Genomic DNA, 57,671 nt, shown 5'->3' with positions numbered 1-57,671 from the left:
ACGCGTTCCGCTTCCATCAACTCGTACAGCGACTTGCCGTCGAGATCCTTGCCCGGAAATACGAGCTTCGCGCCCGTCAGCGGCGCAGAGTGCGGAATGCCCCACGCGTTCACATGGAACATCGGCACGACGGGCAGCACGGAATCGCGTGCGGACAAACCCATTGCATCGGGCAGCGACGCGCCGAACGCATGCAGTACCGTGGAGCGATGCGAGTACAGCGCGCCCTTCGGGTTACCCGTTGTCCCCGACGTGTAGCAAAGGTTGGATGCACAACGTTCGTCGATGGCGGGCCAGTCGAACTCGCCGTCCTGCTGCGCGAGCAGCGCTTCATAGCTCGACACGGCCGTCGACATGCGCGGCATATGCGCTTCATCCGTCATCGCGATCCAGCCGCGCACGTTCGGACACTGCGGCGCGAGCACATCGACGAGCGCCGCGAACGTAATGTCGAATAGCACATAGCGGTCATCGGCGTGATTGACGATGTAGGCGATCTGATCGGGAAAGAGGCGCGGATTGATCGTGTGACACACGGCGCCGAAGCCCGTCGTGCCATAGTACGTTTCCAGATGCCGGTAGCCGTTCCATGCGAGCGTACCGACGCGGTCGCCCGCTTCGACGCCGAGCGCGATCAGCGCCTGCGCCAGTTGCTTCGCGCGCTTCTCGCAATCGCGGTACGTGTAGCGGTGCACGTCGCCCTCGATGCGCTTCGACACGATTTCCGTCGTGCCGAAGTGGCGTGACGCATGTGCCAGCAGCGAAGAAACCGTCAGTGGCACGTCCATCATCTGTCCATAGAGCGGCGTCGTCATACGCGGGTGTCTCCCAAGGTGTGATGTAGTTTCGCGTTGTTATTCGTTCCGATATGCGCTTCGGATGCGCGCGCTGCAGCGCGGCAGGCGCGGAATTACAATATCGGTTAATAAAGAGGCGCTCAATATGTCGTTTTCCCCATGCAATGCAGGGTTATCGGGTTCCATGTCGACGGCCGCAGGCGCCATCGACAACCAGCGTGAAGGCAGCTTCGCCGCGCTCGGGAACGTCTTTCTGACACGTCTGCCCGCTGCGCCGCTGCCGGCGCCGTATGCGGTCGGCTTCGCGCCGGATGTCGCGGCGATGCTCGGTTTCGATGCGTCGCTGGCGAGCGAACCGGGCTTCGCGGAGTTCTTCTCCGGCAATACGACGCGTGACTGGCCGGCGGCGTCGCTGCCGTATGCGTCGGTGTATTCGGGGCATCAGTTCGGCGTCTGGGCGGGCCAACTCGGCGACGGACGCGCGATTACGCTCGGCGAAGTCGAGCACGACGGTAAGCGCTTCGAGCTTCAATTGAAAGGCGCAGGACGCACGCCCTATTCGCGCATGGGCGACGGACGCGCGGTGCTGCGCTCGTCGATCCGCGAATATCTGTGCTCGGAGGCGATGCATCATCTGGGCATTCCGACCACGCGCGCCCTTTGCGTCACAGGCTCCGATCAGCCCGTGCGCCGTGAGGAAATGGAAACGGCCGCCGTGGTCACGCGCGTATCGCCGAGTTTCGTGCGTTTCGGGCACTTCGAGCATTTCTATGCGAACGATCGCGTCGATGCGCTGCGTGCGCTGGCCGATCATGTGATCGACCGCTTCTATCCGTCGTGCCGCGACGCTGAAGATCCGTATCTCGCGCTACTCAACGAATGTGTGCTGTCGACTGCCGATCTGGTCGCGCAATGGCAGGCCGTGGGGTTTTGCCACGGCGTGATGAACACCGACAACATGTCGATTCTCGGCCTCACGATCGACTATGGTCCGTTTGGTTTCATCGACGGATTCGACTCGAACCACATCTGCAATCACTCGGATTCGCAGGGCCGCTACGCATACCGGATGCAGCCGCAGATCGCGTACTGGAACCTGTTCTGTCTCGCGCAAGGGCTGCTGCCGCTGTTCGGCGAGCGTTATGACGAAGCGGAGCGCAGCGCACGCGCGGTGAAGGATGCGCAACGCGTGCTCGAAGGTTTCAAGGGCCGCTTTGCGCCTGCGCTCGAAGCGCGTATGCGCGCGAAACTCGGGCTCGAAACCGAACGCGAAGGCGACGACGCGCTTGCCAACAAGCTGTTCGAGATCATGCACGCGAACCGCGCGGACTTCACGCTCACCTTCCGCAATCTGTCGAAGCTGTCGAAACACGATGCGAGCGGCGATACGAGTGTGCGCGACCTGTTCCTGGATCGCGCCGCTTTCGACGCCTGGGCGAACGACTACCGCGCGCGACTCGCGCACGAAACACGCGACGACGCCGCGCGCGCCGAAGCGATGAACCGCGTGAATCCGAAATTCGTGCTGCGCAATCACCTGGCCGAAGCGGCGATTCGCAAGGCGAAGGAAAAGGATTTTTCCGAGGTCGAGCGGCTCGCAACCGTGCTGCGCCGCCCGTTCGACGAGCAACCCGAGTTCGACGCGTACGCGGGTTTGCCGCCCGACTGGGCGTCGTCGCTGGAGGTGAGCTGTTCGTCGTAAGCGGGCAGCGCACGGCGCACGGGCGTGGCAACGGGCTCGCGCGACTGGCGTAACCCGGCTGCGCTACAATTCGAGCCCAGATAGCGTCGCGCGCGGTGTGATCATTCTGATGACGCACCGGCGCGGGCCAGCGTTTTTCGGACGGATCGGACTGGCTCCCGCCGCCAATTGCCCGATCTCATCCGAACCATCGCAAACGGCGCGCTCGATGCGCCCAACACTCTCCGGACTCCCATCCCGACAATGAAATTCCTGTTCGATCTGTTTCCGATCATCCTGTTCTTCGTCGCGTACAAGGTGTGGGGCATTTTCACGGCGACGGCCGTTGCGATCGCCGCCACGCTGGTCCAGATCGCGTGGGTCGCGTTCCGGCACCGCAAGGTCGATCCGATGCTGTGGGTGAGCCTCGGCGTGGTCACCGTGTTCGGCGGCGCGACGCTCGTGCTGCACAACGACACCTTCATCAAATGGAAGCCGACCGTGCTGTACTGGGCGTTCTCGGTCGCGCTGGTGGTGTCCGCGCTGGCGTTCAACAAGAACCTGATCGAGGCGATGATGGGCAAGCAGATCCAGTTGCCGCACCGGATCTGGGGGCAGCTGAATTACGTGTGGGCGATCTTTTTCGTGCTGCTCGGCATTCTCAACCTGTTCGTCGCCTTCAATTTTTCCACCGATGCGTGGGTCAATTTCAAGCTGTTCGGCGCGACGGGCTGCCTCGTAGTGTTCATCGTCGGACAGAGCTTGTGGCTGTCGAAATACATGAAGGAAGAGTGACATGAGCGACGTATTCCTTGAGGCCAGCCCTGCCGAGCGCATTGCGCTGATCGAAGCGCGCATCACGGCGGCGCTCGCGCCGATCGATTCGATTACCGTGCGCGACGACAGCGCCTTGCATGCGGGTCATGCGGGTGCGTCGGCGGGCGGACACTACGCGGTGACGATCGTCGCTGGCGCCTTTGCCGGCAAGGCTCGCGTGGCGCGGCACCGCATGGTGTATGATGCGCTGGCCGATGCCATGCAGCGCGGCATTCACGCTCTCGCGATCACGGCTTACACGCCAGAAGAATTCAATTTGCTGTCCCGTTAGGAAACTTCCGATGACCTTGAAAAACACCCGCTACTGGGTTTTGCTGGCTGCATTTGCAGCGGCACCTGCATTCGCTCAGAACATCGCCGTCGTGAACGGCACGCCGATTCCCAAGTCGCGCGCCGATGCGCTGGTCGCGCAACTGGTACAGCAAGGTCAACAGGATTCGCCGAAGCTGCAACAGGCTGTGCGCGAAGAACTCGTGAACCGCGAAATCCTGATGCAGGAAGCGATCCGCGAAGGCATTCCGTCGAAGCCGGAGGTCAAGGCGCAGGTCGCCGTCGCGCAACAAACCGTTGTGCTGCGCGCGCTGATCGAGAACTACATCAAGAAGAACCAGCCGACGGACGCCGATGTGAAGGCGAAGTACGACGAACTGGTCAAACAGATTGGCGGCAAGGAATATCACCTGCATCACATTCTCGTCGACAACGAGCAGCAGGCAAAGGATCTGATCGCGAAGATCAAGGCTGGCGCGAGCTTTGAAGATCTCGCGAAGCAATTCTCGAAGGATCCGGGATCGGGCAAGAATGGCGGCGATCTCGACTGGTCGGATCCGAAGGCCTATGTGCCTGAGTTTGCTGCTGCCGCAGAGAAACTGCAGAAAGGCCAGATGACGGATGAACCGGTGCACACGCAGTTTGGATGGCACATCATTCGCGTCGATGATGTGCGGCAGACGCCGCCGCCGCCGTTTGAGCAGGTGAAGGCTCAGATTGCGCAGCAGATGCAGCAGGAGAAGCTGCAGGCGTTTGAAGAGGACCTGCGGTCCAAGGCTAAGGTGCAGTAAGGTTTTTTGTTTTTCTGTTGTTGAAGAGGCCGCCGGTTTGGCGGCTTTTTCGTTTTTGTCGATGCTGGATGGTTGTTGTTGGCATCCGCGTTTTGTTACTGGTGCTTCGTGCGTCGCCCCTGTGCGGGGCGGCACTTACTTTCTTTGCCGCCGCAAAGAAAGTAAGCAAAGAAAGCGGGCTAACACCGCCCGTTCTTGACCACCGCCTGAGGGCCCCCAACAGTTCCTCCGCTTCACACGGAAACCTGCCATTTGCGGCCCGTTGCCAACGCCTTGCATAGACGCCTCACCCACTTCAATTACCCGTAGCGCAGCGAGCGGCAGCGAATGGTTACGGCCGCCCAGGTGGCAAACTGTGTGTAGGTCGTAGTGCCTCACACGTCAGCGAACCTACGACACCGATCATGCTTTTCAGTCTGGAGTGATGCGTGTACGCCGCGACAGCCTACACACAGTTTGCCGCTATGGAACGTGGGAAATTTGATCGCGCGTGTGGCGACGCGGGATTGTGAAGCGGGTGAGGCGCTCGATAAGAGCGTTGGCAGCGGGCATCGAGAAGAGCGATGCCGCGTGAAGGAGAGGACCCGTTGGGGGCCCTCAGGCAGGAACAAGAATTGGCGGTGTTAAGCGGCTTTCTTTTGCCTACTTTTCTTTGCCGCGGCAAAGAAAAGTAGGTGCCGCCCCGCACAGGGGCAACGCCTGAAGCAGGCAAGACAAATCGCGGATGCCAGCAAAAACACAAGCAAACCAAACCAGCCCCCGCGCAGGAAAAACAAAAAACCTTACCCCAACCACTTCCGCGCATTCTGAAACACGCGCATCCACGGGCTACCATCGGTAGCACTGTTCTTCCATGCATCGGGATGCCAGCTCATCTGCACATTGCGATGCACACGCTCCGTATGCGGCATCAGCACCGTAAACCGGCCATCGGGCGTCGTCACAGAAGTAATCCCCGCCGGCGAGCCATTCGGATTGAACGGATACTGTTCAGTCAGCTGCCCACGATGATCGACATACTTCATCGCCACAGCAACACGCGACATATCACCCTGCTGCGAGAAGTCAGCAAACCCCTCACCGTGCGCAATGGCGACAGGAATTCGTGACCCTTCCATACCGGCAAAGAATATCGACGGCGACGATTGCACTTCGACCAGCGAGAAGCGCGCTTCAAACTTCTCCGACTTGTTCCGCGTGAACTTCGGCCAGGCGTCGGCGCCAGGAATCATCGACGCCAGGCTGCTCATCATCTGACAGCCATTGCAGATACCAAGCGCGAATGTATCGCTGCGACCGAAGAACGCCGCAAACATATCGGCAAGCTCAGCGTTGAAGCGAATCGTCTTCGCCCAGCCCTCGCCTGCACCCAGCACGTCACCATACGAGAAGCCGCCGCACGCAACCGCGCCCGCAAAATCAGCCAGCGTCGCGCGGCCCGACAGCAGGTCGCTCATGTGCACGTCGTGGGCATCGAAGCCGGCGCGATCGAATGCATACGCCGTTTCGAGGTGCGAGTTCACGCCCTGCTCCCGCAGGATCGCCACACGCGGACGCGCGCCCTTGCCGATAAACGGCGCAGCCACGTCCTCGACAGGATCGAACGACAGATGCGGCTGGATGCCGGGATCCGACGCGTCGAGCAACGCATCGAATTCCGCATCGGCACATGCAGGGTTGTCGCGCAGACGCGCAATACGCCAGCTCACCTCGCTCCACGTGCGATGCAGTTCGGTACGCGGTGCGTCGAAAATCTTCTTCGCGTCGCGATAGATTTCGAGCACATCGCGATCGTTCGGCTTGCCGATCACATGCGAGCAAGCCGACAGGCCATGTTCGCGCAGCGCGGCGAGCACCGCGTCGCGATCGGCGGCACGCACCTGAACCACGGCACCCAGTTCTTCGCTGAAAAGCGCGCGGATCGTGCGGTCTTCGCGGCGGCCGCTGGTCTGCTTCGCCCAGTCCTTCGCATCGCCGTAATCGGATTCGTGGTCGGGGTCGAGCGTCAGCATGTCGACGTTCAGCGTCACGCCCACGTGGCCCGCAAACGCCATTTCGCAGACCGTCGCCCACAGGCCGCCGTCCGAACGGTCGTGGTACGCGAGCAGCTTGCCGTCGGCGTTGAGCGCCTGGATCGCCGCGAAGAAACGCTTCAGGTCTTCCGGATTGTCGACGTCCGGCACCGTGTCGCCGACCTGCTGCGTCACCTGCGCCAGAATACTGCCGCCCAGACGATGCTTGCCGCGCCCGAGGTCGATCGCGATCAGCACCGTTTCGCCCGCATCCTTCTGGCTCACCAGTTGCGGCGTCAGATGGCGGCGCACGTCTTCGACCGGCGCGAACGCCGAAATGATCAGCGACACGGGCGCGACCACTTCCTTTTCGACATTGCCGTCTGCCCACTTCGTGCGCATCGACAGCGAATCCTTGCCGACAGGAATGCCGATGCCCAGCGCCGGGCACAGTTCCATGCCAATCGCCTTCACCGTGTCGTACAGCGCTGCGTCTTCGCCCGGGCTGCCGCACGCGGCCATCCAGTTCGCCGACAGCTTCAGCTTGTCCAGCGATTCGATCGGTGCCGACGCAATGTTCGTCACCGCTTCGCCGACTGCCATGCGGCCCGACGCGGGCGCGTTGATCACGGCGAGCGGCGTGCGCTCGGCCATCGTCATCGCTTCGCCGCGGAAGCCCGCGTAATCGACCGTCGTGATCGCGCAGTCAGCGACCGGCACCTGCCACGGGCCAACCATCTGGTCGCGCGCCGTCGTGCCGCCCACCGAGCGGTCACCGATCGTGATCAGGAACGACTTGCTCGCCACCGTCGGATGACGCAGCACATTCACAGCCGCTTCGTGCAGCGCGATATGCGTGACGTCGACCGGTTGCAGCGGCGTCGACGCGCGCTTCACGTCGCGGTGCATGCGCGGCGGCTTGCCGAGCAGCACTTCCATCGGCATGTCGACGGGCTCATGCGCGTCGGTTTGCGTCAGATCGGCGTCGATCAGCTTCAGCTGACGTTCTTCCGTAGCCGTGCCGACCACCGCGAACGGGCAGCGCTCGCGCTCGCAGATTGCCGCGAACTCTTCGAGACGCGACGGCGGAATGGCCAGCACGTAACGCTCTTGCGCTTCGTTCGACCAGATTTCGCGCGGCGACAGGCCACTTTCTTCGAGCTGAACCTTGCGCAGTTCGAACAGCGCGCCCTTGTCCGCGCCGTCGACCAGTTCCGGGAACGCGTTCGACAGACCGCCCGCGCCGACGTCGTGAATGCTCAGAATCGGATTGTCCGCGCCGAGTTGCCAGCACGAGTTGATCACTTCCTGCGCGCGGCGCTCGATTTCCGGATTGCCGCGCTGGACGGAATCGAAGTCGAGTTCAGCCGTATTGGTACCCGTCGCCATCGAACTCGCGGCGCCGCCGCCCATGCCGATGCGCATGCCGGGACCGCCGATCTGAATCAGCAGCGAGCCGGCCGGCAGATCGTGCTTGTGCGTGTGCTGGTCGGAGATGTTGCCGAGACCGCCCGCGATCATGATCGGCTTGTGATAACCGCGCACGCGGCCCGCGACGTTCTGCTCGTAGGTACGGAAGTAGCCGCCGAGGTTCGGACGGCCGAATTCGTTGTTGAACGCGGCGCCGCCAAGCGGTCCGTCGATCATGATCTGCAGCGGCGACGCGATGCGGTCCGGGCGGCCGTAAACGTCGAATTGATCAGCGGCGTTGCGGTGGCCGACGGGTTGCGTGGTATCGCGCGAGTTTTCCCACGGCTCGCGTGCGTCCGGCAGATCGAGATTCGACACCGTGAAGCCCGTGAGACCCGCCTTCGGACGCGCGCCGCGCCCCGTCGCGCCTTCGTCGCGAATTTCACCGCCCGCGCCTGTCGCGGCGCCGGGGAACGGCGAGATGGCGGTCGGGTGGTTGTGCGTCTCCACCTTCATCAGCGTGTGCGTCAGTTCGGTGTGACGGCCATAGCGCTCGCCAGGTTCGCCCGCGTCGCCCGTCTCGCCTGCCTTGCGCGGGAACCAGCGCTCGGCCATGCCGCCCGCCATGATCGACGAGTTGTCCGAGTACGCGACGATCGTGCCCTGCGGATTGAGCTTCTCGGTGTTGCGGATCATGTTGAACAGCGAGATGTCCTGCTCCTCGCCGTCGATCGTCCAGCTCGCGTTGAAGATCTTGTGGCGGCAGTGTTCGCTGTTCGCCTGCGCGAACATCATCAGTTCGACGTCGGTCGGATTGCGGCCGAGCTTCGTGAACGCGTCGACGAGGTAGTCGATTTCATCTTCGGCGAGCGCGAGGCCCAGTTCCGAGTTCGCCTTTTCAAGCGCCTTGCGGCCGTCCGTCAGCACGCCAACCGTTTGCAGCGGCTTGGCGGGCAGTTCGTCGAACAGGTGCATGGCGTGATCGCGCGACGGCGCGACGCTTTCCGTCATCCGGTCATGCAGCGCGGCGACGACGGCGGCACGCGCCTCGTCCGACAGCGCCTTCTTGCCGCCCAGCAGCCCGCTTTTCAGCACGACCGTGTACTCCACACCACGCTCGATACGGCGCACATGCGTCAAGCCGCAATGCAGCGCGATGTCCGTTGCCTTGCTCGCCCACGGCGACACGGTGCCAAAGCGAGGCACGACGAGGAAGGTTTCGACGGCGCCCTTGTCCTTGCCCGCGTCGAACGGATCGCCGTAATGCATCAGCGCTTCGATCTTCGCGCTGTCTTCCGTGGAAAGCGGCGTCTGCGAGTTAACGAAGTGCAGATACTGGCCGCGCACGCCGACGATGCTGGAATCAATGCGCGACAGCGTGTCGAGCAGGCGGGTTTGACGGAAATCGGAGAGGGCCGAAGCGCCGGGGAAACACGAGAAGTGAGCCATGGACTTGACGTTGCGTCGATCGGTTGCGTCGCTGGGTGCCGCGCGCGATTGCTCTGGCAATCGCAAGGACAGTCGCGCGTGGGGGCGACGTGAGGCGTAAGGAAGTCCGAGATTATAACCCGGGAAGGCCCGGCAAACCTGGGCTGCGTGACGCTCCGCGTGCTTTCGCGGCGCGTCTTCGACGCCTTCGAGCCCCGCCCGCGCACGCCCGGGCCATTTTGGGACGCGTTTCTGGCCGTTTGTGGTAGGCCGAGCGCGCGTCGCAATCGGCGTCGAGCGAGGCTTCCGTTGCCGAACAGCAGCGTGCCGGGCGGGTCGTTTGACTGCTATCATTCGGCCTTTCATCAGATCGGCGCAGCATCGGCTATCGCGCTGCGCCGCATGTCACGCACTACGCCTGGCCCCACGCGTGCCGCCGGCAACACGAATTAACCATGGATGTCATTGTCATTGGCGGCGGGATCGTCGGCGTCGCCACCGCCTATCAGCTTCGCGCGGCCGGTCACCGGGTGTGCGTCGTCGAACGGCACGCCACCGTCGCGCAGGGCGCCACCTACGGCCACGGCGGCACGCTGCTGCCCACGCCGCTCGATGTCTGGTTCGGCCCGACCTTCATGCAGCACCGTCAGGCGGCCAAAAGCGGCGTCATCAAGAAGACGGGCTTCAACGGGCAGGTGCGCGATTTCGTCCGCACGCTCTCGACGCTCGCCGAGCCCGAGGCGTTCAAGAAGCAGTTTTCGCTGCTGCGCCCGCTGATCGAATCGGCCCGCGAGACGCTTGCCGATATCGAGCATCACTTCAATCTGGAGTTCGAGCAGACGCAGGGGCAGCTGTATCTGGTGCGCAGCCATCAGGACTGGGAGCTCACGCAGCCCGCGCTCGATCTGCTGCGGCATTTCGAAGTGCCGCACCACGTGCTGAGCCCGCAGGAATGCCAGACCATCGAACACTCGATTCCGCTCGAACCGCATTTCGCAGGCGGCGTGTTGTTCGACGACGAAGGCACGGCGAACTGCCCGCTGTTCGCCAAGCTGATCAAGCAGACGCTCGATACGCAAGGCGGCGTGCAGTTTCAGTGCGGCCGCGAGGTGACGGGCATCCGCCTCGACAACCAGCGCGCGGCCGTCGAACTGGCGCCCGCTAACGGCGAATCGTCACGCTCGCGCGACGTCGAAGTGATCAGCGCGGATGCCGTGGTGGTGGCGGCGGGCGTCGGCAGCCTTCCGCTGCTGGAGAAGCTCGGGCTGAATCTGCCGCTACATCCGCTGCGGCTGCATAACCTGGTGGCGCCGATCGCGCGTGAGGAATTCGCGCCACATACGACCGTGATCGACGCCGTCAAGCGCATCACGATCACGCGCAGCAACCACCGGTTGCGCATCGCGGGCGGCGCCGTGCTGCAAAGCGCGAGCCAGACGAAGCAGCCGCTCCCCGAACCGCTGACGAAGGAAGCGCTCGCGCTGCTTAGCCAGGCCACGCACGACTGGGTGCCGGGCTCCGCGCGCATTTCGGCCGCGCTGCCTTGGGAAGGCGTGAAATTGCTGTCACCCGATGGCTTGCCCGTGACGGGCAACGCGCTGCATCCGCGACTCTTCGTGAACGCCGCGCATGGCCCCGTCGGCTGGGGCCTCGCGTGCGGCTCGGGCAAGCTGATTGCGAGCCTCGTGTCCGGCGCGCCGTCCGAATTGCCGCCCGATACGATCGCGGCGCTGCGTCCCGAGCGCTTCAACGCGTAAGTTCGACGACCATTTGTCCTATGCCATTACGCGTGCTGGCGGCAGCACGCGTAATGCCTCTACCATGGGCGTACCCTGTTGCTTCGGTACGCTGCCATGATCGATACCACCCCGCCGCTTACTCACCCTACTCACGCCGTTCTGGTCAATCCCTATGACCGGCCGTTTCCGCTGCTGAGCGTCGCGGAACTGCGCGCACTCGAAAAAGAAGCCGAAGCGACCTTGCCCGCCCACACGCTGATGGGCCGCGCCGGAAGCGCAGGCGCGCTCTTTCTGAGCGAACACATCGCGCTCGACGGTTCCGGCGATCCCAACCTTCCCGTCTGGCTCGTCGCCGGCCCTGGCAACAATGGCGGCGATGCACTGGTCGTCGCAACGGAATTGCGGCGCAAAGGCATTGCCGTCGAAGTCTGCATGCCCGTCGAGGTGAAGCCCGAGGATGCGCGCTGGGCGCTCGCTGAAGCACGCGCGGCGGGCGTGCCGATCTCAGGCGCCGTGCCGGAATCGTTCGACGGGTATAACTGGGTCGTCGACGGCATGTTCGGCATCGGGCTCGCGCGACCGCTCGAAGACGTGTTCGCCACGATTGCCGCGCGATTGTCCGAGCGTGCGAAAACACGAGGCCGGGTACTCGCGCTCGACGTGCCGAGCGGGCTTGACAGTGACACAGGCAATGTCGTCGAAGGCGGCGTCGCCGTGCGCGCAACGCACACGGTGACCTTTATCGGCGCGAAGCCGGGCCTCTTCATGGCCTTCGGACGCGACCTCGCGGGCGATGTCACCGTCGCGCCGATCGGTCTCGACGCAACGCGCGAGCCGCGTGTTCGATTGAACTCGCCCGCCCTCTTCGCCCAGCATTTCCCACCGCGCGATTTCTCGACACACAAAGGCACGTTCGGCAGCGTCGCCATCGTGGGCGGCGATACGGGCATGTGTGGCGCGCCCATTCTCGCCGCGCGCATGGCGCTATACGCCGGTGCGGGCAAGGTTCATGTCGCGTTTCTTGGCGCGGGCGCCCCGCCATACGATCCGCCCCATCCGGAGCTGATGCTGCATCCGCTCGACGAACTGCCGCTCGCCGCGATGGATGCGCTGTCAATCGGCTGCGGAATGGGCAAGCGCGAACGTGCCGTGAACGTACTCCGCGATGCATTGCCGCTCGATGTGCCAAAGCTTCTGGATGCCGATGCGCTGAACCTGATCGCCGATCATGCCGATCTCGCTGCGGCCGTGAAGCAGCGCGGCGACTCGGCGAACGATCCCTGCGTGCTGACGCCTCATCCGCTCGAAGCGGCACGCCTGCTCGGCACGGACGCGAAAAGCGTGCAGCGCGACCGGCTGGAATCTGCGCGCGCATTGGCTGCGCGCTATGCGAGCGTCGTCGTGCTGAAAGGCACGGGCACGGTGATCGCCGCGCCGGACGGACGTGTCGCCGTCAACCCGACGGGCAACGCGGCGCTGGCGACAGGCGGCACGGGCGACGTGCTCGGCGGCCTGATCGGTGCGCTGCTCGGGCAAGGCCTTCCGCGCTACGAGGCGGCGCTTGCAGGCGTGTTCCTGCACGGTTTCGCCGCTGACACGCTCACGGCTCGTGGAAAAGGTCCCGCGGGCCTGACAGCAGGTGAACTCGCACCGATGGCGCGCAAGCTACTGAATCGTCTCGTTTATCCGCCGCGCGATTGACGGCGAACGCAGGCGGGACGTACGTCCCGCTATCTGGCGCACTATCCCATCTATCCCGGCTGTCATCCTGTCCCGCTATACTGGTTGACTGCGTCGTCGGTAGGTCATCCGCCGCGACGCGAACGCAGACGCCCGCTGACGGCGCACGAGACACGCCGCCGCGCATCCGGCGACCGTACCGCTCAGCCAACCGCGCGTCTGCGGATCACCCCCGGCTCGCCCGATGCGCGGCCGGCCATTCGTTTTCCTTCGTTAGACGGACGGTTATGACTCTCAACTCGCTCCCCGCCTGGAACTCGCTGCAAACACACTACGAACAGATTCGCGATGCGCGCCTGCGCGACTGGTTTGCACCCGAGAACGATCCCGCGCCGACGCGCGCCGAACGCTTCACGCTCGCCGGCGGCGGTCTCGCGGCCGACTTTTCGAAAAACCGGATCACCGACGAAACGCTCAAGCTGCTCGTGCAACTCGCGCGCGAAGCGAACGTCGAGAAGCGCCGCGACGCGATGTTCGCGGGCGACATCGTCAATCCGACGGAAGGCCGTGCGGTACTACACACCGCGCTGCGCGCAAGCAATCCGAACGCGCCCTTCTACGGCAAGATACAGGCCGAGCGCGCGAAGATGGCGGCGTTCGCCGACAAGGTCCGCAGCGGCGAGTGGAAAGGCTATACGGGCAAGCGCATCCGTTATGTCGTGAACATCGGCATTGGCGGTTCGGATCTCGGACCGAAGATGGTCGTCCATGCGCTACAGCATCTCGCGACGCCCGACATCTCGACGTTCTTCGTGTCGAACGTCGATGGCGCCGATCTGTATCGCGTGCTGCAGCAGATCGACCCTGAGGAAACGCTCGCCATCATCGTATCGAAGACGTTCACGACGCTCGAAACGATGACCAACGCCAATTCGCTGCGCGACTGGTTCGTCCAGAAGGGCTGCCCCGAGAGCGAACTGGCGAAGCACTTCGTCGGCGTGTCGGCGAACCCGGCTGAAGTCGTCAAGTTCGGCATTGCACAGGACAACGTGTTCGAGATGTGGGACTGGGTTGGCGGCCGCTATTCGCTGTGGTCGGCGGTCGGCCTGTCGATCATGATCGCCATCGGCCCGAAGCAGTTCGATGAACTGCTGGCGGGCGCCAACGAGATGGACGAACATTTCCGCACGGCGCCGCTTGAACGCAATCTGCCCGTGCTGATGGGCATGATCGGCATCTGGTATCGCAACTTCTTCGGCTCGCAAAGCTATCTGGTCGCGCCGTACTCCGAAGCGCTGCATTTCCTGCCGTCGTATTTGCAGCAACTCGAAATGGAGAGTAACGGCAAGCAGGCGTGTCTGGACGGCTCGTTCGTGACTTACGATACTTCCGCTGTCACGTGGGGCGAGCCGGGTACGAACGGCCAGCACGCGTTCTTCCAGATGCTGCATCAGGGGCCGACCATCGTCCCGATCGACTTCGTGGCTGTGCTGACGCCCGAGCATCCGCTCGTGTCGCATCATCCGAAGCTGCTCGCGAACTGTTTCGCGCAAAGCGAGGCACTGATGCTCGGCCGCACGCGTGAAGAAGCGGAGAAAGTGGCCGGACCGAACAAGCCAGAACTGGTGCCGCATATCATGTTCCCCGGCAACCGCCCGACCACCACGCTGCTCGTCGACGCCCTCACCGCCCGCACGCTCGGCGCGTTGATCGCGCTGTACGAACACAAGGTGCTCGTGCAAGGCACGGTCTGGAACATCAACTCTTTCGACCAGTGGGGCGTTGAACTCGGCAAGATTCTCGGCAAGGTGGTCGAGGCGGATCTGACTGCCGCGAGCGCCGACGAAAAGAAGCACGACTCGTCGACCTCGGCGCTGATCGCGCGTGCGCGAGCCGCTCTGAAGCGCTGATCGCACCGTCGGATACAGCCGCATGAACGCAAACGGGCCTTCAACACGAAGGCCCGTTTTTTTCGCCCGCGTTTTGCGGTCAGATCAGACGCCCTGCTTCGATCGTCACCGTTGTGTCGCAGCGGCGCGCAAGCTCGACGTCGTGCGTTACCAGCACCAGTGTCGCGCCATTCGCGCGATTCATCTCGAACATCAGATCAATCACTGCATGGCCCGTCGCGGCGTCGAGGCTGCCCGTAGGCTCGTCGGCGAAGAGAATCGACGGATGCGTGGCAAACGCGCGAGCCAGCGCCACGCGCTGCTGTTCGCCGCCCGACAGCAGCTTCGGATAGTGACGCATGCGCTCGCCGAGCCCGACCTGCGTCAGCAGCGTGCGCGCGCGCGCATGGATGTCGCGCGCCGGCAGCTCGCCTTGCAGTTCGAGGGGAAGCGTGACGTTCTCGAGCGCCGTCAGATGTGGCATCAACTGGAAGGACTGGAACACGAAACCGACCGAACCGTTACGCAACGCGGCGCGGCCGTCTTCATCGAGCTCCGTCAGTTCGCGGCCAAGCAGGCGAACCGAGCCCGAGGTCGCGCTGTCCAAACCGGCGAGCAGTCCAAGCAGCGTAGACTTGCCCGAGCCCGACGCGCCGACGATCGCCACACGGCTGCTGGCCTGAATCGACAGGTCGATGTTGTCGAGGATCGTCAACTCGCCCGTCGCATCCTTAACCCTTTTGCACAAACCCCGCACTTCGATGACTGGATCGGTTTTCTTTTGCATGGTGAAGCGTAGGTTGAATGTACGCGCCGTTACGTCGTTTGCGTCGCTCAAGGCGCTGACCGCGGCGTGTTTCCCCATCGTGATCGCCGCTACTTTTTCTGCGTCTGCTCAGGCTGCCAATACGAGCACTGCCGCCACCGCGATGGCCAACGCCGCGGGCAACAACGCACAGCAATCGAAGCCCACGATCGTCGTGCTCGGCGACAGTCTCTCCGCCGAATACGGCCTGCCTCGCGACACCGGCTGGGTTTCGCTGATGCGTCAGCGTCTGTCGAGTGAACGAATCGATTATAACGTTGCCAATGCGAGCATCAGCGGCGATACGACGAGCGGCGGCCGCGCCCGACTGCCCGCGCTGATGCAGCGCCTGAAGCCCGCCGTCGTGATCGTCGAACTCGGCGCCAACGACGCGCTGCGCGGTGTGCCGCTCAATACGACGGAAGACAATCTCCGCACGATCATCGAACAGGCCCAGCAAGGTCACGCGAAGGTGCTGCTCGTCGGTATGTACGTGCCGCCCAATTACGGCCCCGACTACACGCAAAAGTTCCACGGCCTCTATGGTCAGCTGTCGAAGCAGTTGAGTGTGCCGCTGGTGCCATTCCTTCTTGCCGGGATCGAAGACAAACCGGACATGTTCCAGTCCGATCAGATTCACCCGACGCAGCGGGCACAGCCCCTGCTACTCGACAACGTGTGGCCGGCGCTGAAGCCGCTGCTCCACACCTCGTCTCAATGAAGTTTCAATGAACGCGGCGCGCGACGTGTTACAGCGCGCTAACAACTTGTTTCCGAATAGGGGGAACGTGCCCAGGCACGGTCGATCAGACAGATTCGCCTGATTTCGACAACCGGCTCTATGTGAGCGATTTCTGGAAGGAGATAACGTGAAATACTTACCGATTATCGCTATGGCTGTCGCCATTTCCGCTTGTGCGGCTCAACCGCCCGCAGGTGTTCAGTCCGTTGGCACCAGCCAGCAGCCGCCGAAGGTCGTCGGCCAGTGCATCGCCAAGAAGTGGGCTGACAAGACCCAGCAGCAGGTCGTGGCACAAGACACAATGGCCAATGACATGGCGATGGACGTGTATGTGCCCGGTCAGCAACCGCCGAACGGCGCAGCTGCCGTGGTTCGACCGAACTATCAGGGCTCCGGCACGTGGGTCGGTTTCCGTGCCGCCGGCGGCGCCGGCAGCGATGCAACGGGCGATATCAGCGCCTGCCTGTAACGCTTCCGGCCCCTTCTCTGGAAGCAAAAAAGCCCCGCATATGCGGGGCTTTTTGTATTCAGCATGAAGCCGCACGAAGGCGGCTTCGGCAATGGTAGCGAGCTTACTCGCCGGACTGCGAGTTTTCGAGCGAACCGTACATCTTCACCTTCGAGCGCGCGCGGACAGCATCGAGGTACGACTCAGCTTCGGCTTGCGCATTCACGGAAGCAATCTGCTGCTGCGCGGATGCGAGACGCTGTGCATCCGTCGACGCTGGCGCCACGACAGAGTTCACGCGATAAATCGCGTAACCGTCCGCACCCAGATCGACACCGACGTAAGCCGGCAACTTTTGCGCATCGACCTTGTAAATTGCACTCAATGCAGCAGGCGGCACGCCCTGCGCATCGTTGCGCGACACCTTAAGCGCCGACGAAAAACCGTCCGTCGATTTCGACTTCTGCAGATCGGCTAGCCTAGCCTCGCCTTCCTTGCGCGCGAGATCGGCAGCCTGCTGCGCGACGACCTTCTGACGCACTGCGTCCTTGACGGCAGCCAGCGCAGGCACGGCAGCCGGCTTGTAATCCGTCACGTGCGCGGCGATCAGCGTGTTGTTGCCGACGTCGATTGCCTGCGTGTTGTTGTGGTCCTTCGCCGAATCGTTCGCGAACACGGCAGCAAGGAACTTCGGATTGTTCAGCGGGCTATCCGGCGGCAGCGCAGTGCTTGGCTGCGGCGTAACCGTCGCGGTCTGAATCTGCAGCTTGTACTTGTCGGCAGCCGGCTGCAGGCTCTTCGCCTGTTCGTAGACCGTCGACGTGAAGCCTTCGGAATCGTCGCTGAATGCCTTGGTCGCGAGTTGCGTCTTCAGGTCCTTCGCGATCGAATCCTTCACTTCATCGAACGGCTTCGTCACCGACGGCTTCACGTCCGTCACCTTCACGATGTGGTAGCCGAAGTCCGACTGGATCAGATCGCTGATCTCGTCCTTCTTCATCTTGAAGACGGCGTCGTCGAAAGCCTTGCCACCCGCGATCATGCCCGGGCTGAAGTAACCCAGATCACCACCCTTCGACGCCGAGCCCGGATCCTGCGAATCCTGCTGCGCGAGTTGCGCAAACTGGTCCGGATGCGCCTTCACCTGCGCGAGGATGTCCTGCGCCTTCTGCTTCGCCTTGTCCTTGTCGGCGGCGCTCGCGTCCTTCGGCACCGTGATCAGGATGTGGCTCGCGCGAACTTCGCCTTGCGTGCGGAAGTGAGCGATGTTGTCGTCGTAGTACTTCTTGAGATCGGCATCGCCCGGATTCGACGATGCTGCGAGCGTGGCGGGCGACATCACCAGATACTGGATCGTGGCGGTTGCCGGCGTCGCGAAGTCGTCGCGGTGAGCGTCGTAGTACGCCTGGATTTGCGCATCCGTAGGCTGAACCTTCGACTCATACTCTTTCGCACGGAACGCGAGACCCTGCACTTCGCGCTGTTGCTCGGCCAGTTCAGTGAGATGCTGGGCAAGCGTCTTCGGCGTGAACGCGGTGCGTGTGATGGCAGCCGGCAGCTGTTGCATAGCCATGCTGTAGCGCACCTGCTCCTGGTATTGCTCGGGCGTGATGCCCTGCATCGCAAGGAGTTCTTTGTATTTGTTCAGGTCGATCGAGCCATCGGGATTCTTCAGCGAGCCGATGATCGGATCAGCCATCAGCGCGCGACGCAGCGCGTCGTCCGATGCCGTCAGATGCAGACGTTGCGTCTCATCCGCGAGCACGCGCTGCTGGATCAGACCGTCGAGCATTTCCTTGCGGCGATCGGGCGTATCGAACATCTTCGCGTCGAACTGCGCGCCGAGCATCTGACGCGCGCGGTCCATCTGCTGACGCCATGCATTGTCGTACTCGGCTCGCGTGATCTTGTGACCGTTGACGCTCGCGACATTCGCGCTCTCGTCAAAGAAGCCACGGAAGCCCTGGATACCCACAAAGCCCAAACCCGGCAGGATGACCAGGATGAGCATGAACATCATCAGACGTTGGTGATTGCGGAAGAAATCGAGCATGCTTGAGGAGGCAATAGGCAGATGCCAAAAACGGAACGCCCGATGTTACATCAGCGGGCAATAAAAAAGGCGAACCGGAGTTCGCCTTTCTAGGATACTGGCGGAGTGGACGGGACTCGAACCCGCGACCCCCGGCGTGACAGGCCGGTATTCTAACCGACTGAACTACCACTCCTTATTGCTGCTTATGCTGCGCAGCGCGTCACTTCGATCTGGAACTGGTGGGTGCTGAGAGGCTCGAACTCCCGACCTACGCCTTGTAAGGGCGCCGCTCTACCAACTGAGCTAAGCACCCGCTCCGAGACCGCTGCTGCCTGACTGGTGATACCGAATCGCCTCGATACATTCATCAAGCAGCGAGCCCATTAGTTTAACGCATCCTTTAGCGCTTTGCCAGGCCTAAATTTAGGAACCTTCGCTGCCTTGATCTTGATTGCTGCGCCCGTGCGCGGATTGCGACCCGTGCGAGCCGTGCGCTTGCCAACGGCGAACGTGCCGAAGCCAACCAGCGTCACCGAACCACCCTTCTTCAACGTGCCTTTGACGCCACCGATCACTGCATCCAGCGCGCGACCTGCTGCCGCTTTCGAAATGTCGGCTTGTTGCGCGATGTGATCGATCAATTCCGTTTTATTCATTCCAAGCCCCCGAGAATGTAGTTGGGCAAATCATGAAAGCGCTTGTGCGCCCGGTTATTTACGGCGCGGCAGAATTTGCCGGCCACTCATTAGAATGGGCCGAAACCCTTGTGTCAAGCGGGATTGCGCCTGATTCGAAGGGCTCGTCGAAGGGCTTTCGATCACAGAATCTTGCAAGAGATGGATGCGGATGCAACCAGTTTACCGCGCGCTGCAAGGTCTCCTGGATAACGGGCAAATGGCTCGATTGCACATGTCGCCGCCCAAACGTTTGCCTGGCTGCAGAAATAAAAAAACCCGCGGGCCAGGCCGCGGGTTTTTGATCGCCGATGACTGAAGCAGATGAAGCGTTCAGTACATGGCGTTTAGCTTAGTGCTTCACGACATCGCTTGCGCTGGCGTCTTTCGACTCACCGACGGGCGCCGCTGCCTTCGGCTCTTCTTCCGGCAGCGCGGACGGCGCGCGTTCCAGCGCCAGTTCCAGCACCTTGTCGATCCAGCGGACCGGCACGATCTCGATCGCGTTCTTCACGTTGTCCGGAATCTCCGTCAGATCCTTGACGTTTTCTTCCGGAATCAGCACGAGCTTGATACCGCCGCGATGCGCTGCCAGCAGTTTCTCTTTCAGCCCGCCGATCGGCAGCACTTCGCCGCGCAGCGTGATTTCACCCGTCATGGCGACATCTGCGCGCACGGGAATACCCGTGAGCACCGACACCAGCGCCGTCGTCATCGCGATACCGGCGGACGGACCGTCCTTCGGCGTCGCGCCTTCCGGCACGTGGATGTGGATGTCCTGCTTCTCGAACGCTTCGTCCTTGACGCCGAGACGGCGCGAACGCGAACGCACCACCGAACGCGCGGCTTCGACGGATTCCTTCATAACGTCGCCGAGCGAACCCGTGCGGATCACGTTGCCCTTGCCAGGCATCACTGCCGCTTCGATCGTCAGCAGATCGCCGCCGACTTCCGTCCACGCGAGGCCCGTGACCTGACCGGTCTGGTTTTCCTTCGCGGCCAGACCGAAGTCGTACTTGCGCACGCCGAGGAACGTGTCGAGGTTATCGCCGTCTACCGTCACCGCCTTGTCTGCCTTCTTCAGCAGAAGCATCTTCACGACCTTGCGGCAGATCTTCGACACTTCACGCTCGAGCGAACGCACGCCCGCTTCACGCGTGTAGTAGCGAATGATGTCGCGGATCGCTGCTTCCGTGACTTCGATCTCGCCAGCCTTCAGGCCGTTGTTCTTCTTCTGCTTCGGCAGCAGGTAACGTTGCGCGATGCTGACCTTCTCGTCTTCCGTGTAACCCGACAGACGGATCACTTCCATCCGGTCAAGCAACGGCGGCGGAATGTTCAGCGAGTTCGACGTCGCCACGAACATCACGTCCGACAGGTCGAAGTCGACTTCGACGTAGTGGTCGGCAAACGTGTGGTTCTGTTCGGGGTCGAGCACTTCGAGCAGCGCCGACGACGGATCGCCGCGGAAATCCATACCCATCTTGTCGACTTCGTCGAGCAGGAAGAGCGGATTGCGCACGCCGACCTTGGTCAGGCTCTGCAGGATCTTGCCCGGCATCGAACCGATGTACGTACGACGGTGGCCGCGAATTTCAGCCTCGTCACGCACACCACCCAGTGCCATGCGCACGAACTTGCGATTCGTTGCGCGCGCAATCGACTGGCCCAGCGACGTCTTACCAACACCCGGAGGCCCAACCAGGCACAGGATCGGCGCCTTCACCTTGTCCACGCGCTGTTGAACCGCGAGATACTCGAGAATGCGTTCCTTGACCTTCTCAAGACCGAAGTGGTCTTCGTCCAGCACGCGTTCGGCATTCGAGAGGTCGTTGTTGACCTTGCTCTTCTTGCGCCACGGCAGGCCAATCAGCGTGTCAATATAGTTGCGTACGACGGTGGCTTCCGCCGACATCGGCGACATCAGCTTGAGCTTCTTCAGCTCGGCGTCGGCCTTCTTCTTGGCTTCCTTCGGCATGCGCGCGGCCGTGATGCGTTTCTCGAGTTCTTCGAGATCGGCACCCTCTTCGCCTTCGCCCAGTTCCTTCTGGATCGCCTTGACCTGCTCGTTCAGGTAGTACTCGCGCTGGCTCTTCTCCATCTGACGCTTGACGCGTCCGCGGATGCGCTTTTCGACCTGCAGGATGTCGATCTCGGCTTCGAGTTGCGCGAGCAGATGCTCGAGGCGCTCGATGACCGGGAACATTTCGAGGATCTGCTGCTTCTGGTCGAGCTTGAGCGGCAGATGCGCAGCGATGGTATCGGCCAGACGGCCAGCTTCATCGATGCCCGACAGCGACGTGAGAATCTCCGGCGGGATCTTCTTGTTCAGCTTCACGTACTGGTCGAACTGCGACACGATCGCACGGCGCAGCGCTTCCGTTTCAGCGCTATCGGCGTGGTCGGGCTCGAGCGGCATGACTTCGCACGAGAATTGCGTTTCCTGCTCTTCGATCGACAGCGTCTTGGCGCGCTGCAGACCTTCGACCAGCACCTTCACGGTGCCGTCGGGCAGCTTGAGCATCTGCAGGATGTTGGCGATACAGCCAACTTCGTACATATCCTTTTCGGTCGGCTCGTCTTTGGCCGCCGTCTTCTGGGCGACAAGCATGATGTGCTTGCCACCTTCCATTGCGGCTTCCAACGCCTTGATCGATTTCGGGCGACCCACGAAGAGCGGGATCACCATGTGCGGGAAAACGACTACGTCGCGCAGCGGGAGCAGCGGCAGCGTGATGCGTTCCGGCGGGAGGAGTTGGGTTCCTGACATTTCATTTCCCCATGAGTGGAATCAGTTTGTTCGATAGTTGAGGCCGACAAAAAAGATTGCAAGCCTTCGCGTGTGGGAAAAAGTTCAGTGACTCCAGAAAAACGGTCCATCCTGACGACACGATAAACGAAAAAAGCCGTTCACGTTGCCATGAACGGCTTTTTTTCAAAAAACCGGGAAGCCGATCAATTCGAACCCGCGACCTTCGGTGCGTCTTCGTAGATCAGTAGCGGCTTTCCGTCACCATCAATAACATTGTCGTCAATAATGACTTTGCTGACGCCCTTCATGGCCGGCAGCTCGTACATTACGTCGAGCAATGCCTGTTCCAGGATGGAGCGCAAGCCGCGTGCGCCCGTCTTGCGACGGATCGCCTTACGGGCGATAGCTTGCAGCGCAGCCGGACGGATCTCCAGCTCGACGCGTTCCATGTTGAACAGCTTGTGATATTGCTTGATGAGGGCGTTCTTCGGCTCGACCAGAATCTTCATCAGCGCGGCTTCGTCCAGCTTGCCGAGCGTCGCCACGACGGGCAGACGGCCGATCAGTTCTGGAATCAGGCCGAATTTGATGAGATCTTCCGGCTCGGTTTCGCGCAGCACTTCGCCCGCATCACGCTCCTGCTTGCTCTTGACGCTTGCGCCGAAACCGATCCCCGTTTTCTCCGTGCGGTCCACGATCACCTTTTCAAGGCCATCGAACGCGCCGCCGCAGATAAACAGAATATTGGTCGTGTCGACCTGGATGAAATCCTGGTTCGGGTGCTTACGGCCACCTTGCGGCGGCACCGACGCCATCGTGCCTTCGACCAGCTTCAGCAGCGCCTGCTGTACGCCTTCGCCCGACACGTCGCGCGTAATCGACGGGTTGTCCGACTTACGGCTGATCTTGTCGATTTCGTCGATATAGACGATGCCACGCTGCGCCTTGTCGACTTCGTAATTGCAGTTCTGCAGCAGCTTCTGAATGATGTTCTCGACGTCTTCACCGACGTAGCCGGCTTCCGTCAGCGTGGTCGCGTCGGCGATCACGAACGGCACGTTCAGAAGGCGCGCAAGGGTCTGCGCGAGCAGCGTCTTGCCCGAGCCGGTCGGCCCGATCAGCAGGATGTTGCTCTTCGACAGCTCGACGTCGTCCTTCTTGTCGAGATGCTTCAGGCGCTTGTAGTGGTTGTAGACCGCGACGGCGAGAATTTTCTTCGCGCGCTCTTGCCCGATCACGTATTGATCGAGAATATCGCGGATTTCCTGAGGACTCGGCAAATCGGACTTGGACAGGCCCGTTTCCAGACCCGCGCCCGCTGCTTCGTCGCGAATGATTTCGTTGCACAGGTCGATACATTCATCGCAGATGAATACCGACGGGCCAGCAATCAGCTTTTTGACTTCATGCTGGCTTTTGCCGCAAAACGAGCAATACAACAGCTTTTCGCTGTTAGAACCTTTCTTGTCCGCCATAGATGTGTGAGCCTCCGGACACTCGAATGACATGATACGCCGTTTGCCCGCCTCGTTCAGTCCGGGGCGGGACGGATGCGCAAAAGCTGTGACGGCGTTTGCCGCAGGCGTTCAGACGGGTCTTATTATTTCACAAGGTTTTGCGCCGGCGCTCTTCCCCCAATTTGAGGAAAAAGCGCTCCGGATCAGCCATGTTCCAGCGATTGTTTACGGACGCTTGTGCAGCACCTGATCGACCAGGCCATAGGCCTGAGCATCGTCACCCGACATGAAGTTGTCGCGGTCCGTGTCGCGCTGGATGCGCTCTACGGGTTGACCCGTGTGGTGCGACAGCAACTGGTTCAGACGTTCCTTCAGGTACAGGATTTCACGCGCCTGAATTTCGATGTCCGATGCCTGGCCACGTGCGCCGCCCAGCGGCTGGTGAATCATCACGCGTGCGTTCGGCAGCGCAAAACGCTTGCCCTTCGCGCCAGCCGCCAGCAGGAACGCGCCCATGCTGGCCGCAAGGCCCATGCACAGCGTCGAGACGTCCGGCTTGATGAACTGCATCGTGTCGTAGATCGCCATCCCTGCCGACACCGAGCCGCCCGGGCTGTTGATGTAGAAGCTGATGTCCTTGTCCGGATTTTCGCTTTCGAGGAACAGCAACTGTGCGATCACGAGGTTCGCAGTCTGATCGTTCACCTCGCCAACCAGGAACACTACGCGCTCCTTCAACAGGCGCGAGTAGATGTCATAGGAACGTTCACCACGGCCGCTCGTTTCGACGACGATCGGCACGAGGCCGAGCGCCTGCGCTTCGAGATCCCGATCCCGCGACGACTGCGAGGTCAACGTGTCCAGCATTTGAGCGCGAAAGGTCATGCAATGATCCTTGTCAGGAAATGTTCTGATAATCGGTTCTGGACAAGTAGGTGCGGCCGCGCGGTTCTTCAAGAGCAAACACGGCCGACAAGCGCTCTTTTAGCACATTCGGCCGTGCTCATATGCAAAAACGGCGTGCGGGCCGTCGCTTGGACAGCCGGCACGCCGTTACAGCGATGCTATTACGCTTGCGCCGTTGCGCTTGCCAGCTCTTCGAAGCTTACTTCCTTGTCCGTCACCTTCGCCTTGCTCAGGACGAAATCGACGACGTTGGATTCAACGACATACGCTTCCATCTCGGCAAGACGCTGCTGGTTCGAATAATACCAGCGGACGACTTCCTTCGGGTCTTCGTAGCTCTTCGCGAACTCGTCGACTTCAGCGCGGATCTGTTCCGGCTTGGCTTGCAGTTCATTGGCCTTGACCAGCTCGGCCAGCACGAGGCCCAGCTTGACGCGGCGCTCTGCCTGCTCGGCGAACATTTCTGCGGGGATCGGTGCGTCCTTCGCGTTCGGCACGCCACGTTGCGTCAGGTCCTGACGCGCCATTTCGACGAGGCGCTCCTGGTCCTGCTCGATCAGTGCCTTCGGCACGTCGAGTTCGGATATCTTCAGCAGAGCGTCCATCACCTGGTTCTTCACGACAGCCTGCGTGCGGCGCTTCGCTTCGCGCTCGAGGTTGTCGCGGATTTCAGCGCGCATTTTCGTCAGGTCGCCGTCTTCGATACCGAGCGACTTGGCGAATTCACCGTCGATTTCCGGCAGGTGCGGCCATTCGATCTTCTTCATCGTGATGGTGAACTGCGCGGTCTTGCCAGCGACTTCCTTGCCGTGATAGTCCTCGGGGAACGCCAGGTCGAATTCCTTCGACTCGCCAAGCTTCAGGCCCAGCGCTGCCTTTTCGAATTCCGGCAGCATGCGGCCTTCGCCCAGGACAAACGCGAAGTCGTCCGCGCTGCCGCCCTGGAATGCTTCGCCGTCGATCTTGCCGACGAAGTCGACCGTCACGCGGTCGCCGTCTTTCGCTGCCGTGTCGGCGCCGCCGTCACCGTGCTCACCGGCTTCGCCGCGAGCGTGGAAGTGCACGCGCTGCTTGCGCAGGATGTCCAGCGTGCGATCAATTTCAGCGTCGCTGATGGTGGTCTTCGTGCGTTCGATTTCAGCCGTGGCGACGTCGCCCAGCTTCACTTCGGGGTAAACCTCGAAGGTTGCGTCGAATGCGTAGTCGCCTTCGGTTGCGTCCGTCTTCGGGCTAAAGCTCGGCTGGCCAGCGACGCGCAGGTTTTCAGCGCGGCTGATATCGAAGAATTCCTTGCCAACCTTGTCGCTCAGCACTTCGGCTTCCACCTGACCCGCGTACTGCTGCGTCACCATCTTGAGCGGCACCTTGCCGGGGCGGAAACCCGGCATGCGCACGTTCTTCGCGAGTTGACGGATACGCGCGTCCACTTCCTTCTGCACGGTGTCCTTCGGCAGGGAAATCGTTACGCGGCGTTCGAGCTTGCCGAGGTTTTCAACAACGTTAGCCATGGCTTCAATCGTCCTAAAATTATTCGAGCGAATCAGTTATCTTGTGTGCCGCCTGTCGATGTCCGCTTTGCGTCGTGCGTCCGACACTGCGCGTAGCCTTCGCTTATCGCACGGGTCCGCCGCTACGCTTCGCTCACTCACGTGTGACATCGATCGCGCGCCTCTCGCCGCTGGCTGTGAGGCACGCCGGCAGCACAGTTTGGTCAGAGAGCCAAATATTTTAGCAAACTATTTGCGCGGCTAGCCGGATTCGCTGTTTCTCGATTTTTCGGTGCCTGCGATGCGCGATCCTGAACCTTGTGGAGACGTTTCCAACGACGCCAGGATCCCGTCTCGGCGCGCTCCGGCTGTGAATCAAAGTCAATTCTGCCTATACCTTGCGGTATATTCAGTCGCGCGTCGCATGCTGATAAGCTTCTTCACATTCCGATACGCCGGTGCCGCGCGCACGGGCGTTCCGGACGCTTCATCGCATCACGGCCACCACGTCGATGCGTCTTCATACCAATCACCAGAGACATCATGCCGAATACGTCGTCCGCGCCCATCGTCGTCATCGCCCCTGATTCGTTCAAAGGCTCGCTCTCCGCGGAGCAGGTCGCGCAGTCCATCGCGACGGGCATTCTGCGCGCGCGGTCCGACGCGACGATTCGCGTCTGCGCGATGGCCGACGGCGGCGAAGGCACGCTCGACGCCATGCTGACGGGCGGCGGCGAACGCCGCATGCTCACGGTACGCGGCGCGGCGGGCCCCGCGCGCGAAGCGGCAACGGGGCTGCTCGCGGACGGCAGCGCGATCATCGAAACCGCGGAAGTGGTCGGCATCACGGATCCAGTCGGCATGGGCGTACCCGTCGAAAAACGCAGCACACGCGGGATGGGCGAAGCAATTCGAACGCTGCTGGATGCGGGTGTACGGCGCTTCTTCGTGGCGCTCGGCGGCAGCAGCACGAACGATGGCGGCGCCGGCCTGCTGGTCGGTCTCGGGCTCAAGCTGTTCGATGCGCAAGGACATGAGCTCGATGCGACGCCCGAGCAGCTTGCGCAACTCGCACGTGTTGATGCATCGGGCCTCGACGCGCGTCTGCGTGAGACAACTTTCGTCGGCATGTCGGACGTCGACAATCCATTGACAGGCGACCACGGCGCAACGGCCGTTTTCGGTCCGCAGAAAGGCGTGCAGCCTGAGCAGGTCGCGACCGTCGACGCCGCCCTCGCCCGCTTCGCCGACCTCGTCGAACCGGCCATGAACCGTGTCGCGCGCAACCAGCCCGGCGCAGGCGCGGCAGGCGGCCTTGGCTTCGCGTTGCATATGCTGGGCGCCGAATTTGAACCGGGTGCGGAAACGGTCGCGCGGCAGATCGGCCTCGACGCCGCGCTCGAAGGCGCCAACTGGCTCATCACGGGTGAAGGCCGCTCCGACGTGCAGACGTTGCACGGCAAGGCGCCTTTCATCGCTTGCCGCCATGCGCGCGCGGCGGGTGTGCCGGCCACGTTGCTGTCGGGTGCCGTCGACTCATCAGCGCTGCCGAAACTCGCCGAGCATTTCAGCGGATGCTTCTCTCCCGCCCCTGGCCCGATCACACTCGAAGTCGCGATTCGCGACGCCGCCACCTTGCTCGCGAACGAAGCCGAACAGATGACGCGACTCAGGTTTGGCCCGCGTTGACCTTGCGAGCGGATGCGGGAACAATCACATTGCGGGACCGCATCCACTCACAACAGGAAGACCATGAAGGCCTCCGACAAAGCCGGACTCGAACAGTTTCTGACGTATCGTCTGCACGTGCTGAATAAACTTTCCGAGCGGGGCATCAGCGAACGGTATATGGCCAAGCTTGACGTGACGCTTCCCGAAGCGCGCGTGATTGCATCGGTCGGATCGTTCGGGCCATTCTCGATCATGGACCTCGCGCGCCACGCGAACCTCGACAAAAGTCAGGCGAGCCGCGCAGCCGAAGCGTTGATCAGACAAGGCCTCGTGCAACGCGAAGCGAGCGCGGAAGATGGCCGCGTGGTGCTCGTATCGCTGACCACGGAAGGCCGGGCGCTCTACAGAAAGATCATGCCCATCGCGCGCAAGTGGAACACCGATCTGTTCGATTGCCTCGACGATCGCGAGAAGGTCGCGCTCAGCGAAGCACTCGACAAGGTGATCGACAACGCGATCGCACGCAACGCAGAGTAGTCAGGTCAGACGAAGTCCGGGTTGCACACTCAACGGCGCGTGCATCGCGCCGTCGAAATCGCCGTTGCCTAATTCCTTAAACACTCATTCACAAGTTGCCTCGCCGCCCGCTCGAGCGCGTGCCGTCGGCAGGTCTAATCGCGATACGACGGGTCGATCCTCTCGACCTGACGCAGCAATGCATTGAGCACATCGTCTCCCGCGCCATGCCGCGGGTCGAACTGCAGCGAATCGCGCGTGCAGCGCACGGCGATGTCGTCATCGATCATGCGTGCGGCACCAAGCGTCGCCGTGGCCAGTTGAATCTCGCATGCGCGATTGAGCGTCCACAACCGTGCGAAGGCTTGCGCGATCGTTTCGCCGATCGCTAGCAAGCCGTGATTACGCAGGATCAGCAGTCGCCTGTCGCCGAGGTTAGCGACAAGACGCGGCCCTTCATCGGCACGGATGGTGATGCCTTCGAAGTCGTGATACGCGACCATCCCGTGCAGTTGTGCCGAATAGAAATTGTTGTTGACGAGACCCGCCTGCGAACACGCGACGGCAAGGCCTGCCGTCGTATGCGTATGCATCACGCAGTGTGCATCGGGTAACGCGCGATGAATCGCGGCATGCACGACAAAGCCCGCAGGATTCACAGCGTGCGTCGAGCCATCGAGCACGCTCCCGTCGACATCGATCTTCACCAGATTCGACGCGGTCACTTCCGTGTAGTGCAGTCCAAACGGATTGATTAAAAAATGGCTATCCGCGTCGGGCACACGCACGGTGATGTGGTTGTAGATCAGTTCGGTCCAGCCGAGCATCGCGAACACGCGATAGGTGCCTGCGAGCCTGATGCGCATCGCGCGTTCGGCGTCGGTGCATTCGCCGGTCTTCGAGTGTGATCGAACGTCCGTTGCAGACATTGCACTCTCCTCTTCGCGCGCAGCGCTCATGTGAAGGGGCGCGTATCGTGTCAACGCAGGATAGGAGAATCTGGTTGCACGCGCAACCAGATGACGAGCGGCCCTGGCTGGAGCAAAGTCCCCATTTCAACGCGCCAGATGGCGGCGCTCAAGGAAATCGTAAACTCCGCTTGCTACGATCGCGGCTCGCGTTTTTCTCTGACTTCGAGGATCGAAAATGAAGAAGGTTGTTCTGGCACTGGTCGCGGCTGCTGCGGGTTTCATGAGCATTTCGTCGGCGTTCGCCAACCCGCCGCATCATCACGAGTGCCACAAGGTGCGCGTGCATCACCACTGGGAAAAGCGCTGCCACTAAGCAGTTGCAAACCGCCTGCGTGATGGAGCAAGCCCCGCCACTGAGCGGGGTTTTTTGTGCCTGCAGATTTGTGCCTGCAAATCACGAGGCGAAAACATCGCTGCGTAAAACAAAAAACCCCGCGCGTCGATAACGGGCGGGGTTTCTCGTACAGCAATATCAAACAATGGTGCGAGGGAGGGGACTCGAACCCCTACACCCTTGCGGGCGTCAGGACCTAAACCTGGTGCGTCTACCAATTTCGCCACCCTCGCATCCGGGCGCTGCGCCAATACGCATCGCCCGATGTCTCGCCGGCGAACCGACATCGCGACTTCATCGCCATGTCATGTGCGTGGACAAATCTGAACCTGTTGGGACAGACCCGCTACCACCGCGAACATCTGCGCCGGAAATCAATCCAGACGCGGCACCGCCGAAAGCGTAAGCGCGAGATTCTAACCGATAGATCTGCGCTTGTCTGCATCTCTCGAATACTGTCGATGCTACAATTTTCGGTCTCTCGCGCACAGCCGTGCGCGACCGCCTCCCCACAAGCCAATCCCGTGAATTTCGACGAATACTGCCTGCAAAAAGCAGCGCCTCCCGGCTCGAGCACCTACTACGCATTGCGTCAGGCGCCCGCCGCCCGGCAGCCGCTGCTCACCGCGCTGTTCGCGCTGCGCCGCGAGTTCGAAGAAACCGTGAAGGAAACGACCGATCCCGCCGTCGGGCGCACCAAGCTTGCCTGGTGGCAGAAGGAAGCGGCCGCGCTCGCAGCGGGCGAGCCGACGCATCCCGTGTCGCAGGCGCTGGCTGCGCATCTGCCCGATGTGCAGGCCGAGTACCCCGCGCTACAGGCGTTGATCGCCGGCTTCGAGATGGACCTCGACCAGGCGCGCTATCTCGACTATCCGAATCTGCAGCGCTACATGACGGGCGTCGGCGGCAATTTTGCGTCCGTGGTCGCGCGGGCGACGGCTCGCGATCCGTCGCAGGCGGAAAGCTGGGCCGCGCCGCTCGGTGAAGCGTTGATGCTCGCGCAGATCGTCGTCGAACTGGGCAACGACGCGCGCCATGGCCGTATCTATATACCCATCGACGAGATGCAGCGCTACAACGTGACGGCTGCGGATCTGATCAACCGCAAATATACGGACGCGTTCACCGAGCTGATGCGCTTCCAGACGACGCGTGCGCGCGATGCGATCCGCAAGGCGCTCGACGCGCTGCCCGTGGGCGAGCGTCATTCGCAGAGCACGCTGCGCGCACTGGCCGCACTGGCGCTGGCGTTGCTCGACGAAATCGAGCGCGACGGCTATCACGTGCTGCATCAGCGCATTGCACTGACGCCGATCCGCAAGCTGTGGGTCGCGTGGCGCGCCGCACGCAAGCACTGACGCTCACGCGCGCAGCAACGGCAAAGGCTGGATGTCGTCGTGAAGGACGGCTTTGACATCCAGCTTCAGGAACGGACCCAGCACGGTTGCATAGAGCTGCCTGAAGTCGACTGCGACGGGCAGATTGCCATTGTCGTCGAGTCGCGTGAGATCCGGCGCGCGGCCATACAGACCACCCTGCACCGCGCCGCCCATCAGAAAATGCGCGCTCGCGCCGCCATGTTCGGTACCGCGATCGGTATTTTCCTGGACGGACCGGCCAAATTCCGAGTAAGTCACGATGAGCGCGTCGCGCCAGCGCCCGCGCCGCATGAGTTCTGCCCGAAGCGTTGCGCAGCCATCGGCGAGTTGATTCAGCAAGGTGGCATGCCGCATCGGCTGATTGCTGTGTGTGTCGAAGCCGTCGAGCGTCAGGCGGATCGCGCCCGTTGCATGCGGGCGCGCATCGTCGAAGATCGTGCGCAGCGCGGCTTCGATCGAATCGCGAAAGGTCGGCGCACCGGCCAAGGAGTCGAGCCTCGCATTCGTCACCGGACCGCTGATATCCGCATCCGCTTCGTCGGCGTACGAGGCTGCATCGGGATCATCCACACGCTTCCATGCATTGTCGGATGCACTGCGCGTCGCGGCAGACGCGAACGGCCCCGCCTCCGCGCTGCCAAACGACGCCGTCACAACGCTCTGCCCCATCGTCGCCCACTGCCCGACCATTCGGCTTAGCCAGCCGTCGCGCCGATAGACGTTGGCGCATGACCCTGTCTCCCAGATTTCCGCCGAACGAAAATGCGACGCATGCGCATGCGAACAACCGACGCCCTGCACGACAGCCAGTTGTCCATCGCGCCACGACGACATGAGCGGATGCAACGCAGGATGCAAGGCCGTGTGCGCATCGAGCGGCAGCACGCGCTCGCGCGGTATCGCGATGTGACGACGCAGTGCGTAGTAAGTGGAATCGGCGAAAGGAACGACGGTGTTCAGCCCGTCGTTGCCGCCCTTCAGTTCGATCAGGATCAGCAGCTTGCCTGCCGTGTCGCCAACCGTTGCGCCCGCATCCAGTCGCGAGGAAGGTTGCGACGATATGCCGCCGCTCGTATGTGGCGCGGCGAACACGCGCGGGATCGAAAACGAAGCGCTCGCTGCTGCCGCTACCGCCAGAAACTCGCGCCGCTTCATCGATGCCTCGCAAGATCAAAGACTTCGCCGACTGCAACGGCTCGCGTTCAGCCATCGCGACGAAGCGTCAACAGACGATCAAAAGCAGAAGTAAAACGGATGTCAGCGCTTGTACAGTTCGCGAACGGCGTCTTCGATATGCTGACGCAACAGGCGCCGCTCTTCGGGCGTCATATGTCCGTCGCGCCGACGCTGGTCGAGATCAGGCGGCACGGCAGTTGCTCGCATGATCGAGTCGGATGCGGGACGATCCGCGTTGGGATTCTGCGACTGGCGGCCCTGACGCGTATGCGGACGCGAGGGTGGGCGCGTGTCGGTCGTGCGTTCCGTCGAGGAATCGGCATAGGCGGAGACTGGGCTCAACGCGCTCGCGAACACGATCGCAACTGCCACTGCGATCACGCTCAGGCGCATGTTCGGCCAGACCCCTCCCTTCATCTTGTTCCCTTCGTGGCGCGGCAACCGGCAACCTCAGATACGTGTAATGACTCCGGTAATTTGAAACCGGGTGCGAGAGCTTTATTCGAGTGAAGTATCTACCGAACTGGCGCAAACAGTAAAGGAGTGTAAGCGCCAAGGCTTTACGTCGTGCCACAGGCCGGGTAAATTTTGTAACTGACTGTTACGTGATAATTGGTGCAAACGCGCACCCCTTTCTAATCGCGCTAAGATGCCGACCATGGAAACCAAAAACCCTTCGAAAATCCTCGTCGTCGATGACGACCCGCGCCTACGCGATCTGCTGCGCCGTTACCTCGGCGAGCAGGGCTTCAACGTTTATGTGGCCGAGAACGCGCCCTCGATGAACAAGCTGTGGGTGCGTGAACGTTTCGATCTGCTCGTGCTCGATCTGATGCTGCCGGGCGAAGACGGTCTCTCCATCTGCCGGCGTCTGCGTGGCAGCAACGATCGCACGCCGATCATCATGCTCACCGCCAAGGGTGAGGATGTCGATCGCATCGTCGGCCTCGAAATGGGCGCTGACGACTATCTGCCCAAGCCCTTCAATCCGCGCGAGCTGGTCGCGCGCATTCACGCGGTTCTGCGCCGTCAGTCGCCGTCCGAGCTGCCGGGCGCACCGTCGGAAACGTCGGAAGTGTTCGAGTTCGGCGAGTTCGCCTTGAATCTCGCAACGCGCACGCTCACCAAGGCCGGCCAGGAAATCCCGTTGACCACGGGCGAATTCTCGGTGCTCAAGGTGTTCGCGCGTCATCCGCGCCAGCCGCTGTCGCGCGAAAAGCTGATGGAGCTTGCGCGTGGCCGTGAATACGAAGTGTTCGACCGCAGTCTCGATGTGCAGATCTCGCGTCTGCGCAAGCTGATCGAGCCGGATCCGGGCAGCCCGCGCTTCATCCAGACGGTCTGGGGTCTGGGGTATGTGTTCATCCCCGACGGCGCAGCCTGAGATTGCCTGTCCCGTTGTCTCTCTTCAATAAGAAGGCCGCATGCGGATCGACCGGCGCCTCCTGACGCTCGCGTTCGGCGGCCTGTTCTGGCGTACGTTCCTGCTGATCGCGCTTCTCATCGCGGTCAGCCTCGCCGCATGGTTCCAGAGCTTCCGCGTGATCGAGCGCGAGCCGCGCGCGCAACGCGTGGCGCTACAGCTCGTCGCGATCGTCAAGCTCACGCGCACCGCACTCCTCTATTCCGATCCCGATCTGCGGCGCGCACTGCTGCAAGATCTGGAAAGCAATGAAGGCGTGCGCGTGTACCCGCGCGAAACCACCGACAAGTACAAGCTCCAGCCCGACGAATCGCTGAACCGTCTGATCGAGCATGACATTCGCGGGCGTCTCGGCGACGACACGATCATCGCGCAATCGGTGAACGATATTCCCGGTGTGTGGATCAGCTTCAAGATCGACGACGACGATTACTGGGTAGCGCTCGACCGCGATCAACTCGATAGTGTGACGGGCCTGCAATGGGCCGGCTGGGGCATTTTCGCCCTCGCGTTGTCGCTATTCGGTGCGGCGTTCATCACGAGCCTGGTGAACAGACCGTTCGCGCGGCTGGCAATGGCCGCGCGCAAGGTCGGCTCAGGCCAGGCGCCCGAGAAACTGCCCGAGCGCGGCATGGGTGTCGCGGCCGAAACGAACCGAAGCTTCAACCAGATGGTGCAGGATCTCGAGCAGCTCGACGCCGACCGCGCGCTGATGCTCGCGGGCATTTCGCACGATCTGCGTACGCCGCTTGCGCGCCTGCGTCTGGAAACGGAAATGAGTCCGTCCGACCAGGCGACCAAGGACGCGATGATCGACGACATCGAACAGATGGACATGATCATCGGACGCTTCTTGGATTACGCGCGCCCGGTTCAGAGAAATCCCGAGCCCGTCGATCTATCGATCATCGCCGGAGAACTGGCCGCGCGTATGTCGAGCGAAGACGGCATGCGGCTGGTCACGCGGCTGGCGCCCTCTGCTGTGATCGAAGCGGATGAGACGGATATCCGGCGAGTCGTTGGCAATCTGATCGAGAACGCGCGCAAGTATGGTTTGTCCGAATCGGATGGTATCCCGCATGTCATTCTTGAGACGCGGGTGTCGCATTCGCGTGTCGAGCTGTCGGTGGTCGACGAAGGTCCGGGTATTCCGGAAGATCAGCTTTCGCTCGTGACCCGCCCGTTCTATCGCGTCAATTCGGCGCGCACACAAGCCAACGGTACGGGCCTGGGCATGGCGATCGTGCAGCGGCTCGTTGGGCGCTATCGCGGTGCGCTGCGGCTGCGCAATCGGACACCACTGCCGGGCCTCGAAGTCACGATCGAATTCCCTCTCGCCAAAAGCGTCTGACCGGAACGGAAATCTGGCTGATTTATCGGGGCCGCATTTCGAATTGCTGCATTTTTCAGTAATCTTTTCCCCAGTTTCGTGCAAAAACGATCGTTCCAAAATGCGCTATCGACGTATTCGAGAAAATCTATCTACGTCGTTAGATAAAAACTATTGAGACGATTGATTAATAGAGTTATAGTTGGATTCGTGTAACGCGTTCGTTATAGCCAGCCGGTAGCTTAAGCGGGTTGTTTTGAATCTCATTTGCCACTTCTCAAGGAGTCAACGCATGAAAACTGTCGGCGATAAACTCGAAGCCTTCACTGTCACCGCTGCGAAGCCGGGTTTCAACAACCACGAAGAGAACGGCGTGTCGGCGTTCGAAGAAATCACCGAATCGTCGTTCCCGGGCAAGTGGAAGATCATCTATTTCTACCCGAAGGACTTCACGTTCGTTTGCCCGACGGAAATCGTCGAGTTCGGCAAGCTGGCGAAAGACTTCGAAGAGCGTGACGCCGTTCTGCTCGGCGGCAGCGTCGACAACGAATTCGTCAAACTCGCATGGCGCCGTGAGCACAAGGACCTGAACAAGCTGAACCACTACGCGTTCGGCGACGTCAAGGGCGAGCTGATCGACCAGCTCGGCGTGCGCGACAAGGAAGCGGGCGTTGCGCTGCGCGCCACGTTCATCGTCGATCCGGACAACACGATCCAGCACGTTTCGGTGAACAACCTGAACGTCGGCCGTAACCCGGAAGAAGTGCTGCGAATTCTGGACGGTCTGCAAACGGACGAACTGTGCCCGTGCAACCGTGCAGTCGGCGGCGCGACGCTGTAATTACGTGCAGTCGAAAGCCCGCTAAGCTTGAAAAGGCCAGCGGGCTTTTTTATCGGCAATTGGATAGGAGATATCAATGGAATTCATTGCGGCGATTAAAGAACGGATTCCCGATTACGCCAAAGACATTCGCCTGAATCTGGACGGCACGATTGCGCGCTCGTCGCTGGAAGGCAACGATGCCGTCGGCGTCGCGCTAGCGGCCGCATTCGCGGCAAAGAGTCCGGCGATCATCACCGCGATCCGCGAAGCAGGCGTGCTGTCGCCGGAAGAAGTCAACGGCGCGCTGACGGCGGCTGCGTTGATGGGCATGAACAACGTCTGGTATCCGTATCTCGATATGGCGGATAGCGCCGATCTGAAGTCGCAGCCCGCGGGCTTGCGGATGAACGCTTACGCGTCGCACGGCGGCGTCGACAAGCGACGCTTCGAAATGTATGCGCTTTCGGCATCGATCATCGGCAAGTGCCCTCACTGCGTGAAGTCGCACTTCGAGACGCTCGTCGCGGAAGGCATGAGTTCGACGCAACTGCGCGACGTCGGCCGTATTGCCGCTGTCGTGAATGCGGCTGCGCAAGTGATCGTGGCTGAAGGCAAATAAGCCGCACCGGTTTCGCCCATGCCGACGAAACGCCACGCCTATGCGTGGCGTTTTGCTTTCCTGACGCCCTAGTTAGCGGGCTTGCGTTTGTACACGCAGACGTCGCGCAGGCAGGCGGCGTGCGATGGCAGCCTCGAAAGGCTTCTTCAGTTCAAGCAGGCGCTTTTCGATCAGATGCCACGACAGATGCGCGAGCAGCACGGCGAGTGCGAATTGCAGCGTAAGCGCGAAGAGCGTGTGCATCCATGCCGGCGCGTGCCGCCACATGAACCACGCGGGAGCGAAGCCGAGTTTCGACGGAATCAGATTGTGGAACAGATAGAAGCCGTAGCTGATCGTGCCCAGGTAGTCGAGCGGCTTGAGTTCGAGCACCGACACGATCGCGCTGCGCGGCCGGTTGACGATCCACGCGAACAGCACGCATAGCGAGAGCGCAAGCCCTATGTCGGTCCATGCAGCGCCGACATTCCGCAACGGCAAAGCCCACTCGCCCCACAGTGGTTGCGTCGCGAATACCAGCACGCCGAGCGCGCCGGCCACACCTGTTTCCGGACGCGCGGCCGCGTGCGCCATCGCACCCTCCTGCACCATCACGCCGCAGAGTCCACCAAGCGCGAGCAGCGCGAAGTTCAACGGCGAGCATGCGTAGATCAGCGGCTCGCTGGCGTTGGCAGCATGCATCGACAGATGGCCGACCACACCCGCGAGCACCACGATCATGCAGATTCGCAGATGCCGCGACGCAGCCGTCAGCACCAGCAAAAACGGCGCAAGCAGATAGAACTGCTGCTCGAGCGCCAGACTCCAGAAATGCGACACCGTGCCCGGCCAGCCGTCCTTCACCACACCGATCCAGTAATCGGACAGAAACGCGACATGCCACGCGAGCCCGAGATCGACATCGCGCTGATAGAACAGCGCGTGCGCGATCGTCAGCGCGAGCAGCAGCAGATAGTAGATCGGGAAAATGCGCAACGCGCGCTTCATGAAGAACACGCACATCACGGCTTTCCGGCGGGCGCTGCCTGCTTCGATGCGCAGGCGGTTGCGATGCAGTTCGCCCATGATCAGAAAGCCGCTGATCAGAAAGAAGATCCAGACACCCAGTTTGCCGACGTCAACCGCCTCGACGTGCGCCTTGTGCGACAGAAACACCAGCACGACGGCCAGCGCTCTCATGCCGTTGAGGCCTCGCACATGCGCCTTCGGGTGTCCAGCCTGTTTGACGTGCGTGTTGACCGCCGTCGTTGTCCGTCCGCTTGACTTCATGCGGTCCACTTTAAGCGGACAAATATCGACAAAAATGCGCGACGGCGAATTTCGATTTTTTTAATCGACGTTCGCGTACGAAACCGGCAAATGATGCATGTTCACGCGAACTTCGACGCGCGGATCAGGCAAATCTGACCCGCTGCGCAGTCACGCTCAGACGCGCAGCAACAGCGCTGCTGCCTGCGCTTCGATGCCCTCGCCGCGACCGAGATAGCCGAGCTTCTCGTTGGTCTTCGCCTTCACGTTGACACGCTCGATGGGCAGATTCAGGTCTTCGGCAATATTCGCGCGCATCCCGTCGATATGCGGCGCGAGCTTCGGCGCCTGCGCAATCACGGTGCTGTCGACGTTCTGGATCGTGAAGCCCGCCTTTGCGATGCGCGCCGCGCATTCGCGCAGCAGCACGCGACTGTTCGCGCCTTTGAACTCCGTCGCCGTATCCGGGAAATGGCGGCCGATATCGCCGAGCGCGGCCGCACCGAACAGTGCGTCGGTGATCGCATGGAGCAGCACGTCGGCGTCAGAATGGCCGAGCAGCCCGCGCTCATACGGAATCGTCACACCGCCGATGATGAGCGGGCGTCCCGGCACCAGTGCGTGAACGTCGTAGCCTTGTCCGATTCTCAAATCCATATGCGTGGGGTTCCGTTGTTTCGTGAAAGCGTGAAGATGAATCTTGCTGCGATGTGCGCCCGTCAGCCCGCCGTGCCGCGCGTGAGGATCGCTTCGGCCAGATCGAAGTCTTCCGGATACGTGACCTTGAAGTTGCGCAAGCTGCCCTGCACCAGTTTCGGCGCGTGGCCCGACCATTCGATCGCGCTCGCTTCGTCGGTGAGATCGTGGCCGTCGCTTTGCGCGCGCAGGATCGCTTCGCGCAACATGCCGATGCGGAACATCTGCGGCGTCTGCGCCTGCCACAGGCCGTCGCGCGGTTCGGTATGGTCGATGCGGTTGTCGGTGTTGGGCGCTACGCGCTTGAGGGTATCCGCGACGGGCAGCGCCATGATGCCGCCCACGGCATCGTCCTTCAGCGCGCCGACCAGCGTGCGGATCAGTGCGGGCGTGATGCCGGGCCGCGCGGCGTCGTGCACCAGCACCCAGTCGTCATCGTGCGCGCCGAATCCGGCCAGCGCGTGCAGCCCGTTCAGCACGGAAGCCTGCCGCGACGCTCCGCCACAGCGCTGCACCGCAAAGCGCAAGCCGGCAAAACGGCGCGCGTCGAAGTGCTGGTCGTCCGGCGCGATCACGACGAGCGTCTGCGCGAATTCGCTGCAGGCGTCGAACGCGGCGAGCGAATAATGCAGCATGTCGCGTCCCGCGACGGTTCGATACTGCTTGGGCATCGGCGCGCCCGAACGGCTGCCGGTGCCGGCGCAGGGAATCAGTGCAAAGAGGCGGGAAGTCACGGACAAGACGCGTTGCAGGTGAAAGTGAAGGACGGATTTTATAATAGGTCTTCGGCACGCATGCCCCGGCACGCGTAAACTTGCCGCTCGCGCACCGCCAGCGACGCGCCCGCGAGGCGTCCGCTGGGGGTTTCCATTGGCCGCGTGCCTGTCGCGCCGCCGGTTGCCCGTGCGCGTTGTTGCAGTCGATCGTTGCTCCGTCGTTCATTGGCGTCATGAGTGGCGCCATGAGTGGCGTCATCATTCGCGTCACCCAAAGGCCGTTTCCCTTTTATGCCCGACATCGCCGCATCCACGCAGTCTTCCTCTTCAACGCCCGTCGCGCTGGTCAAGGCTGGCCAGCGTTTCGTGTTCGACGGCACGCACGGTTCGTCCGATGCGCTGCTGATCGCGCGCTATCACCTCGCGCACAAGGCGCAGATGCCGCTGCTCGCCGTGGTTTGCGCGAGCGCGGTCGATGCGCAGCGGCTCACGCAGGAACTGGCGTTCTTCGCGCCGGAAGCACGGGTGCGCCTGCTGCCCGACTGGGAAACGCTGCCATACGATTCGTTCTCGCCGCACCAGGATCTCGTGTCCGAGCGGCTCGCCACGCTGCACGATCTGGGCGAAGGCCGCTGCGACATCCTGCTGGTGCCCGCGACGACGGCGCTGTACCGGATGCCGCCCGCGTCGTTCATGGCGGCTTATACGTTTTCGTTTTCGCAGGGCGCGCGTCTCGACGAGGCCAAGCTGAAGGCGCAATTGACGCTGGCGGGCTACGAACACGTGAGTCAGGTGGTGCGTCCCGGCGAATACTGCGTGCGCGGCTCCCTGATCGACCTGTTCCCGATGGGTTCGCCGCTGCCGTACCGGATCGACCTGTTCGACGACCAGGTCGATTCGATCCGCGCGTTCGATCCCGATTCGCAGCGCAGCCTGTATCCCGTGAAGGACGTGCGCCTGTTGCCCGGCCGCGAGTTTCCGTTCGATGAAGCCGCCCGCACCGCATTTCGCAGCCGCTGGCGCGAAGTGTTCGAGGGCGACCCGAGCCGCGCGTCGATCTACAAGGACATCGGCAACGGCGTGCCGTCGGCGGGTATCGAATACTACTTGCCGCTGTTTTTCGAAGAGACGGCGACGCTCTTTCACTACTTGCCGGAAAACGCGCAACTCGTTTTCGTCGGCGACCTGGACGCGGCGATCCGCCGCTTTACGGCGGATACCAAACAGCGCCACGGCTTCCTGTCGCACGATCGCGACCGGCCGATTCTCGAACCGAAGCGCCTGTTCCTGTCGGACGAAGATTTCTACACGTTTGCCAAGCCGTTCGCGCGGCTTTCGCTGCCGGGTAATGCGGGCGGCGGCTGGGCCGTGCCGCTGCCGAATCTCGCCATTGACCGCCACGCCGACGATCCCGTCGCCGCCTTGCGTGCGTGGCTCGCGACGACGCCTAACCGCGTGCTGTTCGCGGCGGAATCGGCGGGCCGGCGCGAGACGATCGCGCAGCTGCTCGCCGACAACGCGTTGCGCCCCGCTTCCGCCGACAGCTACGCCGACTGGCTAACCTCCGACGCGCGCTTCGCGCTCGGCGTCGCGCCGCTCGCCAACGGCTTCGCGATTCCCGCCGAAGGCGTCGCGATTCTCACCGAGACGGAACTATACGGCCCGCTCGCGCGCCGCGCGGGCCGACGTCGCCAGGAACAGGCGAGCAACGTCGATTCGATGGTGCGCGACCTTTCCGAACTGAAGGTCGGCGACCCGGTCGTGCATTCGCAGCACGGCATCGGCCGCTATATGGGCCTCGTGACGATGGATCTCGGCGAAGGCGAAACCGAGTTCCTGCACCTCGAATACCAGGGCGACAGCAAGCTCTACGTGCCCGTCGCGCAGTTACACGTCATTTCCCGCTACAGTGGCGCCGATCCCGAAAGCGCGCCGCTGCACGCGCTCGGCTCGGGCCAGTGGGAAAAGGCCAAGCGCAAGGCGGCGCAGCAGATCCGCGACACCGCCGCCGAACTGCTCAACCTGTACGCACGTCGCGCCGCGCGCGAAGGTCACGCGTTCCCGCTCGAACCGCGCGACTACGTGAAGTTCGCCGAGAGCTTCGGCTTCGAGGAAACGCCCGACCAGGCGGCCGCGATTGCCGCCGTGATCGGCGACATGACGAGCGGCAAGCCGATGGACCGGCTGGTTTGCGGCGACGTCGGCTTCGGCAAGACGGAAGTGGCATTGCGCGCGGCCTTTATCGCGGTGATGGGCGGCAAGCAGGTCGCCCTGCTCTCGCCGACCACGCTGCTCGCCGAACAGCACACCCAGACCTTCACCGACCGATTCTCCGACTGGCCGGTGCGTATCGCGGAACTCTCGCGCTTCAAGACGGGCAAGGAAGTCAGCGCGTCGATCCAGCAGATCAACGAAGGCAGCGTCGATATCGTGATCGGCACGCACAAGCTGCTGTCGTCGGATGTGCAGTTCAAGCGGCTGGGGCTCGTGATCATCGACGAGGAACACCGTTTCGGCGTGCGCCAGAAGGAAGCGTTGAAGGCGCTGCGTGCCGAAGTCGACGTGCTCACGCTCACCGCGACGCCGATTCCGCGTACGCTCGGCATGGCGCTGGAAGGCTTGCGCGATTTTTCGGTGATCGCCACCGCGCCGCAAAAGCGCCTCGCGATCAAGACCTTCGTGCGACGCGAGGAAGACGGCGTGATTCGCGAAGCGATGCTGCGCGAACTGAAGCGCGGCGGCCAGGTGTACTTCCTGCACAACGAAGTCGAAACCATCGAAAACCGTCGGCAGATGCTCGAAGCGCTCGTGCCCGAAGCGCGCATTGCCGTCGCGCACGGCCAGATGCACGAGCGCGAGCTGGAGCGCGTGATGCGCGATTTCGTCGCGCAGCGCGCCAACGTGCTGCTGTGCACGACGATTATCGAAACGGGTATCGACGTGCCGAGCGCGAACACGATCCTGATTCACCGCTCGGACAAGTTCGGTCTCGCGCAGCTGCACCAGTTGCGCGGGCGCGTCGGGCGTTCGCATCACCAGGCGTATTCGTATCTGCTCGTGCACGATCCGCAAGGCCTGACGAAGCAGGCACAACGCCGGCTCGAAGCCATTCAGCAGATGGAAGAACTGGGCGCCGGCTTCTATCTGGCGATGCACGACCTCGAAATTCGCGGCACGGGTGAAGTGCTCGGCGACAAGCAATCGGGCGAGATTCACGAGATCGGCTTCCAGCTTTACACCGACATGCTGAACGACGCCGTGAAGGCGCTGAAGAACGGCAAGGAGCCCGATCTCACCGCGCCGCTCGCCGCGACGACGGAGATCAACCTGCACACACCCGCGATCCTGCCGGCCGACTATTGCGGCGACGTGCAGGAGCGTCTGTCGCTCTACAAGCGCCTCGCGAACTGCGAGCACAACGATTCGATCGACGGCATTCAGGAAGAACTGATCGACCGCTTCGGCAAGATGCCGCCGCAGGCGCACGCGCTCGTCGAGACGCACCGCTTGCGCCTCGCCGCGAAGCCGCTCGGTATTTCGAAGATCGATGCGGGCGAAGCGGTGATCGGCCTGCAGTTCATTCCGAATCCGCCTATCGACGCCATGCGCATCATCGAAATGGTTCAGAAGCACAAGCACATCAAGCTTGCGGGCCAGGACAAGCTGCGTATCGAAAGCCGTAGTCCCGACTTCACGGTGCGGGTCGCGACCGTGAAGGAAACGCTGCGCGCGCTCGGCGCACCGACCAAGGGCGCGGCGGACCGGCGCGTCGCGTCGTAACGCCGTCACATGACGGGCGCTGTCGATACGGCTTCGATCGTCGATCTGTTGACGGCGCTCGTACGCGTGCCGAGCCGCGGCGGCATCGATGCGCGTGCCCCGGTGCTCGAGTGTGTCGAAACGTGGTTCGACGCGCATCAGGTGCGTACGCGCCGGCTCGTTTCCGCCGATGGCGATCCGCTCGCCCTTCACGCGCAAATTCGGGGCAACGGCGGCGGGCCGCACTATCTGCTTAACGCGACGCTCGACACCGCGAGTTTCGGCGATGAATCGACGTGGACGTATCCGCCTTTGAGCGCGCACATTGCCGACGGTTGGCTTCATGGACGCGGCAGCGGCGACAGCAAGGCGGCCGTCGCGATCTTCGCGCATCTGGCTGCGGCATTCGCGCAACGTGTCGATGCGCTTGTTGGCACGCTGAGCGTCCTGTTCGATCTCGACGAACATACGGGCCGCTTCGGCGGCGCCCGCGCCTTTTTCGACGCACCCGATGCGCCCAGACCTGACGGCGTGTTCATCGGCTATCCGGGCATCGACAGGATCGTGGTCGGCGCGCGCGGGTTCCTTCGGGCTCAGTTGGTCGTGCGCGGTATCGCGGCGCATTCCGGCGCGAGCACTACGCGCGGACTCAATGCGGCGATTCGCGGCGCGCATCTCGCGGCGGCGTTGAATGACACCACGCTACCCGTCGATCCCACGTTCGGCCGCCCCGCGCAACTGACCGTGACGGGCATCCGCGCGGGCGACGGCACGTTCACCAGCGTGCCGGATCGTTGCGAACTCAACCTCGATTGCCGACTCACGCCGGCCTTTGGCGCAAATGAAGCGCGGCGCCTGATCGAGCGGATCGTGCGCGATCACGACGCGCAGTACGATGCGTCGCTCGCGACGTCGATCGAATGGATTGCGGGCTGGCCTGCGTATCGCGTGCCGGATTCGCATCCGATGGCGAGCGCGCTGCAGCGCGCGGCGCACGACGAATTGTCAGAGAACGTGCCGCTGGCCGTCGCGGGACCGTCGAATATCGGCAATTACCTCGCATCGCTCGGCGTGCCCGCGTTGTGTGGCTTCGGCGTGCGATGCGAAGGCATCCATGCCGCCGACGAGCGCATCGAGCTTGCCAGCATCGCGCCCGTCTATCGCACCTACGAACGCGCGTTGCTCACGCTGCTTGCCGCCCAATAATCGTCGGCCTTAGCACATTCATCACGTAAGCAACCGATTGCTGCATCGCGCAAACGCCCGCCCATCAAGCACTCGGGCTTTATGAGCTTTGGCTAATTAAGCGTTTTTTGGGTATCATCAAAAGACACACAAGCTGGAGCCCAAGTCATGTCACAGGTCGCTGACAAAGCGCTGTCCGCACAAACGCCTTCCTCTTCCGCAGCATCCGCCGAGTCCTCTTCTCCCGCTTCGCTTCCCTGGGTCACGCGCCTCGTGTCGATGGACACGGTCAGCCGCAACCCGAACCTCGGGCTGATCGAAACGGTGCGCGACGCGCTGCGCGAACGCGGCGTCGAAGCCACGCTCACGCATGACGAAAGCGGCAAATGGGCGAACCTGTTCGCGACGATTCCGGCGCATGACGGCGAAACGAATGGCGGGATCGTGCTTTCGGGCCACACGGACGTGGTGCCCGTCGACGGCCAGAACTGGGACAGCGACCCGTTCAAGCCCGAAGTGCGCGGCGACAAGCTCTATGGCCGCGGCACCTGCGACATGAAAGGCTTCATTGGCGCAGCGCTGACGCTGGTGCCGCAAATGCAGCAGACAAAACTCGCCAAGCCGATCCATCTGGCCTTGTCGTTCGATGAAGAAGTGGGCTGCGTGGGCGCCCCGCTGATGATCGCCGACCTGATGAAGCGCGGCGTCAAGCCGGATGGCTGCATCGTCGGCGAGCCGACCAGCATGCGTCCCATCATCGCGCACAAGGGCATCAACGCTTACCAGTGCTGCGTGCGTGGCTTCGCGGCGCATTCGTCGCTCACGCCCAAGGGCCTCAACGCGATCGAATACGCAGCGCGGCTGATCTGCTACATCCGCGACATGGCCGACCAGTTCCGCGAGCAAGGCCCGTTCGACCAGCTCTACGACGTGCCGTTCACGACGGCGCAAACCAGCACGATCAAAGGCGGCAACGCGATCAACACGGTGCCCGCCGAATGCAGCTTCGAATTCGAATTCCGCAATCTGCCCACGCTAGACCCCGAACCGATCTTCGCGCGCATCGACGAATACGCGCGCGAAACGCTGTTGCCCAAAATGAAGCGCGAGCACGAAGCGGCCGCGATCGAGTTCACGAAGATCGCCGCAGCGCCGGGCCTCGATGCAACGGAACAGGCGGCCATTACGCAGCTCGTGCGCGCCCTTACCGCCGATCAGGACAAGCGCAAGGTTGCCTACGGCACGGAAGCGGGCCTGTTCTCGCTGGCGGGCATTCCGAGCATCGTGTGCGGCCCCGGCGACATCGTGCAGGCGCACAAGGCCAACGAATTCGTCACGCTCGATCAGCTCGCGCAGTGCGAGCAGTTCCTCGGCAAGTTCATTCACAGCATGTCGGTCGATGCGCACGCGCACTGATCGAAGCAGCAGAACATAGCAGCAGACGTAGCAACGCTCACGACAACAAGGCATATACGCGGACCTCACCCACAGACGACGCACGCCATGTCCACCGCCACGCCGCAGCACACCGACCATACGATCGACGGCGAGCCGATCCCGACGCTCGACGACATCGCCTCGCAGCACTTTGCGTTGACGCCGTGGGTGGTCCGAACGCCCGTGTTCGACCGGCTGGATTTTCCGACGCTCGAAGGCACCCTCGTGAACTTCAAGTTCGAGCTGCTGCAGGCGGGTGGCAGCTTCAAGGCGCGCGGCGCTTTCTCGAACCTGCTTGCGCTCGATGAAGCCCAGCGTATCGCGGGCGTGACCTGCGTGTCGGGCGGCAATCATGCTGTCGCTGTCGCCTATGCAGCAATGCGCATGGGCATCAGCGCGAAGGTTGTCGTGATGCACGCGGCGAACCCTGCGCGTATCGCGTTATGCCGCCAATATCGCGCGGAAGTCGTGATGGCCGACAACGTCAACGCGGCGTTCGAGATCGTGCGGCGCATCGAGGCCGGGGAAGGCCGCTATTTCGTGCATCCGTTCAACGGTTACCGCACGGTGCTCGGCACCGCGACGCTCGGCTACGAATGGGCGACGCAGACGCCCGATCTCGATGCCGTGATCGTGCCCCTCGGCGGCGGCGGACTGGCGGCGGGCATTTCGACGGCCTTGCGCCTCGCCAATCCGCGCGTGCATGTATACGGCGTCGAGCCCGAAGGTGCCGATGTGATGAACCGCAGCTTTGCCGCGAATCACACCGTGAAGATGACCCACATGCATTCGATCGCCGATTCGTTGATGGCGCCACATACCGAGCAGTACAGCTACGAGCTTTGCCGCCGGCATGTCGACCGTCTCGTCACCGTCACCGACGACGCATTGCGCGCCGCGATGCTGACACTGTTCACACAACTGAAGCTGGCCGTCGAACCGGCGTGCGCGGCCGCCACGGCCGCCCTGCTCGGCCCGTTGCGCGAACAACTGCAAGGCAAACGCGTCGGCGTGCTGCTGTGCGGCACCAATACCGATCCCGTCACGTTCGCCGCGCACATCGAACAGGCGCGCGCCGCCGAAGTTTAAGCGCCACATACGGGCGTATTCCTTACAGCGGCTTTGCTTGTGAAAGCGGGGGTTGATTGCTGGCCCACCGTTTGCAAACACCGACGGTTCCTCGTCACTTCTGCGTCATGCTGGCCGAAGCCCAAGGCGATCCGGCGCCAAATCATTTCACGTTGCGCCGATCGTTGGCTATCATGTCGCCATCGACCTCAAGGAGAACTGCCCGATGAGCATAGTCAAGGAATTCAAGGAATTTGCCCTCAAAGGCAACGTAATGGACCTCGCAGTCGGTGTGATCATCGGCGGAGCGTTCTCGACGATCGTCAACTCTGTCGTGAAGGATCTGATCATGCCTGTCGTCGGCGTGGCGACGGGCGGCCTCGATTTCTCCAACAAGTTCGTCCTGCTCGGACACATACCCGATAACTTCAAGGGCAACCCCGAGTCGTACAAGGATCTGCAAACGGCGGGCGTTGCCGCATTCGGCTACGGCTCGTTCATCACGGTTGCGATCAACTTCGTGATTCTCGCGTTCATCATCTTCATGATGGTGAAGTTCATCAACAAGCTGCGCACGCTGGAACCCGCTGCGCCGCCGGCACCGCCGCCCGCTACGCCTGAAGACGTGCTTCTGCTGCGCGAGATCCGCGACTCGCTGAAGCAGTCGCCGCGCGTCTAGCGCGTTCTCGATGCCGCGTCCGAGCGGCGCTGCTTTTCAAGCACAAAGGGCCTGTTGCACGCAACAGGCCCTTTGTGTTTTACCAGCGTGCGTGCACCGCTAGCCGGTCCTCGCCTCGCCTGCACTCTTTTGCGTCTTCACGTTCGCCGCACCTTCGATCACCTGCTCCAGTTGCGCAAAATTGACAGGCTTGGTCAGATGCGACGTGAAGCCCGCCTCCAGAGAGCGGCGGATATCCTCATCGCTGCCAAAGCCTGTCAGCGCAACAGCCGGCGCATCGTCGCGCTCGCGGAACGCCTTGATGAAATCGAGGCCCGTGCCGTCAGGCAAGCCCACGTCGCTGACGATCAGATCGAAGCTCGCGCTTTGCGTCGCGGCGAGCGCATCGGCCACACGCCCGACGACGGTCACTTCATGGCCAAGCGTGCGCATCAGTTGCGCCATCACTTCGGCCGTGTCCGCGTGATCTTCGATCAAAAGAATGGTCAGCCCGCCAGAAGGCTGCACGCTCGCCGCCTCGGGCGCGGCGGGCTCGCCGATCGGTTCGGCCGCCGTGGGCAGCGTGATCGTGAAAGTCGCGCCGCAATGCGCGCCCGGGCTTTGCGCCGTCACGGTGCCGCCATGCGCGTCCGTCAACGCCTTTGTGATCGCGAGCCCCAGCCCCAGTCCGCCGAACTGCCGCGACATGTTCTGGCTGCCCTGCTCGAACGCATTGAAAAGCTTGCCGATCTGTTCCGGCTCGATGCCCACACCCGTGTCTTCGATCGAAATCTGCACGTGCATCCGTTCGTCGCGCGTGCGTACGTAGATGTGGCCGCCGTCGGGCGTGAATTTCGCGGCGTTGCGGATCAGATTCCACAGCATCTGCTGCAAGCGTGCGCGGTCGGCCAGCACGAAATGATGATGCGCGCTCTTGCTGACGTGCACGTCCTGCTGTTTGGTCTGGATCTCGCTGCGGAACAGTTCGAGCACGCTCTCGATCACGTCGTGCACGTCGACGGTTTCCAGCGAAAGACGCAGCTTGCCATTGGCCACCCGCGTCAGATCGAGCAGATCGTCGATCAGCCGCGCTTCCAGCTCGACGTTGCGCCGGATCATCACCACGCCCGAGCGCACCGCGTCGGGCAGGTCCTGCATCATCTCGAGCATGCGCGCGCCCGCCAGCACGGGCGTGAGCGGCGTGCGCAATTCGTGCGACAGCATCGCGAGAAAACGGTCTTTCGCGCGGTTCGCTTCTTCCGCTGCCTGGCGCGCGGCCTGTTCGGACGCGAGCAGCCGCTCGCGCTCCTCGATGGCTTCGCGTTGCGAATGGATGTCCGTGCAACTGCCGAACCACTTGCTGATGATGCCGCTGGCATCGCGTATCGGCGCAATGCGCGCGTCGAACCAGCGATACGCGCCGTCGCCCCGACGGATGCGGATTTCGCTGCGGTAGTCGGCGCCGTCGCCGCGCACGGTTCGCAACCAGTTGCGCCGCGTTTCTTCGCGGTCGTCGGGATGCACCGCGTCGAGCCATGCGAGACCCAGCGCCTGCGCGCCGTCCTGGCCTGTGTATTCGACCCATTGCTTCGAGACGAAATCGCAGTCGCCATTCGCATTGCAGGTGAACACGAGGTGCGGCAGCGCCTCCGACATCATCCGGTAATGCGCTTCGCGTTCGCGCAACAGCAGCGCTTCCGCCGATTCTCGCTGCATCCGCGTCTGCGACAGCACGCGTTCGACCGCTTCGGGCAGATAGTCGAGATAGCCGCCCGCTTTCGGCACGACGTCGGACACGCCCGAGCGCAGCGCCTCGATCACGCGTGATTCGTCGGTAAAACCCGTCACGAGGATGGCGGGAATCCGCACGCCTTCACCGCGCAGGCGGCGAAAAAAGTCGAGCCCCGTCTCCGCGCCGTCGAGCTGATAGTCGAGCACGATCAGATCGGGCGGATTCGCGACGATCGCACGATGCGCGGCTTCCACGCTGCTGCTCAGTTCGACCCGGCAGCCGGCGCGCTCCAGCGACTTGCGCGCGAGACGCAAGATGCCCTCGTCGTCGTCGACGACGAGCACGAGAGCGGCGGGCGGCGTGATTACGTCTTCTGTCATGCCAGATGATTCAGATCAATGGAACGGACGAGGACTGCAGCAGCGCTGCATGACAATTGCACGAATGTTCTGGCGATTATGCCGCCGGTGCGTAGCGCTGTCCCGGCGGCAGCTTCACGACCTGCAGGAAAAAGCCCAGCCGGCGCACGGCTTCGATGAACGCATCGTATTCGACCGGCTTCGTGATGTAGACGTTGCAACCCAGCTCGTAACAGCGTTCGATTTCGCGCGGATCGTCGGTGGTGGTCAGCACGATCACGGGCATCGATGCGGTAGACGGCGTTTCTTTCAGCCGCCGCAGCACTTCGAAGCCATCGACACGCGGCATCTTCAGGTCCAGCAGCACGACATAATTGGCCAGTTCGTCGCGCGACGGACGGCCGTTTGCACCGTCGCCGGCGCGTGGCTCGCCGAAGAAATAATCGAGCGCCTCCTGACCGTCGGCGAAGCGGATAAAGCCATTCGAAATACCCGCGCGCCGCAGATTGCGCTCGACGAGCGTCGCATGCCCGTCATCGTCCTCGACCAGCACGATGCCGACTGACTTACTCACCGCTTCCCCGTTTGACATGTTTCCTCCGGCGCTCTTGCGCCGCATCGGCGTGATGCGTTGCGCGTGAACTGCGACTGCGTGAATGGTACGACCCGCTGCCCGCTATTATGCGGCCGTTGGCTTACGGCTTCTTGCACCTTTGTACATGTGCGCAGCGTTTGTTCATCCGCGTCAGCATTTGCGTCCTCATTTGCCTCAATTACGCATCGGCTGATCGGGCAGCGTGACGAAGAACGTCGACCCCGCGCCTTCCGCCGATTCAACCCACACGCGCCCGCCATGCCGCTCGACCGTGCGCCGCACGAGCGCGAGCCCGACGCCGTCGCCTTGCGCGACATCGCCGTGCAGCCGCTGGAACGCGCGAAATACTTTCGACATATAGGCGGCGGGAATACCCAGTCCGTTGTCGCGCACAAAGAAGGTGCGGGTTCGCGTTGCCGCGGTATGCGCCTGCTCGTCGCCGGCATGATCCAACGCGCCGACCTCGATGCGTCCCGGCCGCGAAGGATCCAGAAAATTGATCGCGTTCGACAGCAACTGGCTGAACAGCTGCTCGATCGCGGACGGATCGCCCCAGGCCGTCGGCAGATCGCGCACCACGACGACGGCCTTGCGCGCGTCGATCTGCGCCTGCAGCGTATCGACGGCGCGCGCGACCGCGCGGCCCACGCTTACACGCTGCCACTGATATTCGAGCCGCCCCGCGCGCGAAATGCGCAACAGCGCCTCGATGATGGCCGCGGCGCGCGTCACCGACGAGCGTACGTAGCGCAACGATTCCTGCACGTCGCCGTCGAGCACATGCGCGAGGCGCTTGTGTTCCACGGCGGGCAGATTCGCGTCGACGATGGTCGTTTGCAACTCGTCACACGAAACCTGCAGTTCCTTCGAGAAACCCTGCATGTTCACGAGCGGCGAGCGCAGATCGTGCGACACGCTGTAGATGAACATCTGGTTGTCCTGCGTCTCCTGACGCAGCGTCTCGTTGACGCTCGCCAGTTCCGCCGCGCGGGCCTGCAGCGACACCTTCAGCGCGGCCTGATTCTGATCTGCCGTGCGCAACAGTTCGCTCGTGCGGTGCAGCGCGGAATCGAGCGCGGCGATTTCGTCGTTACCCGCCAGCGGCGACGGCAGCGGCTGCGCATTGGCGAGGCGCTGCGCATTATCCGCGAGCACGTCGAGGCGTCTGCCGATGCTGCGCGCGAACGCGAATGCGGTACCCGCCCACAGCAGCATCGAGCCGATCACCGCGCCGATCAGCGCATACTGCTGGCGCAGCCGCGTTTTGGCGAGCGTCGCGTTGCGCTCGGTTTCGAGCCGCGAGGCTTCGTCGATGAATTCGGTCAACTGCTCGCGAAAGCGCATCACCTGCGCGGGCAACTCGCCGCCTTCGAGCGTGACGAACGGCTTCATGGTCGCGCCCGTGCGCAACGATTGCGCAACGGACAGCGCCTGCTGCCGGTAGCTGTCCACTTCGGCGCGCATGCGCTGCACGCGCACGCCTTGCGTCGGTGTATCGGCAACCGCCGTTTCGAGGCGCCCGAGACGGTCGCCGATATCGACCCATGCCGCATGACGGTCCATGAACGAAGGATCGCTCGTGGCGATGCCGGTGCGCACGCGCGCGACCTGCCGCAGCACGGGGTTTTCGAGCGCGGCAGCCTGATACAGCACCTGTTTGCTGTCCGCCGAGCGCTCGACAGCGCGCGTGGTTTGCGCCTGCATGTCGAAGACGACGCCGAGCAGCACCAGTTCAATGGCGCTCGGCAATGCAATCAGCAGCAGGCCTTTGGTGAACAGTTTCATGGATGACTGGCGCAAGACGGCACGAACATCCGGCGCGGCATGCGCCGTTTTCTCGACGTTTTCCGACATGTGGGACGCACGCGCACTGATGAGCCGCGCGCATGCATCATCGCTGTGCGCCGCGGGTGTAACGTCGCTGCGCGACAAACGCTATCGATACTTTCACTCATGGTCCGCGCCCGCGTACTCGCGAGAGCCCGCCGGCACGCGTGAAAGCCGCGCCATCACTGGGACGCGGCCATTATCGACGGGCGCAACGGATATTTCAACGTGCGCTGATGAGGGCGTGGCGCACATAAAAATGTCTTTTTTTAAGGTGTCGGAAACACGCGCAGCGCGTGTGAGTCTATTATTGAGACCAGATGCACAGGGGATGCGAAAGCGCACGGCGACGCGATTCGGCCTGGTTCGCACGGAACGTTGGAGTGAGACAGACGAATCACCGTGTATCCGGCATTTTCGTATGCTATAAAAGATCGACGTGCGGCGCGCGAAGCCGGGAGTGGTCGCATGAGGACGCTGCGTTTCTTGCAATTCTTTTTCAGGCGAGTATCTATGTCCTTCCCGAAAAAGCGCAGGCGCGCGAAGGTGGACGGCGATGAGTCGTTCCTCGCTGTGCTGCGACATTTCAAGCCATTCGGTCAGCTCGACACCAAGATTGCGCGCGCCCGTTCGCAAGACGAACCGGTTCTCTACGCGCATGTGCTGCCGGGGCTCGACGTTCTGCTGTGCAGCGTGCGCGGCGCACAACCGCCCTATCCCGCTGTCGCCGAATTACGGCGGCGCTGCATCGAATCGATTGCGAACGCACTGGAGCAGCCGCTCGACGGACTGGAGAACGGCGGCTACTGGTACGAGGCCGACGGTTTCGGCTTCCTGGTGTTCGCCAGCCGCGCGAGAGCGCGCATCCTGCCGGAGTTCGGTGCGACCCGCACGGCCGCCAGCGCCCGCCGCGGCGTGCGTCGCCAGGATGCGGCGGGCGACGCGACACCGCGATCGCTGCGATGAATCTCCCATCTTCCGCCAAAGCGTTCACATGAAAACACGGCCGCGAATTTCGCGGCCGTGCTGTTTTTACAGCGTGATTCGTTGCGGATGATTCAAACGCGCGCTCAGCTTCCCTTGTAATCCGCCGCATGGTCAGGTCCCGGCAAGGCCGCGCCATTGCCTGAACCAGCAGGCTTTTTCGACGGTGCAGGTCCGGCGGGCGCGACTGCCGACGCGCCCGGCACGCCCGGCGGCAACACTACGCCCTTGCCCTTCTCGCGCTGCCCCGGTGGCGGCGCTGTCGGATGCTGCGCCTGCATGGCCGCCATCAGTTGCTGACACGGCAACGGCTTGTTATTGCTCGGCGCAATCAGCGGAATCAGCGCGGCGAACGGATTGATCAGACCGAGGCCGACCATCGCACCGCCACGCACGGCCAGCGCCGCCGCGTTCACGCCGACATGCGGATCCTTGAAGGTGCCCTTCACGTAAAGCGGCGAGCGCAGCGAGAAAATCCGGAAACCCTTCGTGTGCGGATGCACGCCCAGGTTCATCGTCTCGTTCTTCAGGTTCACGTTGCCGTCGACGTTGATCACGGCGTCCTGCGTGTCGAGCGCAAACACACGCGAATCGAGCACGCCATCCGTCACGACGAAGTCGCCCGCCGCGCAGTTGATCTGCACGTCGCGGTTGCCGAACAGCTTTTCATAGACGACATTCGCGACATTCAGCCCCGCCGCTTCCATCAGCAGACGGCTGACCGCACCGTCCGTGACGAGCAGCTTGATCTCGCCGTTCGACGAACCTGCCAGCGCCGCTGGCGAGTTGCCGGTTGCCGACAATGCCGCGTCGCCGTTCACTTCGCCGAGCGCGTTCTGCATCGTCTTCGCGGTCGGCAGCAACTGCTTGAGCTTCAGATGGCGCGCTTCCGTCGCGAAGCGGCCCTTGAGCGGCGAAGCGCTGCCGTCGAGATGAATGGTCGATGCAAGCGAGCCGCCCGCGACGCCGAACTTCAACGGCTCGAACGACAGCACGCCGTCCGTCATCACGACGTGGGTGTAGAGATCGGTGATGGGCAGCGCCGGATCCTTGATGATGCGGCGGCCTGTGAACTTCACGTCGGCATCGATCGCCTTCCAGCGATCGGTCTTGAACTCCTCGGTCGGCAGCGCCTTGTTCGACGGCTGACGCTCGGTGTCGCCGCGCTTGGCCTTGCTCGCGTTGCTATCCGCGCCGATGATCGGCGCGAGATCCTTGAACTGCAACAGATTCGAGACAAGCGTGCCTTCGAGCAGCGGGCGTGTCGCGCGTTGCGTGTAGACGACCGTGCCGTTCAGATCGCTGCCACCGACACGGCCTGTAAAATTTTCATACCGGAACACGCTGGCGCCCGGCTTGAAGTTGCCGATCAGGTGGCCTTCCGTCGCATACGGCGGCGTCTCCGGCAGCGTGATGCCCGTCAGTTGGTACAGATGATCGAGGCTCGTGCCTTGCAGCCAGAGCCGCAGATCGACGGCGGCGAGGTGCGCAGGGTCCGTCACCGTGCCGACGAGCGCAATACGCAGATCACCCGCCTTTACGTCGGCCTGCACCGGGAACGGCCGCGACGTGTCCTGCAACGCCAGCACGCCGCCGAGCTTGCCGCTGCCCGACACGGGCGAGCGGTTGTAAGTGCCCTTTACCGTCCAGCCGATTCCGTATTGCGGCGTGTTCGACGTCTGCGCGACTGCGGTGCCGGGTGCGCTCGCGGGCGACGCAGATGCCGCGACAGCCGCCGATGCGTTCTGTGCGACCAGACCTGACGCGCCCACGCCAGCCGGCGCGGAAGCGCCCGACGCAACGGGCACGCCCGGCGCCACCGCGGAAGCCGCAGACGCCTCCGAAGCCGCCGCCGCTTCGGCCTGCGCGGTCAACTGTTTCGCGCCCTGCTTGCCAACCACTTCCGCCGACGATTTGCGCGATGCCTCTTCCTGCTGCTTCATCGCTTCGCCGATCGGAACGGGCTGGCCGAGCGTATCCACGACGGCCTGCATCTCGATCTTCTTCTGCTGGTCGGACAACGAGATATTGGCTTTATTCAGCTCGATATCATGCAGATCGAGTTTCCACTCGGACGGTCCCGCCGACGACTTCAGCTTGAAGGTCCAGTTGTTGCGTCCGTCGAGCACGCGTTCGAGATCGATGGACGGATTCACCAGATTGATCGCCGGAATCACGATGTCGTGCGCCAGCAGCGGCAGCACCTTCACCTGAAAGTCGATTTCATCGAGCGTTGCGAAGTGCTTCTGCTTCGTCCAGTCGGGGTTCGCAATCGTGATGTTCTGCGCCGAAAAACGCGGCCAGGGCACCCACGAACGCCAGCCCGTCTCGCCGACGGGATGCCGCCAGCCGACCTTCAGATCGCCTTCGATCGCAAACGGCCGGCCGATCGCTTCGCTGACCTTGTCGTTCACATACGGACGCGCGCGGTTCCAGTCGAAGGTGAGAATGAAGACTGCCAGTGCGGCGATCAGGATCACCAGTACGGCAAGCAGCCACGCGAGAGTCTTGCCGATTGTCTTGCCGACGGATATGCCAGTCGAATGCAGCACAGCCATGAGCGCTCCGAAAAATTACCTGCATCATTTGTCTGCGCAGCACGTGCTGTGCCCGCGAGCGCGCTTCGTTATGATGATGCGCTGCGACACATTACAACACTCATGTCCCACGACACCACCATGACGGACGCGCCGCTCGTGCAGGCGAAAGACATCGTGCGGCGCGACACGGCGCGCGGCCTGACGCTGCTGCATGCCGCGAGCGTCGATATTCATGCGGGCGAGCGCATCGCGATCACGGGGCCGTCCGGCTCCGGCAAGAGCGTGTTCATGCGCGCGCTCGCGCTGCTCGATCCGCTCGACGGCGGCGAAGTGCGCTGGCGCGGCAGGCGTATTGCCCGCGCAACGATTCCGCGCTACCGGCGTCACATCGCCTATATCCGTCAGCGGCCTGCGCTGCTCGACGGCACCGTCGAAGACAATCTGCGCTATCCGTACACGCTGCGCGCCTATCGCGATGTGCGCTTCGACCGCGACCACGCGGCCGCGCTCGCATCGCAGGCAGGACGGGCCAGCGACTTTCTGGAACGGTATGCCAGCGACCTGTCCGGCGGCGAAGCGCAGATTGCCGCGTTGATCCGCGTATTGCAGCTTGCACCCGATGTATTGCTGCTCGACGAGCCCACGGCATCGCTCGATCCCGAATCGGCGCTGGCGATCGAAGGTCTCGTGCGCGCATGGTTCGACGCCGCGCCGCAGACGCGCGCGTGGCTGTGGGTGTCGCACGATCCCGCGCAGGCGGCACGCGTGAACAACCGTCATCTGACGATGCGTGCGGGCGTGCTCGACGGCACGCAGCCCGGCGCATCCCTTCACGCGATGGAGACACCGCGATGACCTTGCAGAACCTCAGCCTGTGGGACGTCGCGATCGCGGCGCTGCTGATCGTCGTGAACGGCGCGGTGTCGGTGCTGCTCAAGCTCGATCTCGAACGCAAGCTCGCGTGGGCCGCGGTGCGCACCGTCGTCCAGTTGCTTGCGATCGGCTATGTGCTTGCGTGGGTGTTCGCTTACGCGCGCTGGTACGTGGTGCTGCCGCTGATGATCCTGATGACGCTGATCGCGGGCTTCGCGGGCGCGGGACGCGGCACGCGCACGTATGCGGGACAGCGCGTCGACAGCATCCTGTCGATCTGGGCGAGCGCGTGGCTCGTTGCGGCGGTCGGATTGTTTGCGGTGATCCGCATTCGTCCGTGGTACGAGCCGCAATATGCGATCCCCATACTCGGGATGATTCTCGGCAACACGCTGACGGGTGTATCGCTGGGTATCGAGCGGATGACGGAAGAACTGACGGCGCGGCGCGATCGCGTCGACATGGCGCTCGCGCTTGGCGCAACGCGCTGGGAAGCGGCCCAGGGACCGGCTCGCCAGGCGGTGCGTGCGGGCATGATTCCGACGTTGAACCAGATGGCCGTGGTCGGGGTCGTGAGCCTGCCGGGGATGATGACGGGCCAGGTGCTCGCCGGACAGTCGCCGCTGCAGGCCGTGCGGTATCAGATCGTGATCATGTTCCTGATCGCGGCATCATCGGCGCTCGGCACCGTGGGCGCCGTGCTGCTCACGTACCGGCGGCTCTTTTCGCCGGAGCACCGGTTTCTGGCGTCGCGGCTCGTCGAGCGGCGCTCGAAGAACTGACGCGCGCTGCCTGCGCATATCGGCAAGCGCACGTCTTCAACCATGCATGCACGCTGCATGCAATTCAGTCGTCATGCGTTTTGCTCGCGCCGATGCGTCACCGTTTCGCCGATACCGCGACCTGTGAGCCGTCGCTGAGCGTGAGTGTCTTCGTGCTGCCGTTGGTCGGCATGGTGAAGCGGAGCACCTGGCTGACGCTCGTGGCGTTCGGGCACTTGAGCGACTTGCCGTTGTTCGACACGGTCTTCGTGCCTTTGGGCGTTTGCGCCTGGAAGTTCAGTTGCACAGTAGCGGTGCCGTCCTTTGCGACGACGGGCGCAAAGCGGATTTGCGTTTGACGGATCATGGCGCCATTGGTGTCGAGCGGGAGCGACGACAGGTCGGGGCAATCGCCGTCGGCGGCGACGGGGCCGCCCGGCGGCACGGTTTTCCAGGTGAAGTCGTCCGATTCGCCGGAGCGGATCGTGCGGGTTTCCTGCGCGTTGCCGAACTGTTTCGATGTGACTTTGACGGTGTAACGGATGGGTCCGTCGGTGGCCGCCTGCGACGTCACGGTGATCGGTGTCGCCGCGTGGGCGGATGGCGCTGGCAGCGCGGCGAGCATTGCGCATGCAAGGGAAGCGACAACAGAAACGGCGGGAAGTTTGAAGCTGATGCTCATACTGTCACCTCGTTGTTGTGCTGCCGCATGGCCATGTGGTTGCGAATGCGGTGACGGCGCGCGGCGGGTTTTGCGAGATCAGTCTAACGCCAATTGGTAAATGGGGAATCTGGTATTACCCCGCTTGTAATGTGTACTTTTAGTGTGGTGATTTTTTGTCTTTGCGACGCTGGTTTGGTTTTTTCTGGGCTTTTCGCTGGCATCCGCGTTTTGCCTTCGTGCTTCAAGCGTTGCCCCTGTGCGGGGCGGCACGTACTTTCTTTGCATTGTCTTGCGACGCAGGTTTGGTTTTGGTTTGCCTGGTTTTGCGCTGGCATCCGCGATTTGTCTTGCCTGTTTCACGCGTTGCCCCTGTGCGGGGCGGCACTTACTTTCTTTGCCGCCGCAAAGAAAGTAAGCAAAGAAAGCGGGCTAACACCGCCCGTTTTTGACCACTGCCTGAGGGCCCCCAACGGTTCCTCCGCTTCAC

45 protein-coding genes and 3 tRNA genes (1 of these 48 running past the window's edge) are annotated in these 57,671 nt (G+C 62.6%); 25 read left to right on the top strand and 23 right to left on the bottom strand.

Going from position 1 to position 57,671, the window contains the following annotated elements; translation table 11 throughout:
- On the bottom strand, positions 1–815 hold the 5' portion of the coding sequence (locus tag G3O01_RS40175) for a 3-(methylthio)propionyl-CoA ligase (protein WP_205813032.1). The gene continues 880 nt to the left of window position 1, outside the view; the window shows 815 of its 1,695 coding nt (coding positions 1–815); its start codon is at positions 813–815; its stop codon lies off the left edge, out of view.
- A gap of 127 nt (positions 816–942) precedes the next feature.
- Between G3O01_RS40175 and G3O01_RS40170 the strand changes: the two genes are divergently transcribed.
- From G3O01_RS40170 to G3O01_RS40155, 4 genes are all read left to right on the top strand, one after another.
- Positions 943–2,499, top strand: coding sequence for a protein adenylyltransferase SelO (locus tag G3O01_RS40170; protein ID WP_205813031.1), 1,557 nt, complete (start codon positions 943–945; stop codon positions 2,497–2,499).
- A 243-nt stretch (positions 2,500–2,742) separates the two neighbouring features.
- Positions 2,743–3,273 (top strand): septation protein A, encoded by a 531-nt coding sequence (locus tag G3O01_RS40165; protein ID WP_007585925.1) that lies wholly within the window; start codon positions 2,743–2,745, stop codon positions 3,271–3,273.
- 1 nt (position 3,274) lies between these two features.
- Complete coding sequence (locus G3O01_RS40160) at positions 3,275–3,586, top strand: BolA family protein (RefSeq protein WP_205813030.1); 312 nt, start codon at positions 3,275–3,277, stop codon at positions 3,584–3,586.
- A 10-nt stretch (positions 3,587–3,596) separates the two neighbouring features.
- Positions 3,597–4,376 (top strand): peptidylprolyl isomerase, encoded by a 780-nt coding sequence (locus G3O01_RS40155; RefSeq protein ID WP_205813029.1) that lies wholly within the window; start codon positions 3,597–3,599, stop codon positions 4,374–4,376.
- A gap of 782 nt (positions 4,377–5,158) precedes the next feature.
- On the opposite strand, the gene purL is transcribed toward G3O01_RS40155, so the two are convergent.
- A complete protein-coding gene (gene purL, locus G3O01_RS40150; RefSeq protein WP_205813028.1) occupies positions 5,159–9,247 on the bottom strand; it encodes a phosphoribosylformylglycinamidine synthase in 4,089 nt (1,362 codons plus the stop codon).
- Positions 9,248–9,681: 434 nt separating this feature from the next.
- Here purL and G3O01_RS40145 point away from each other — a divergent pair, with 434 nt between their 5' ends.
- From G3O01_RS40145 to pgi, 3 genes are all read left to right on the top strand, one after another.
- On the top strand, positions 9,682–10,983 hold the full coding sequence (locus G3O01_RS40145) for an FAD-dependent oxidoreductase (RefSeq protein WP_205813027.1): 1,302 nt from the start codon (positions 9,682–9,684) through the stop codon (positions 10,981–10,983).
- 96 nt (positions 10,984–11,079) lie between these two features.
- Positions 11,080–12,666, top strand: coding sequence for an NAD(P)H-hydrate dehydratase (locus G3O01_RS40140; RefSeq protein ID WP_205813026.1), 1,587 nt, complete (start codon positions 11,080–11,082; stop codon positions 12,664–12,666).
- Between the two features lie 266 nt (positions 12,667–12,932).
- A complete protein-coding gene (gene pgi / locus G3O01_RS40135) occupies positions 12,933–14,555 on the top strand; it encodes a glucose-6-phosphate isomerase (protein ID WP_205813025.1) in 1,623 nt (540 codons plus the stop codon).
- Positions 14,556–14,634: 79 nt separating this feature from the next.
- Here pgi and G3O01_RS40130 read toward each other — a convergent pair whose 3' ends face one another.
- On the bottom strand, positions 14,635–15,321 hold the full coding sequence (locus tag G3O01_RS40130; protein ID WP_205813024.1) for an ABC transporter ATP-binding protein: 687 nt from the start codon (positions 15,319–15,321) through the stop codon (positions 14,635–14,637).
- On the opposite strand from G3O01_RS40130, the gene G3O01_RS40125 reads away from it, so the two are divergent.
- Together G3O01_RS40125 and G3O01_RS40120 are read left to right on the top strand one after the other, a co-directional pair.
- Complete coding sequence (locus G3O01_RS40125; protein ID WP_205813023.1) at positions 15,320–16,060, top strand: arylesterase; 741 nt, start codon at positions 15,320–15,322, stop codon at positions 16,058–16,060. The two genes, G3O01_RS40130 and G3O01_RS40125, sit on opposite strands and share 2 nt — an antisense overlap.
- Positions 16,061–16,208: 148 nt before the next feature.
- The gene (locus G3O01_RS40120; protein ID WP_205813022.1) at positions 16,209–16,550 is read left to right on the top strand and encodes a hypothetical protein; all 342 of its coding nucleotides are present in this window, start codon (positions 16,209–16,211) and stop codon (positions 16,548–16,550) included.
- Positions 16,551–16,653: 103 nt separating this feature from the next.
- On the opposite strand, the gene G3O01_RS40115 is transcribed toward G3O01_RS40120, so the two are convergent.
- From G3O01_RS40115 to tig, 8 genes are all read right to left on the bottom strand, one after another.
- Entirely contained in the window at positions 16,654–18,582 is a 1,929-nt protein-coding gene (locus tag G3O01_RS40115) for a SurA N-terminal domain-containing protein (protein WP_205813021.1), read from the bottom strand.
- Between the two features lie 98 nt (positions 18,583–18,680).
- Positions 18,681–18,757 (bottom strand) — tRNA-Asp (locus tag G3O01_RS40110).
- A gap of 44 nt (positions 18,758–18,801) precedes the next feature.
- Positions 18,802–18,877 (bottom strand) — tRNA-Val (locus G3O01_RS40105).
- Between the two features lie 70 nt (positions 18,878–18,947).
- Positions 18,948–19,220, bottom strand: coding sequence for an HU family DNA-binding protein (locus G3O01_RS40100; RefSeq protein WP_007585907.1), 273 nt, complete (start codon positions 19,218–19,220; stop codon positions 18,948–18,950).
- Positions 19,221–19,590: 370 nt separating this feature from the next.
- Positions 19,591–22,008: an endopeptidase La gene (gene lon / locus G3O01_RS40095; protein ID WP_205813020.1), complete on the bottom strand. Its 2,418-nt coding sequence runs from the start codon at positions 22,006–22,008 to the stop codon at positions 19,591–19,593.
- Positions 22,009–22,193: 185 nt separating this feature from the next.
- Positions 22,194–23,465 (bottom strand): ATP-dependent Clp protease ATP-binding subunit ClpX, encoded by a 1,272-nt coding sequence (clpX, locus tag G3O01_RS40090; RefSeq protein ID WP_205813019.1) that lies wholly within the window; start codon positions 23,463–23,465, stop codon positions 22,194–22,196.
- A gap of 207 nt (positions 23,466–23,672) precedes the next feature.
- Positions 23,673–24,332 carry an ATP-dependent Clp endopeptidase proteolytic subunit ClpP gene (clpP, locus tag G3O01_RS40085; protein ID WP_007585897.1) on the bottom strand — a complete coding sequence of 220 codons (660 nt, stop codon included), beginning with the start codon at positions 24,330–24,332 and terminating at the stop codon, positions 23,673–23,675.
- A gap of 182 nt (positions 24,333–24,514) precedes the next feature.
- A complete protein-coding gene (gene tig / locus G3O01_RS40080) occupies positions 24,515–25,861 on the bottom strand; it encodes a trigger factor (RefSeq protein WP_205813018.1) in 1,347 nt (448 codons plus the stop codon).
- Between the two features lie 522 nt (positions 25,862–26,383).
- On the opposite strand from tig, the gene G3O01_RS40075 reads away from it, so the two are divergent.
- A complete protein-coding gene (locus G3O01_RS40075) occupies positions 26,384–27,529 on the top strand; it encodes a glycerate kinase (RefSeq protein WP_205813017.1) in 1,146 nt (381 codons plus the stop codon).
- A gap of 63 nt (positions 27,530–27,592) precedes the next feature.
- On the top strand, positions 27,593–28,048 hold the full coding sequence (locus tag G3O01_RS40070) for a MarR family transcriptional regulator (protein WP_205813016.1): 456 nt from the start codon (positions 27,593–27,595) through the stop codon (positions 28,046–28,048).
- A gap of 134 nt (positions 28,049–28,182) precedes the next feature.
- On the opposite strand, the gene G3O01_RS40065 is transcribed toward G3O01_RS40070, so the two are convergent.
- Positions 28,183–28,956 (bottom strand): class II aldolase/adducin family protein, encoded by a 774-nt coding sequence (locus G3O01_RS40065; protein ID WP_205813015.1) that lies wholly within the window; start codon positions 28,954–28,956, stop codon positions 28,183–28,185.
- Between the two features lie 217 nt (positions 28,957–29,173).
- Between G3O01_RS40065 and G3O01_RS40060 the strand changes: the two genes are divergently transcribed.
- Positions 29,174–29,311 carry a hypothetical protein gene (locus G3O01_RS40060; protein WP_205813014.1) on the top strand — a complete coding sequence of 46 codons (138 nt, stop codon included), beginning with the start codon at positions 29,174–29,176 and terminating at the stop codon, positions 29,309–29,311.
- 167 nt (positions 29,312–29,478) lie between these two features.
- On the opposite strand, the gene G3O01_RS40055 is transcribed toward G3O01_RS40060, so the two are convergent.
- Positions 29,479–29,565 (bottom strand) — tRNA-Leu (locus tag G3O01_RS40055).
- Positions 29,566–29,856: 291 nt separating this feature from the next.
- On the opposite strand from G3O01_RS40055, the gene G3O01_RS40050 reads away from it, so the two are divergent.
- Positions 29,857–30,690 carry a squalene/phytoene synthase family protein gene (locus G3O01_RS40050; RefSeq protein WP_205813013.1) on the top strand — a complete coding sequence of 278 codons (834 nt, stop codon included), beginning with the start codon at positions 29,857–29,859 and terminating at the stop codon, positions 30,688–30,690.
- A gap of 3 nt (positions 30,691–30,693) precedes the next feature.
- Here the strand turns inward: G3O01_RS40050 and G3O01_RS40045 are convergent, their stop codons facing one another.
- Together G3O01_RS40045 and G3O01_RS40040 are read right to left on the bottom strand one after the other, a co-directional pair.
- Positions 30,694–31,866, bottom strand: coding sequence for a DUF1501 domain-containing protein (locus tag G3O01_RS40045; protein WP_205813012.1), 1,173 nt, complete (start codon positions 31,864–31,866; stop codon positions 30,694–30,696).
- 102 nt (positions 31,867–31,968) lie between these two features.
- The gene (locus G3O01_RS40040; protein WP_205813011.1) at positions 31,969–32,304 is read right to left on the bottom strand and encodes a hypothetical protein; all 336 of its coding nucleotides are present in this window, start codon (positions 32,302–32,304) and stop codon (positions 31,969–31,971) included.
- Positions 32,305–32,545: 241 nt separating this feature from the next.
- On the opposite strand from G3O01_RS40040, the gene ompR reads away from it, so the two are divergent.
- From ompR to G3O01_RS40020, 4 genes are all read left to right on the top strand, one after another.
- Complete coding sequence (ompR, locus tag G3O01_RS40035) at positions 32,546–33,271, top strand: two-component system response regulator OmpR (protein WP_035539351.1); 726 nt, start codon at positions 32,546–32,548, stop codon at positions 33,269–33,271.
- A gap of 40 nt (positions 33,272–33,311) precedes the next feature.
- On the top strand, positions 33,312–34,661 hold the full coding sequence (locus G3O01_RS40030; RefSeq protein WP_205813010.1) for an ATP-binding protein: 1,350 nt from the start codon (positions 33,312–33,314) through the stop codon (positions 34,659–34,661).
- Between the two features lie 271 nt (positions 34,662–34,932).
- A complete protein-coding gene (locus G3O01_RS40025) occupies positions 34,933–35,481 on the top strand; it encodes a peroxiredoxin (RefSeq protein WP_205813009.1) in 549 nt (182 codons plus the stop codon).
- A 76-nt stretch (positions 35,482–35,557) separates the two neighbouring features.
- Entirely contained in the window at positions 35,558–36,082 is a 525-nt protein-coding gene (locus G3O01_RS40020) for a carboxymuconolactone decarboxylase family protein (RefSeq protein ID WP_205813008.1), read from the top strand.
- Positions 36,083–36,154: 72 nt separating this feature from the next.
- Here the strand turns inward: G3O01_RS40020 and G3O01_RS40015 are convergent, their stop codons facing one another.
- The 3 genes from G3O01_RS40015 to ispD all read right to left on the bottom strand — a co-directional run bounded on the left by G3O01_RS40015 (position 36,155) and on the right by ispD (position 38,760).
- Positions 36,155–37,351, bottom strand: a complete 1,197-nt coding sequence (locus G3O01_RS40015; protein ID WP_205813007.1) for an acyltransferase — start codon at positions 37,349–37,351, stop codon at positions 36,155–36,157.
- Positions 37,352–37,507: 156 nt separating this feature from the next.
- Positions 37,508–37,987 carry a 2-C-methyl-D-erythritol 2,4-cyclodiphosphate synthase gene (gene ispF, locus G3O01_RS40010; protein ID WP_205813006.1) on the bottom strand — a complete coding sequence of 160 codons (480 nt, stop codon included), beginning with the start codon at positions 37,985–37,987 and terminating at the stop codon, positions 37,508–37,510.
- A gap of 62 nt (positions 37,988–38,049) precedes the next feature.
- Positions 38,050–38,760, bottom strand: a complete 711-nt coding sequence (ispD, locus tag G3O01_RS40005; protein WP_205813005.1) for a 2-C-methyl-D-erythritol 4-phosphate cytidylyltransferase — start codon at positions 38,758–38,760, stop codon at positions 38,050–38,052.
- Between the two features lie 273 nt (positions 38,761–39,033).
- Here ispD and mfd point away from each other — a divergent pair, with 273 nt between their 5' ends.
- The 5 genes from mfd (at position 39,034) to mscL (ending at position 46,870) form a co-directional block, all read left to right on the top strand.
- Complete coding sequence (gene mfd / locus G3O01_RS40000) at positions 39,034–42,522, top strand: transcription-repair coupling factor (RefSeq protein ID WP_205813004.1); 3,489 nt, start codon at positions 39,034–39,036, stop codon at positions 42,520–42,522.
- 9 nt (positions 42,523–42,531) lie between these two features.
- Positions 42,532–43,707 (top strand): M20 family metallopeptidase, encoded by a 1,176-nt coding sequence (locus G3O01_RS39995; protein WP_205813003.1) that lies wholly within the window; start codon positions 42,532–42,534, stop codon positions 43,705–43,707.
- 147 nt (positions 43,708–43,854) lie between these two features.
- Positions 43,855–45,102, top strand: coding sequence for an acetylornithine deacetylase (argE, locus tag G3O01_RS39990; protein ID WP_205813002.1), 1,248 nt, complete (start codon positions 43,855–43,857; stop codon positions 45,100–45,102).
- Between the two features lie 87 nt (positions 45,103–45,189).
- Positions 45,190–46,212: a threonine/serine dehydratase gene (locus G3O01_RS39985; RefSeq protein WP_205813001.1), complete on the top strand. Its 1,023-nt coding sequence runs from the start codon at positions 45,190–45,192 to the stop codon at positions 46,210–46,212.
- Positions 46,213–46,417: 205 nt separating this feature from the next.
- Positions 46,418–46,870, top strand: a complete 453-nt coding sequence (gene mscL, locus G3O01_RS39980) for a large conductance mechanosensitive channel protein MscL (protein ID WP_205813000.1) — start codon at positions 46,418–46,420, stop codon at positions 46,868–46,870.
- A gap of 99 nt (positions 46,871–46,969) precedes the next feature.
- On the opposite strand, the gene G3O01_RS39975 is transcribed toward mscL, so the two are convergent.
- The 3 genes from G3O01_RS39975 to G3O01_RS39965 all read right to left on the bottom strand — a co-directional run bounded on the left by G3O01_RS39975 (position 46,970) and on the right by G3O01_RS39965 (position 51,320).
- Positions 46,970–48,961, bottom strand: coding sequence for a response regulator (locus G3O01_RS39975; RefSeq protein WP_205812999.1), 1,992 nt, complete (start codon positions 48,959–48,961; stop codon positions 46,970–46,972).
- Between the two features lie 76 nt (positions 48,962–49,037).
- Positions 49,038–49,532, bottom strand: coding sequence for a response regulator (locus G3O01_RS39970; protein ID WP_205812998.1), 495 nt, complete (start codon positions 49,530–49,532; stop codon positions 49,038–49,040).
- Between the two features lie 177 nt (positions 49,533–49,709).
- The gene (locus G3O01_RS39965; protein ID WP_205812997.1) at positions 49,710–51,320 is read right to left on the bottom strand and encodes an ATP-binding protein; all 1,611 of its coding nucleotides are present in this window, start codon (positions 51,318–51,320) and stop codon (positions 49,710–49,712) included.
- A gap of 510 nt (positions 51,321–51,830) precedes the next feature.
- On the opposite strand from G3O01_RS39965, the gene G3O01_RS39960 reads away from it, so the two are divergent.
- Positions 51,831–52,328, top strand: a complete 498-nt coding sequence (locus tag G3O01_RS39960) for a hypothetical protein (protein WP_205812996.1) — start codon at positions 51,831–51,833, stop codon at positions 52,326–52,328.
- A 104-nt stretch (positions 52,329–52,432) separates the two neighbouring features.
- Here G3O01_RS39960 and G3O01_RS39955 read toward each other — a convergent pair whose 3' ends face one another.
- Entirely contained in the window at positions 52,433–54,904 is a 2,472-nt protein-coding gene (locus G3O01_RS39955) for an AsmA family protein (protein WP_205812995.1), read from the bottom strand.
- A 120-nt stretch (positions 54,905–55,024) separates the two neighbouring features.
- Here G3O01_RS39955 and G3O01_RS39950 point away from each other — a divergent pair, with 120 nt between their 5' ends.
- Together G3O01_RS39950 and fetB are read left to right on the top strand one after the other, a co-directional pair.
- Positions 55,025–55,741, top strand: coding sequence for an ATP-binding cassette domain-containing protein (locus tag G3O01_RS39950; RefSeq protein WP_205813037.1), 717 nt, complete (start codon positions 55,025–55,027; stop codon positions 55,739–55,741).
- Positions 55,738–56,541, top strand: a complete 804-nt coding sequence (fetB, locus tag G3O01_RS39945; protein ID WP_205812994.1) for an iron export ABC transporter permease subunit FetB — start codon at positions 55,738–55,740, stop codon at positions 56,539–56,541. The genes G3O01_RS39950 and fetB overlap by 4 nt, the downstream gene beginning before the upstream one ends.
- 97 nt (positions 56,542–56,638) lie before the next feature.
- On the opposite strand, the gene G3O01_RS39940 is transcribed toward fetB, so the two are convergent.
- Complete coding sequence (locus G3O01_RS39940) at positions 56,639–57,202, bottom strand: DUF6013 family protein (RefSeq protein ID WP_205812993.1); 564 nt, start codon at positions 57,200–57,202, stop codon at positions 56,639–56,641.
- Positions 57,203–57,671: the final 469 nt, after the last annotated feature.

The organism is Burkholderia sp. Ac-20365 (assembly GCF_017104715.1).
Lineage (GTDB): Bacteria > Pseudomonadota > Gammaproteobacteria > Burkholderiales > Burkholderiaceae > Paraburkholderia.
This window is presented reverse-complemented; position numbering and strand designations above follow the sequence as displayed.

Excerpts from the sequence above, each read along its gene's own strand:
- G3O01_RS40170 (WP_205813031.1), top strand. The coding sequence starts at position 943 with ATGTCGTTTTCCCCATGCAATGCAGGGTTATCGGGTTCCATGTCGACG.
- G3O01_RS40165 (WP_007585925.1), top strand. The coding sequence starts at position 2,743 with ATGAAATTCCTGTTCGATCTGTTTCCGATCATCCTGTTCTTCGTCGCG.
- G3O01_RS40160 (WP_205813030.1), top strand. The coding sequence starts at position 3,275 with ATGAGCGACGTATTCCTTGAGGCCAGCCCTGCCGAGCGCATTGCGCTG.
- G3O01_RS40155 (WP_205813029.1), top strand. The coding sequence starts at position 3,597 with ATGACCTTGAAAAACACCCGCTACTGGGTTTTGCTGGCTGCATTTGCA.
- purL (WP_205813028.1), bottom strand. The coding sequence starts at position 9,247 with ATGGCTCACTTCTCGTGTTTCCCCGGCGCTTCGGCCCTCTCCGATTTC.
- G3O01_RS40145 (WP_205813027.1), top strand. The coding sequence starts at position 9,682 with ATGGATGTCATTGTCATTGGCGGCGGGATCGTCGGCGTCGCCACCGCC.
- G3O01_RS40140 (WP_205813026.1), top strand. The coding sequence starts at position 11,080 with ATGATCGATACCACCCCGCCGCTTACTCACCCTACTCACGCCGTTCTG.
- pgi (WP_205813025.1), top strand. The coding sequence starts at position 12,933 with ATGACTCTCAACTCGCTCCCCGCCTGGAACTCGCTGCAAACACACTAC.
- G3O01_RS40125 (WP_205813023.1), top strand. The coding sequence starts at position 15,320 with ATGGTGAAGCGTAGGTTGAATGTACGCGCCGTTACGTCGTTTGCGTCG.
- G3O01_RS40130 (WP_205813024.1), bottom strand. The coding sequence starts at position 15,321 with ATGCAAAAGAAAACCGATCCAGTCATCGAAGTGCGGGGTTTGTGCAAA.
- G3O01_RS40115 (WP_205813021.1), bottom strand. The coding sequence starts at position 18,582 with ATGCTCGATTTCTTCCGCAATCACCAACGTCTGATGATGTTCATGCTC.
- G3O01_RS40100 (WP_007585907.1), bottom strand. The coding sequence starts at position 19,220 with ATGAATAAAACGGAATTGATCGATCACATCGCGCAACAAGCCGACATT.
- lon (WP_205813020.1), bottom strand. The coding sequence starts at position 22,008 with ATGTCAGGAACCCAACTCCTCCCGCCGGAACGCATCACGCTGCCGCTG.
- clpX (WP_205813019.1), bottom strand. The coding sequence starts at position 23,465 with ATGGCGGACAAGAAAGGTTCTAACAGCGAAAAGCTGTTGTATTGCTCG.
- clpP (WP_007585897.1), bottom strand. The coding sequence starts at position 24,332 with ATGACCTTTCGCGCTCAAATGCTGGACACGTTGACCTCGCAGTCGTCG.
- tig (WP_205813018.1), bottom strand. The coding sequence starts at position 25,861 with ATGGCTAACGTTGTTGAAAACCTCGGCAAGCTCGAACGCCGCGTAACG.
- G3O01_RS40075 (WP_205813017.1), top strand. The coding sequence starts at position 26,384 with ATGCCGAATACGTCGTCCGCGCCCATCGTCGTCATCGCCCCTGATTCG.
- G3O01_RS40070 (WP_205813016.1), top strand. The coding sequence starts at position 27,593 with ATGAAGGCCTCCGACAAAGCCGGACTCGAACAGTTTCTGACGTATCGT.
- G3O01_RS40065 (WP_205813015.1), bottom strand. The coding sequence starts at position 28,956 with ATGTCTGCAACGGACGTTCGATCACACTCGAAGACCGGCGAATGCACC.
- G3O01_RS40060 (WP_205813014.1), top strand. The coding sequence starts at position 29,174 with ATGAAGAAGGTTGTTCTGGCACTGGTCGCGGCTGCTGCGGGTTTCATG.
- G3O01_RS40045 (WP_205813012.1), bottom strand. The coding sequence starts at position 31,866 with ATGAAGCGGCGCGAGTTTCTGGCGGTAGCGGCAGCAGCGAGCGCTTCG.
- G3O01_RS40040 (WP_205813011.1), bottom strand. The coding sequence starts at position 32,304 with ATGAAGGGAGGGGTCTGGCCGAACATGCGCCTGAGCGTGATCGCAGTG.
- ompR (WP_035539351.1), top strand. The coding sequence starts at position 32,546 with ATGGAAACCAAAAACCCTTCGAAAATCCTCGTCGTCGATGACGACCCG.
- G3O01_RS40030 (WP_205813010.1), top strand. The coding sequence starts at position 33,312 with ATGCGGATCGACCGGCGCCTCCTGACGCTCGCGTTCGGCGGCCTGTTC.
- G3O01_RS40025 (WP_205813009.1), top strand. The coding sequence starts at position 34,933 with ATGAAAACTGTCGGCGATAAACTCGAAGCCTTCACTGTCACCGCTGCG.
- G3O01_RS40020 (WP_205813008.1), top strand. The coding sequence starts at position 35,558 with ATGGAATTCATTGCGGCGATTAAAGAACGGATTCCCGATTACGCCAAA.
- G3O01_RS40015 (WP_205813007.1), bottom strand. The coding sequence starts at position 37,351 with ATGAAGTCAAGCGGACGGACAACGACGGCGGTCAACACGCACGTCAAA.
- ispF (WP_205813006.1), bottom strand. The coding sequence starts at position 37,987 with ATGGATTTGAGAATCGGACAAGGCTACGACGTTCACGCACTGGTGCCG.
- mfd (WP_205813004.1), top strand. The coding sequence starts at position 39,034 with ATGCCCGACATCGCCGCATCCACGCAGTCTTCCTCTTCAACGCCCGTC.
- G3O01_RS39995 (WP_205813003.1), top strand. The coding sequence starts at position 42,532 with ATGACGGGCGCTGTCGATACGGCTTCGATCGTCGATCTGTTGACGGCG.
- argE (WP_205813002.1), top strand. The coding sequence starts at position 43,855 with ATGTCACAGGTCGCTGACAAAGCGCTGTCCGCACAAACGCCTTCCTCT.
- G3O01_RS39985 (WP_205813001.1), top strand. The coding sequence starts at position 45,190 with ATGTCCACCGCCACGCCGCAGCACACCGACCATACGATCGACGGCGAG.
- mscL (WP_205813000.1), top strand. The coding sequence starts at position 46,418 with ATGAGCATAGTCAAGGAATTCAAGGAATTTGCCCTCAAAGGCAACGTA.
- G3O01_RS39975 (WP_205812999.1), bottom strand. The coding sequence starts at position 48,961 with ATGACAGAAGACGTAATCACGCCGCCCGCCGCTCTCGTGCTCGTCGTC.
- G3O01_RS39970 (WP_205812998.1), bottom strand. The coding sequence starts at position 49,532 with ATGTCAAACGGGGAAGCGGTGAGTAAGTCAGTCGGCATCGTGCTGGTC.
- G3O01_RS39965 (WP_205812997.1), bottom strand. The coding sequence starts at position 51,320 with ATGAAACTGTTCACCAAAGGCCTGCTGCTGATTGCATTGCCGAGCGCC.
- G3O01_RS39960 (WP_205812996.1), top strand. The coding sequence starts at position 51,831 with ATGAGGACGCTGCGTTTCTTGCAATTCTTTTTCAGGCGAGTATCTATG.
- G3O01_RS39955 (WP_205812995.1), bottom strand. The coding sequence starts at position 54,904 with ATGGCTGTGCTGCATTCGACTGGCATATCCGTCGGCAAGACAATCGGC.
- G3O01_RS39950 (WP_205813037.1), top strand. The coding sequence starts at position 55,025 with ATGACGGACGCGCCGCTCGTGCAGGCGAAAGACATCGTGCGGCGCGAC.
- fetB (WP_205812994.1), top strand. The coding sequence starts at position 55,738 with ATGACCTTGCAGAACCTCAGCCTGTGGGACGTCGCGATCGCGGCGCTG.
- G3O01_RS39940 (WP_205812993.1), bottom strand. The coding sequence starts at position 57,202 with ATGAGCATCAGCTTCAAACTTCCCGCCGTTTCTGTTGTCGCTTCCCTT.